Annotated in this window: 56 protein-coding genes (1 of these 56 only partly in view); 14 read left to right on the top strand and 42 right to left on the bottom strand. The window is 59.2% G+C overall.

Annotation, left to right across the window (positions count from 1 at the left end; genetic code table 11):
• Positions 1-460, top strand: partial view of an HAD-IC family P-type ATPase gene (locus V6766_RS14095; RefSeq protein ID WP_448467425.1) — the 3' portion only. The gene continues 2306 nt to the left of window position 1, outside the view; 460 of the gene's 2766 nt are visible here — the last part of the coding sequence; the start codon falls outside the window, past its left edge; the stop codon is at positions 458-460.
• A gap of 33 nt (positions 461-493) precedes the next feature.
• On the opposite strand, the gene glgP is transcribed toward V6766_RS14095, so the two are convergent.
• The 20 genes from glgP to V6766_RS13995 all read right to left on the bottom strand — a co-directional run bounded on the left by glgP (position 494) and on the right by V6766_RS13995 (position 19558).
• Entirely contained in the window at positions 494-2188 is a 1695-nt protein-coding gene (glgP, locus tag V6766_RS14090) for an alpha-glucan family phosphorylase (protein WP_269066315.1), read from the bottom strand.
• A gap of 31 nt (positions 2189-2219) precedes the next feature.
• The gene (locus V6766_RS14085; RefSeq protein ID WP_448467422.1) at positions 2220-2894 is read right to left on the bottom strand and encodes a CBS domain-containing protein; all 675 of its coding nucleotides are present in this window, start codon (positions 2892-2894) and stop codon (positions 2220-2222) included.
• 17 nt (positions 2895-2911) lie between these two features.
• Positions 2912-3967: a type II glyceraldehyde-3-phosphate dehydrogenase gene (locus V6766_RS14080; protein ID WP_044404278.1), complete on the bottom strand. Its 1056-nt coding sequence runs from the start codon at positions 3965-3967 to the stop codon at positions 2912-2914.
• Between the two features lie 201 nt (positions 3968-4168).
• Positions 4169-5458: a class I SAM-dependent methyltransferase gene (locus V6766_RS14075; RefSeq protein ID WP_448467420.1), complete on the bottom strand. Its 1290-nt coding sequence runs from the start codon at positions 5456-5458 to the stop codon at positions 4169-4171.
• 39 nt (positions 5459-5497) lie between these two features.
• The gene (locus V6766_RS14070; RefSeq protein WP_448467418.1) at positions 5498-5701 is read right to left on the bottom strand and encodes a YHS domain-containing protein; all 204 of its coding nucleotides are present in this window, start codon (positions 5699-5701) and stop codon (positions 5498-5500) included.
• 319 nt (positions 5702-6020) lie between these two features.
• On the bottom strand, positions 6021-6494 hold the full coding sequence (locus tag V6766_RS14065) for a hypothetical protein (protein WP_448467416.1): 474 nt from the start codon (positions 6492-6494) through the stop codon (positions 6021-6023).
• 8 nt (positions 6495-6502) lie between these two features.
• Complete coding sequence (locus tag V6766_RS14060; protein WP_448467414.1) at positions 6503-7270, bottom strand: type IV secretion system protein; 768 nt, start codon at positions 7268-7270, stop codon at positions 6503-6505.
• A gap of 552 nt (positions 7271-7822) precedes the next feature.
• On the bottom strand, positions 7823-8254 hold the full coding sequence (locus V6766_RS14055; RefSeq protein ID WP_448467412.1) for an acyl-CoA thioesterase: 432 nt from the start codon (positions 8252-8254) through the stop codon (positions 7823-7825).
• A 106-nt stretch (positions 8255-8360) separates the two neighbouring features.
• Positions 8361-9377 carry a zinc-binding dehydrogenase gene (locus V6766_RS14050; RefSeq protein ID WP_448467434.1) on the bottom strand — a complete coding sequence of 339 codons (1017 nt, stop codon included), beginning with the start codon at positions 9375-9377 and terminating at the stop codon, positions 8361-8363.
• Between the two features lie 49 nt (positions 9378-9426).
• A complete protein-coding gene (locus V6766_RS14045; protein WP_448467410.1) occupies positions 9427-10095 on the bottom strand; it encodes a transglutaminase-like domain-containing protein in 669 nt (222 codons plus the stop codon).
• Between the two features lie 25 nt (positions 10096-10120).
• A complete protein-coding gene (locus V6766_RS14040) occupies positions 10121-11047 on the bottom strand; it encodes an electron transfer flavoprotein subunit alpha/FixB family protein (RefSeq protein WP_448467408.1) in 927 nt (308 codons plus the stop codon).
• Entirely contained in the window at positions 11047-11805 is a 759-nt protein-coding gene (locus V6766_RS14035) for an electron transfer flavoprotein subunit beta/FixA family protein (protein WP_448467406.1), read from the bottom strand. Before V6766_RS14035 ends, V6766_RS14040 begins: the two co-directional genes overlap by 1 nt.
• A gap of 4 nt (positions 11806-11809) precedes the next feature.
• The gene (locus V6766_RS14030) at positions 11810-12772 is read right to left on the bottom strand and encodes a branched-chain amino acid ABC transporter permease (protein ID WP_448467404.1); all 963 of its coding nucleotides are present in this window, start codon (positions 12770-12772) and stop codon (positions 11810-11812) included.
• Complete coding sequence (locus tag V6766_RS14025; RefSeq protein WP_448467402.1) at positions 12769-13653, bottom strand: branched-chain amino acid ABC transporter permease; 885 nt, start codon at positions 13651-13653, stop codon at positions 12769-12771. Before V6766_RS14025 ends, V6766_RS14030 begins: the two co-directional genes overlap by 4 nt.
• A gap of 14 nt (positions 13654-13667) precedes the next feature.
• The gene (locus V6766_RS14020; protein WP_448467400.1) at positions 13668-14378 is read right to left on the bottom strand and encodes an ABC transporter ATP-binding protein; all 711 of its coding nucleotides are present in this window, start codon (positions 14376-14378) and stop codon (positions 13668-13670) included.
• On the bottom strand, positions 14375-15154 hold the full coding sequence (locus tag V6766_RS14015) for an ABC transporter ATP-binding protein (RefSeq protein WP_448467398.1): 780 nt from the start codon (positions 15152-15154) through the stop codon (positions 14375-14377). The genes V6766_RS14020 and V6766_RS14015 overlap by 4 nt, the downstream gene beginning before the upstream one ends.
• Before the next feature lies 1 nt (position 15155).
• Entirely contained in the window at positions 15156-15935 is a 780-nt protein-coding gene (locus tag V6766_RS14010; protein ID WP_448467396.1) for an enoyl-CoA hydratase/isomerase family protein, read from the bottom strand.
• A 21-nt stretch (positions 15936-15956) separates the two neighbouring features.
• A complete protein-coding gene (locus V6766_RS14005; protein ID WP_448467394.1) occupies positions 15957-17126 on the bottom strand; it encodes an acyl-CoA dehydrogenase family protein in 1170 nt (389 codons plus the stop codon).
• A gap of 22 nt (positions 17127-17148) precedes the next feature.
• A complete protein-coding gene (locus V6766_RS14000) occupies positions 17149-18324 on the bottom strand; it encodes an acyl-CoA dehydrogenase family protein (protein WP_448467392.1) in 1176 nt (391 codons plus the stop codon).
• Positions 18325-18364: 40 nt separating this feature from the next.
• Positions 18365-19558, bottom strand: a complete 1194-nt coding sequence (locus V6766_RS13995; RefSeq protein ID WP_448467390.1) for an ABC transporter substrate-binding protein — start codon at positions 19556-19558, stop codon at positions 18365-18367.
• A gap of 378 nt (positions 19559-19936) precedes the next feature.
• Between V6766_RS13995 and V6766_RS13990 the strand changes: the two genes are divergently transcribed.
• Genes V6766_RS13990 through badI form a run of 4 tightly spaced genes read left to right on the top strand, consistent with a single transcriptional unit; the run spans position 19937 to position 25172 of the window.
• Complete coding sequence (locus V6766_RS13990; RefSeq protein WP_448467388.1) at positions 19937-21934, top strand: FAD-dependent oxidoreductase; 1998 nt, start codon at positions 19937-19939, stop codon at positions 21932-21934.
• 29 nt (positions 21935-21963) lie between these two features.
• Positions 21964-23574, top strand: a complete 1611-nt coding sequence (locus V6766_RS13985; protein WP_448467386.1) for an AMP-binding protein — start codon at positions 21964-21966, stop codon at positions 23572-23574.
• A gap of 44 nt (positions 23575-23618) precedes the next feature.
• A complete protein-coding gene (locus tag V6766_RS13980; protein ID WP_448467384.1) occupies positions 23619-24386 on the top strand; it encodes a glucose 1-dehydrogenase in 768 nt (255 codons plus the stop codon).
• Between the two features lie 12 nt (positions 24387-24398).
• Positions 24399-25172, top strand: coding sequence for a 2-ketocyclohexanecarboxyl-CoA hydrolase (gene badI / locus V6766_RS13975; protein WP_448467382.1), 774 nt, complete (start codon positions 24399-24401; stop codon positions 25170-25172).
• Positions 25173-25188: 16 nt separating this feature from the next.
• Here the strand turns inward: badI and V6766_RS13970 are convergent, their stop codons facing one another.
• Positions 25189-25701 carry a MarR family winged helix-turn-helix transcriptional regulator gene (locus V6766_RS13970; RefSeq protein ID WP_448467380.1) on the bottom strand — a complete coding sequence of 171 codons (513 nt, stop codon included), beginning with the start codon at positions 25699-25701 and terminating at the stop codon, positions 25189-25191.
• Between the two features lie 165 nt (positions 25702-25866).
• Here V6766_RS13970 and pcaF point away from each other — a divergent pair, with 165 nt between their 5' ends.
• The 5 genes from pcaF to scpB all read left to right on the top strand — a co-directional run bounded on the left by pcaF (position 25867) and on the right by scpB (position 31390).
• Positions 25867-27075: a 3-oxoadipyl-CoA thiolase gene (gene pcaF / locus V6766_RS13965; RefSeq protein ID WP_448467378.1), complete on the top strand. Its 1209-nt coding sequence runs from the start codon at positions 25867-25869 to the stop codon at positions 27073-27075.
• Complete coding sequence (locus V6766_RS13960) at positions 27072-28502, top strand: 3-hydroxyacyl-CoA dehydrogenase (protein ID WP_448467376.1); 1431 nt, start codon at positions 27072-27074, stop codon at positions 28500-28502. Before pcaF ends, V6766_RS13960 begins: the two co-directional genes overlap by 4 nt.
• A gap of 43 nt (positions 28503-28545) precedes the next feature.
• On the top strand, positions 28546-29340 hold the full coding sequence (locus tag V6766_RS13955; protein ID WP_448467374.1) for an enoyl-CoA hydratase-related protein: 795 nt from the start codon (positions 28546-28548) through the stop codon (positions 29338-29340).
• Between the two features lie 566 nt (positions 29341-29906).
• The gene (locus V6766_RS13950; RefSeq protein ID WP_448467372.1) at positions 29907-30791 is read left to right on the top strand and encodes a DUF1403 family protein; all 885 of its coding nucleotides are present in this window, start codon (positions 29907-29909) and stop codon (positions 30789-30791) included.
• A gap of 2 nt (positions 30792-30793) precedes the next feature.
• A complete protein-coding gene (scpB, locus tag V6766_RS13945; protein WP_448467370.1) occupies positions 30794-31390 on the top strand; it encodes an SMC-Scp complex subunit ScpB in 597 nt (198 codons plus the stop codon).
• A 54-nt stretch (positions 31391-31444) separates the two neighbouring features.
• Here scpB and V6766_RS13940 read toward each other — a convergent pair whose 3' ends face one another.
• The 7 genes from V6766_RS13940 to V6766_RS13910 all read right to left on the bottom strand — a co-directional run bounded on the left by V6766_RS13940 (position 31445) and on the right by V6766_RS13910 (position 39631).
• On the bottom strand, positions 31445-32146 hold the full coding sequence (locus tag V6766_RS13940) for a competence protein CoiA (protein ID WP_239369246.1): 702 nt from the start codon (positions 32144-32146) through the stop codon (positions 31445-31447).
• 61 nt (positions 32147-32207) lie between these two features.
• Entirely contained in the window at positions 32208-32591 is a 384-nt protein-coding gene (locus V6766_RS13935) for a DUF6527 family protein (protein WP_239369247.1), read from the bottom strand.
• Position 32592: 1 nt separating this feature from the next.
• Entirely contained in the window at positions 32593-33975 is a 1383-nt protein-coding gene (locus V6766_RS13930) for a ThiF family adenylyltransferase (protein WP_448467367.1), read from the bottom strand.
• Between the two features lie 8 nt (positions 33976-33983).
• Complete coding sequence (locus V6766_RS13925; RefSeq protein WP_448467365.1) at positions 33984-34835, bottom strand: multiubiquitin domain-containing protein; 852 nt, start codon at positions 34833-34835, stop codon at positions 33984-33986.
• Positions 34836-34904: 69 nt separating this feature from the next.
• Entirely contained in the window at positions 34905-38303 is a 3399-nt protein-coding gene (locus V6766_RS13920; RefSeq protein ID WP_448467363.1) for a UvrD-helicase domain-containing protein, read from the bottom strand.
• Positions 38287-38835 (bottom strand): hypothetical protein, encoded by a 549-nt coding sequence (locus V6766_RS13915; protein ID WP_239369253.1) that lies wholly within the window; start codon positions 38833-38835, stop codon positions 38287-38289. Before V6766_RS13915 ends, V6766_RS13920 begins: the two co-directional genes overlap by 17 nt.
• The gene (locus V6766_RS13910) at positions 38825-39631 is read right to left on the bottom strand and encodes a hypothetical protein (RefSeq protein WP_239369255.1); all 807 of its coding nucleotides are present in this window, start codon (positions 39629-39631) and stop codon (positions 38825-38827) included. Before V6766_RS13910 ends, V6766_RS13915 begins: the two co-directional genes overlap by 11 nt.
• Before the next feature lie 131 nt (positions 39632-39762).
• Here V6766_RS13910 and V6766_RS13905 point away from each other — a divergent pair, with 131 nt between their 5' ends.
• The 4 genes from V6766_RS13905 (at position 39763) to V6766_RS13890 (ending at position 42333) form a co-directional block, all read left to right on the top strand.
• Entirely contained in the window at positions 39763-40359 is a 597-nt protein-coding gene (locus V6766_RS13905; RefSeq protein ID WP_448467360.1) for a DUF6088 family protein, read from the top strand.
• On the top strand, positions 40356-41381 hold the full coding sequence (locus V6766_RS13900) for a nucleotidyl transferase AbiEii/AbiGii toxin family protein (protein WP_448467358.1): 1026 nt from the start codon (positions 40356-40358) through the stop codon (positions 41379-41381). Before V6766_RS13905 ends, V6766_RS13900 begins: the two co-directional genes overlap by 4 nt.
• 34 nt (positions 41382-41415) lie before the next feature.
• Positions 41416-41736, top strand: a complete 321-nt coding sequence (locus V6766_RS13895; RefSeq protein WP_448467356.1) for a VpaChn25_0724 family phage protein — start codon at positions 41416-41418, stop codon at positions 41734-41736.
• A gap of 186 nt (positions 41737-41922) precedes the next feature.
• Positions 41923-42333, top strand: a complete 411-nt coding sequence (locus V6766_RS13890; protein ID WP_448467354.1) for a type IV secretory system conjugative DNA transfer family protein — start codon at positions 41923-41925, stop codon at positions 42331-42333.
• Positions 42334-42448: 115 nt separating this feature from the next.
• Here V6766_RS13890 and istB read toward each other — a convergent pair whose 3' ends face one another.
• The 14 genes from istB to V6766_RS13820 form a co-directional block, all read right to left on the bottom strand.
• On the bottom strand, positions 42449-43207 hold the full coding sequence (gene istB / locus V6766_RS13885) for an IS21-like element helper ATPase IstB (protein ID WP_448467352.1): 759 nt from the start codon (positions 43205-43207) through the stop codon (positions 42449-42451).
• The gene (gene istA / locus V6766_RS13880) at positions 43204-44700 is read right to left on the bottom strand and encodes an IS21 family transposase (protein WP_448467350.1); all 1497 of its coding nucleotides are present in this window, start codon (positions 44698-44700) and stop codon (positions 43204-43206) included. The genes istB and istA overlap by 4 nt, the downstream gene beginning before the upstream one ends.
• Positions 44701-44778: 78 nt before the next feature.
• Complete coding sequence (locus V6766_RS13875; protein ID WP_448467348.1) at positions 44779-45327, bottom strand: restriction endonuclease subunit S; 549 nt, start codon at positions 45325-45327, stop codon at positions 44779-44781.
• Positions 45324-46898, bottom strand: a complete 1575-nt coding sequence (locus tag V6766_RS13870; protein WP_448467346.1) for a type I restriction-modification system subunit M — start codon at positions 46896-46898, stop codon at positions 45324-45326. The genes V6766_RS13875 and V6766_RS13870 overlap by 4 nt, the downstream gene beginning before the upstream one ends.
• Positions 46899-47053: 155 nt before the next feature.
• Positions 47054-48037 carry a P-type DNA transfer ATPase VirB11 gene (virB11, locus tag V6766_RS13865; protein WP_448467344.1) on the bottom strand — a complete coding sequence of 328 codons (984 nt, stop codon included), beginning with the start codon at positions 48035-48037 and terminating at the stop codon, positions 47054-47056.
• Positions 48037-49461 carry a TrbI/VirB10 family protein gene (locus V6766_RS13860; protein ID WP_448467342.1) on the bottom strand — a complete coding sequence of 475 codons (1425 nt, stop codon included), beginning with the start codon at positions 49459-49461 and terminating at the stop codon, positions 48037-48039. The genes virB11 and V6766_RS13860 overlap by 1 nt, the downstream gene beginning before the upstream one ends.
• 2 nt (positions 49462-49463) lie before the next feature.
• Entirely contained in the window at positions 49464-50198 is a 735-nt protein-coding gene (locus V6766_RS13855) for a TrbG/VirB9 family P-type conjugative transfer protein (protein ID WP_448467340.1), read from the bottom strand.
• Between the two features lie 5 nt (positions 50199-50203).
• On the bottom strand, positions 50204-50872 hold the full coding sequence (locus V6766_RS13850; protein WP_448467338.1) for a virB8 family protein: 669 nt from the start codon (positions 50870-50872) through the stop codon (positions 50204-50206).
• Positions 50873-50901: 29 nt separating this feature from the next.
• The gene (locus V6766_RS13845) at positions 50902-51915 is read right to left on the bottom strand and encodes a type IV secretion system protein (protein WP_448467336.1); all 1014 of its coding nucleotides are present in this window, start codon (positions 51913-51915) and stop codon (positions 50902-50904) included.
• Entirely contained in the window at positions 51891-52712 is an 822-nt protein-coding gene (locus V6766_RS13840; protein ID WP_448467334.1) for a hypothetical protein, read from the bottom strand. The genes V6766_RS13845 and V6766_RS13840 overlap by 25 nt, the downstream gene beginning before the upstream one ends.
• Positions 52706-53365: a methyltransferase family protein gene (locus tag V6766_RS13835; RefSeq protein ID WP_448467332.1), complete on the bottom strand. Its 660-nt coding sequence runs from the start codon at positions 53363-53365 to the stop codon at positions 52706-52708. The genes V6766_RS13840 and V6766_RS13835 overlap by 7 nt, the downstream gene beginning before the upstream one ends.
• A gap of 21 nt (positions 53366-53386) precedes the next feature.
• Positions 53387-53650 (bottom strand): DUF2933 domain-containing protein, encoded by a 264-nt coding sequence (locus V6766_RS13830; RefSeq protein ID WP_080900802.1) that lies wholly within the window; start codon positions 53648-53650, stop codon positions 53387-53389.
• An 83-nt stretch (positions 53651-53733) separates the two neighbouring features.
• Complete coding sequence (locus tag V6766_RS13825; RefSeq protein ID WP_448467329.1) at positions 53734-56094, bottom strand: heavy metal translocating P-type ATPase; 2361 nt, start codon at positions 56092-56094, stop codon at positions 53734-53736.
• A 385-nt stretch (positions 56095-56479) separates the two neighbouring features.
• A complete protein-coding gene (locus tag V6766_RS13820; protein ID WP_448467327.1) occupies positions 56480-57139 on the bottom strand; it encodes an RNA polymerase sigma factor in 660 nt (219 codons plus the stop codon).
• Positions 57140-57319 lie beyond the last annotated feature (180 nt).

The following is a 57319-nucleotide window of genomic DNA, read 5'->3' as shown; positions in this document are numbered from 1 at the left end:
GCACCGGCCGCCTCGCGCGGCTGATGAGTCGCTGATTTCGGGTTTCCTGGTCTGGCGCATCGTCTTCGTATCGGTCCTGTTTGTGATCGGCACCTTCGGGATGTTCTTCTGGGCAGAATGGCGTGGGCTGTCGCTGGAGGAAACGCGCACTCTGGTCGTCAATACCATCGTGGTCATGGAGATATTCTATCTGTTCAGTGTTCGCTATCAGCACGGATCGTCGCTCACCTGGAGCGGCGTACTGGGCACCCCCGTAGTGGCAGTCGGAGTCGGTGTTGTTGTGCTGCTCCAGCTTGCCTTCACCTACGCACCGCCTCTGCAGGCAGTGTTCGGAACGCGGCCGGTAAGCTTGACGGACGGGCTGACGGTAATCGGTGTCGGCGTCATTCTGTTGGCCGTCGTCGAAGCTGAAAAGCTGATTGGGCGTCTCGCCTCGAGGTCGCGAGAGTCCGGGCATTGACGAGAACGTATCTGCGCGGTGACAAACTTGGAGTCAGCGGAGATAAGCCTCGCTCGCATATCGGCGCATCATGCGCTGGCTATTGAAGCGGGGACCGATCTTGCTGATTGAGTCCTTCATCATGCGGAGCCAGCGAGCCCGGTCGGTATAATAGAGCGGCAGAACCGTTCGTTCGAGCTTGTCATAGAGGTTTTGGGCATCGCCTTCGTGACGCTGATCGTCGTGGCCGATTGCCCAGCCCGTTACTCCTTCGACCCAGGCCTCGATCCACCAGCCGTCGAGGATACTCAGGTTCAGGACGCCGTTCAGCGCCGCCTTCATCCCGCTCGTGCCCGAAGCCTCGTAAGGCGGCAGGGGCGTGTTCAGCCAGACGTCCGCACCGGCTACAAGTTTCTTCGCAAGTGCCATGTCGTAGTTGGGTAGAAAGGCGATCGGGATGTCGGCGGCCAGGGCGCGTATGTGGGCGTGGATTTCCGCGATCAGTGTCTTGCCGCCATCGTCGTGTGGGTGGGCCTTGCCAGCCATCACCAGTTGGAACGGCTGTTCGCGGCTGATCGCCCGCAACCGCTCGATATCGGTGAACAGAAGGTCGGGGCGCTTGTAACCGGTCATGCGGCGGGCGAAGGCGAGGAGCGGAATATCAGGCCGCATCGCCGTGCCAGTCAACAGCTGCACCTCTGCAAGTAGTTCATCTTTAGCTGCCTGATGCGCTGACCAGACAGCGTTGTCTGAAAGCTGGTCCGCCCCAGAAAGCACCTCCGGATCGTGCCCCCAGTCAGGGGCGAACCCCTGAAACAGCTGGGCAAAGGTCGGATGTACCCAAGTGGGGGCATGGACGCCATTGGTTACCGCCCGGATGCCGTAGCCGGGGAACATACGTCGGGTGGTCTCGGCATGGCGTATTGCAACTCCGTTGACATAGCCGCTCAGATTGAGTGCGAGCCGCGTCATGTTCAGGCGATCCGGTCCGGCCAGTAGCTTCATCTGGTCCAACGGCAGAAAGTCGCTGAGCAGACGCCCCGCTTTCTCGTAGTCGAAGCGATCGTGGCCCGCTTCGACAGGTGTATGGGTAGTGAAAATACAGCGCTCGCGCACTCTGTCCGCATCGTAGCTCAGCGCACCATCGCGCGGCCGATCGCTCGGATGCGGATGCTCGCGCAGCAGCGCAGCCGCGAGTAGCGCGGCGTGGCCTTCGTTAAGGTGATAGGTTTCAACGTCGAAGCCGAGTGCGTGTAAGACACGCATGCCGCCAACCCCAAGCACGATCTCCTGCTTTAGACGATAAGCTTCATCACCGCCGTAGAGGCGGTCGGTGATCTCGCGGTCGGCGGGATCATTGTGATCGAGCCGAGTGTCGAGCAGGAGGACAGGGATCGCATGTCCGATCGGACAGGTTAGCACGTGCAGCCACGGCCGTACCCAAACAGCGCGCCCTTCGATCCTGACGGCCACCATGGCATCCAGTGGTGTCGCCCAATCTTCTAAATTCCATGGATCGGCATGATCGATCTGCCGCCCGTTGCTATCGATCTCCTGGCGAAGATAGCCCTCTCGGCTCGCCAAGGTCAGGAACACCATTGGCAGTTCCAGGTCGGCGCTAGACCGGACGGTATCGCCGGCGAGCACGCCGAGCCCTCCAGAATAGGTATGCATCTCCGGACGGAGGGCGATCTCCATTGAGAAATAGGCGATTCGTCTGTGCGGGAGGAAAGGATCTAATGGTGACAACTGCTTGGTTCCCTCAGCCGGATGGACGGTTTCATTCCCATCCAAAGGCTGGAATAGCGCTGACGTTCAGTTGCACGCCCTTGACGCCGGGTACATTCTCGGCAGCGACACGAAGCGCTTCTCCCTGTTCAGGTGAATCGACAATGCCCCAGATCTGCACGTTGCCTTCGGCGACCGTGACGTTTACGCCGTAGGCTGGCGCCCAGTCGCTCGCCCTTATCTCCTCAAGAATTCGCTGTCGGATCACATCATCTTCGACGGATGCGATAGGCGCGGGAGCATCGCATCGCGCCGCCAAACCACGCAGGAGATCGGCGCGGCTGACGATGCCAACGACTTTCCCGTCGCGGAGAACCGGTACACGCTTTATCCTTTTTGTCTCCAAAAGATGCGCGGCCTCGCCGGCGGGCGTATCCTCTGTGATCGTGACAACGTCGCGGGTCATAACGTCGGCGGCGGAGCGACCGTGCGACTTCACGTAATCCGCCGCGTTCTCGCCTGAGCCCGAGAAAAGTCGTAGCCACCACGAGCCGTGTCGATGGCTGCCGCCCTCGGCGCGGCGGAGGAAATCACCTTCGCTCACCATGCCAGCCAGCCGACCATTTGACTCGATTACCGGCACGGCGCTGATGTTCCGTTCCAGAAGAAGCCGGGCGACCTCGGACACGGTTGTCTCCGGTTTCGCCGAGACGACGGACGTAGTCATGATGTCCCTTGCCCTCATCACCGTCCTCCCAGCGCATCGAAGATCGCGCCGATTCCCAGCGCGGCATTGGTCTTGGCAATGGATTCGTGCGGGTCGCGCACCTGACCAATCAGTGCCCGGATCGCGTCCACCGTTTCCGGAATAACAATCGCCTGGTTGTCCACCATGTAGGCGTAGAAGAGTTCGTCGCCCTCGACTTTCAACATGTCGGACCACAGTGCCACTTCGTAGAGGTTGTCGTGCGCCCGGCCGAGATCGGCCATCAGTTCCTTGACCGAATTAATTGCCGTCAATCCGTCCGCCATCTGGATGAGCGCGATGCGGGGGGATGTGCGGAAGGCCTCGAGCACTTCGTCCTTCTCCGCCGGCCGTGTTAGCTGCACCGCCCAGTAGTGCAGGTGTGCCAGAGTCTCCGGAACCTTCACCGCCATTGTTACAACGTCGAGTTCGGGATCGACGCTCCGGGCGTCGGGGCCCTGATGGCTTGGGATCTCAGGCTCGGGTGCCAGAGTGTTCATGATGCCGCCGAGATGGCTTTCCCACGGGTCGGTCGCACGACGCATCAGCGTGCCGCGGGCGCGGCGGAGCAGGCCGGCGTGCTTCAGCGCGGCGAGCGTCCGTACCATCGAGGTCGTGTTGCAGGAGACGACGCGGGTGCTGTCGCGACCCAGAGCGCTCGCGTAGCTGGCCTCCGCCACAAAGGAGTGGCCGGTTACTTCGTGCTTCTCACCGCCCTGCACGATGAATTTGATACCCTTCTGGCGGTAGAGCTCCACGTTTTTCGCCGCGACATGCTTCGGCGTGCAGTCGACGACCACGTCCGCAGTCTCGAGGAGGTCGTCGAGTGCGCCTGCCACATCGAGCCCGGCATTTTGCATCGTACGCACGTGCTCGTCTGTAGCGCCGAAGAGTCGGTAACCCTTTTGCGTCACCATCCGCGCCCGCCAGTCAGCACTGACGTCCGACACGCCCGCAAGGTCCATGTCATTCTGCTGAGTCACCGCATCGGCGACGCGCTTGCCGATGACGCCGTAGCCGTTGACGGCAATGCGGCTCCTACTACTCGTACTCATGTCTTTCTCCTCTGGTGTGAGTGGAATGGATTGTGGTCCTGGGCTGGTTGGGTGATTTCGCTGCATCAGCAGAGGCATCCCGAGCGGGTGATGGCCCACCTGTGCTGAATGACACCCTCTCCAGCGGTAAGGCCGGTGGTCCCGGTACCCATTCGAAGAAGCTGGCCGCCGATCATAGGGCGAACGTTGCGCGGACCGGTCTCATACGGCGACGTCCTCTGCTACGGTGTATTGCCCGCCCTTGGCGGCGACGTAGTCGCGCGTCAGCGGGACCGCATCGCGCCGGTGCGAGAGCTGGAGCTGAAACACCATCATCGGGCCGTTGCGGAACGCCGCTTCGCATGAGGCAAGATAGAACTCCCACATGCGACAGAAGCGCTCGTCATAGATTGCTTTGGCTTGGTCGCGATTAACCTGGAAGCGCTCGAACCAGTGCCGGAGTGTTTCGGCATAGTGCAGTCGCAGAATCTCGATGTCGGTTACCCAAAGCCCCGACCGCTCGACCGCTGCCAATACTTCCGAGAGTGACGGACAATAACCGCCCGGAAATATGTACTTCCGCAGCCAAGGATCAGTTGAACCGGGCGGTCCAGTCCGTCCGATTGCATGCACTAGGGCGACGCCGTCGGATTTCAGCCGCTTGCTCAGCGTGTCGAAGTAGGTGCGGTAGTGCGCCACCCCGACATGCTCAAACATGCCGACGGAGACGATCCGATCATAAGTTCCCTGCTCATCCCGATAGTCCCGCATGGCAAAACGTACATGAGAGGTGAGGCCGTCGGCGGCAGCGCGCTTATTTGCGACGGCGAGTTGCTCCTGCGAGAGCGTCAAGCCTGTGACGTCCACACTTGCCGTCTGAGCCATCTCCAGAGCGAGGCCGCCCCATCCGGAGCCAACGTCGAGCACACGCATGCCTGGCTCGAGCAACAGTTTGGCCATGATATGGCGCTTCTTCTTCTCCTGCGCCTCTTCGAGCGTCTCGGCACCGTTGTGGAAATAGGCACAGGAATACTGCCGATCTTGATCGAGAAACAGATCGTAGAGTGCGCCCGAAAGATCGTAGTGGTGTGCGACATTGACGCGTGCGCGCCCGAGCCGGTTGTCTTGGTGGAGCCTGCGAAGCAATCGGTCGAGACCGCTCCGCAGTGCACCGATTGCATGTTGGTCAACAGCTTCGAAATTACTGGTGCAAAGGTGTAGTAGGTCTCGTAGCGTCCCTTCTTCGATCGTGATCCTGCCGTCCGTGTAGGCCTCGCCCAAGGCGAGTGACGGTCGAAGGAGAATACGCAGCGGCAGGAACGGATCGTGAAGTCTGACTGTGACGCAAGGGTGGCTGTTATCTGGGCCGAAATTTTGAATCTGTCCCGCTGTGTCGATAATCGTCAAGCGGCCGGTCTGGATCAGTTTGCCGAGAAATCGAGAAAGAGAGGGCAAGGGAGATCGGGCGATTAGACTTGGATAAGCGGTGGGATCATGAGGCTGAGTGGTCATCTTTTCGCTTCTGCAGACATGGATGTGTCGTCCGCGCGATCACTGCGCAGTTCGAGGTGACTTTCTGATTTTGCCATGGGGAGTGGCGCGACCTTGACGCGATTCGGCATAGCGGTCTGGCGTATGAAGAAACGCCGCGCGGCAGGCGGTGGAGCAAAAAAAATATGCCCAACCCCGATAGTCGACCGCCTCAGCCTCTCCGAGATCAACTGTCTTTCCGCAGACGGGATCGGCTACCTTCATTTCAGGACCTCTTCTTCGAAGAACCAAATCGTTGCATGAGACGCGCTCGCTGCGTGTGAAGTGCTCGACCGAAGGCGAAGCGAAGAATGAACTGCCAGCAACACGTCTTCGTGCATCCACCAATTGCGATAAGGCGCCGTTGCCGGGAAAAGACGCTGTAGTACCGAATACCTTACAGCGGCACATCGCATGGACGCGGATGCCGATCCTTTTGGTGCCTAGAAGTTGTCAGCGAGACCCCACGGCACCCTCCACGCTCAAGGCCCCGGTGACTTCTACCGTGGTGGATGGGCAGGCTTCGGTTCCGGGTCTACCTACGTCATGCGCGGCGGGCGAAAGTGAAATTTTTCGATTCCCCCCGAATCCTCAGCCTTGTAGCGCCGGCCGGTGCATATCCGGCGCGTGGCCCGGCACTTGGGCTCTTCGTCTTCATGCGGAAGGGCAGGCGCGGGTTGTCCGAGGTCTGGAACCGGGGCAGGGCGGTGAGCGCCTGATCCCACGTAAAGTCGTCCAGCAGGCAGGTGCAGGTTTCCGAGGCGAGGGCTTCCTCGGCGATCAGGATGCGCAGGATCGCGCGGTAGCCGTTGCGGAGATAGGCGGTTTCGGCCAGATCGGCGGGCGGTTTCGGAACCCGGCATGCGTCGGCCTCGTCCCGGGCGATGGCCATCGAGCTGAAGGGCGTGTCGCTGGACGGATCCGTGCTCTGGGTCTGGGCCAGCACTGCACAGGGCAGGGCAGCAAAGACAAGTGCTGCGAGACCAAGTGTCCGAGTTGGTGCCAAGTTGTGGGTCATGAACTTCCTCATGGATCCACCGCCATCGAGCGGAACTTGCGCTCATCCGCGAGGGTTGCGGCATCGACGACGCCAAGCTGACCGGCGCTGACGCCTTGCGCCGCTTCCAGCCGCCAGATCTGGGTCAGGATGATGCCGAGCTCGGCGGTGACGCGGGTGTTGAGGTCGACAGCGGCTTTCAGCCCGTCCTGATCGTCGATGAGCCCGACCATGGTCTCGAGCCGTTCGAGGCTTTGACCGGCCTCCTCGTGACTTTCCTGCGCCGCGACGGAGAGCATGGCGCTGGCCCCGGCCGAGGCGGCGATGCGGTTGTCGGCGGGCTGATCGGAGCCCGAGAGCGTGCTCAGGCGCTCCGAGGTGAAACCGCTGCCAGACAAAACCCGCTCGACTGAGGCCGAGAGTTCCGCACCCGGATTGAAGCCGCTCAGGAAATCGCCGCTGGCCAGCGACTGCGCGGTGTTGAGCGGGGCCACCAGCTTGCCACGCAGCGCGCGGAATTCCTCGACTGTTGCGAAGAGCTCGCCGAGCCCGCTGCCCTCAATGAGCGAGGTCAGTTGCGCCTCGAGGTTCGTGAGCTGCGACAGTTGGGTTTCCAGTTCCAGCCGCATTGTGGCGAGCTGCTGCATCTGGACATTCAGGTCCTCGGCCATGTGTTCGAGCTGGGCCACGAGTTGACCAAGCTGCGAGCCATCAAACGTTGGTACGCCTTGGGCCGTTGCGGGCGAGGCAAACCCGAGTGTGGCGACCGCGGCCACGGTCAGGAGAAGCTGTCTCATTCGGGAACTCCCATCTGCATGAAGTCGCGCTCGGCCAGCCGGTCGGCGACGAGGTGCTGCGCATGGGCCGCCTCGCGCTGCTGGTTTGCCGCCATCAGCCGGACGCGAAGGTTGAGGATGCGGCCAATCTCGGCCTTGGCCGCGGCTCACGTCGGCCCGATGAGCAAGCTCCTCCTGGCTGAGGCCGCGGGCGCGTCTCAATTCCTGGATGTTCAGTGCTACACGATCCCGCAAGTTCATGCCCGCGAAACGGACACGGTGCGCGAAATATCGCCACGCGATATATGTTACATTCGGAAGTGTAGAGAAGAATTCTTGGAACGGCGCGAGATCGCCGGAACGGGATGCCTGCCGAAACGCAGGTCACGGGATGATCCGTCTCGCTAACATAATGGGCCGTTCAATCGTTCTTTCGGAAAAGGGCGGCACCGGCAATACCGGTGCCGCCAGTCGGTCGTCCACAGGGAGGTTGTAGAGGACGAATTCTACAGGGAAATTTTAGGTTGGCCAAAAGTCGCATAAGACTTCTTATGTAAATACTGTTGTCCGCCGTTAACTAATGCCAAGTTGGTCTGCGATCTTCTTGCGAAACCAGTCGTCCCGAGCGATTTTTTCGAGTCTACTATTGATTACGAGAACACAAGTCAGACTTGCTTCGAAACAGAGTTTGTTCTCCTGAAAAGTTCTGAGCTGAAAAACAACGCTCGTTGAACCTAACTTCGCGAGTTCCAGTTCAACCATGATTGGAAATTTCGCGGTCATGGGATTTCTAAAATCGATGTTCACGTTGACAAATGGCGACCCGCGATCGAGCTCGGTTGTGAGTTCGAACCATCCATTTCCGTCGAGGATGTCTTTCCAAAAGTCATCGATGGCTTCGAGGCACAGATCGAGCGCTCGCGGAGTATAGAGAATACCCGCTGGATCGCAGTGGCCAAACGGCACTGTCCTTTCGAACACGAAGGTTTTCAATGCTTGTCCCATGTGTATTTCGTTTTGCCTTGGATCATTTTTTGGGAGGTTGGTTGCTCGTTGGTAGATTTCTGCCCTCCGACGCCTTGGGTATGGGGCGCAACACGGGACTCTCACGCTATTCCGCTATTCTGAGAACGACCTTTCCCATGCGTGCAGGCGCTTCCTGCCTCTCGAATGCGGCCTTGATTTCAGATAGAGAGAAACGGCTGTCGATCATCGGTTCGAATACACCAGCTTCAAATGCACGGAGCAAACGGCGCAGTTCGTCCATGCTGCCCATCGTGGAGCCATGGATATTGAACTGACGTATGAACAGTCGCTGAAGTTCGGCGGAGGGGTGACCGCCTGTCGTTGCCCCGCAAGTTACAATCCGCCCGCCCCTCGCGAGAGATCGTAAGGACGCTGGCCAGCTTGCTTCACCAGAATTGTCAATCACAAGGTCAGCGCCCTCGCCAGACGTCAACGACATGACTGCGTCAGGAACTCTCGCTTCCCTGTAGTCGATGACGTCTACACCCATTTCCTCAAAGTGCGCGACCTTTTGGGCACCTGTTGTCGTCACGATTGTCTTTGCACCTGCTAGCCTAGCGAGTTGCATGGCAGCATAGGAAACGCCCCCACCCGCACCCTGCACGAGAACCCACATTCCGGGTTCGACAGGTCCCTTGCCGAAGACCATTCGCCACGCGGTCAGATAAGCAACTCCTAGTGTAGCAGCTTGCTCAACGTCAGCACTATCGGACAATGACAGGACGGACTTGGCGGGCACGACCATCTCGCTACGAAACGTTCCGTCAATATGCTCCCCAAATATCTTCGCGGAGTTGCACAATGTCTGATCGCCCATCTGGCAATAGCGGCACTGCCCGCAATAGGAGTAGGGGTAGATGATAACACGTTGACCGATACGAAAATCCGAGGCCCCGGCAATCTCGATGACCTCTCCAACGCCGTCTACGCCCATTATCAAAGGCAGCGAGTGTCGGATGCCTTCCCCAGACTCCCTCATGTAAAGGTCGACTCGGTTTATCGAGGCGGCCAGCATGCGTAGACGGACAAATCCAGGAAAAAGCTCTTCTTGCGGACAATCCGCGACGCCAATGCCGCCTTTGCCACGAGAGGTCAATTGCACCGCTTTCAAGACATTTCCTCCAGTGATGGGTTGGTTCCCAGAGCGTGGGTTAGTTGATCGCTTCGCTTGAGCTGCCGAGGAAGGCGGCGGGATAATAGGCCCGAAAATCTGCCGAGATTCTGTCAAACGGCAGGTCGCTCCAGAAACCGTGATCTTTGAGATAGACCATGTTTTCATTTTGTTCGGAGTCATATTGTTGAAGGAGGGCGTGTTCTCTTCCGTCGAATTCTGTCGGCGCAACGCCCATCTTGTCGCAAAGCTCGATGTTGAAGGCGGGGACAGCCTTAAGCCACCGGTCTCCCAGATGCATCGCAGCATAGGCGTGGTGCATGAAGATATCCCTGCCCTCCATCATTCGCTTGAGCTTAGGCGTTGTCAGATGATTGACGACGTCGCTAGTGCCGATGACAGCAGGGATGCCAACAGCGCGAAGGCATGCGACCAAAACGCTGGCTTTTTGAACGCAATAGCCCGCGCCATTTTCGATAACAAAGCTCGCCCGATAGCGATCAGGATCGATGCAAACGCCATAGGCATCGTACCGGATCTTGTCGCGTACCGCGTAAAATAGGCGGACGGCCTTCTGCGCTTGCTCGGTGGCATCGCCGACGGATGAGTCGATAAACTCTTGGACGACTTGGCTCTGAAAATCGAAGAACCCGGTCTCCATCAGGTTCTCCACCGATGCTTCCGGCTCGCCATAGGGCGTAAAGATCATAGCTTTCCCCTTCCGCCTTGGCGTTTCAGAGTTTCGAGGTCAGTTCCGGAATCGCATCGAACAAATCGGCGACGAGGCCGAAGTCTGCGACCTGGAAGATGGGGGCCTCTTCGTCCTTGTTGATGGCGACGATGATCTTGCTGTCCTTCATGCCGGCCAAGTGCTGGATCGCGCCCGAGATTCCGACGGCGATGTAAAGCTCTGGCGCCACGACCTTGCCGGTCTGGCCGACCTGCCAATCGTTCGGGGCGAAGCCGCTGTCGACCGCCGCGCGTGACGCGCCCACGGCCGCGCCAAGCTTGTCGGCCAGCGCCTCGATGATCTTGAAGTCCGCTTCCGAACCCACGCCCCGCCCGCCAGACACCACGATCCCCGCTGAGGTCAGTTCCGGGCGGTCGTTTGCGGCCACCTTGTCCTCGACCCAGGACGACAGGCCTGCGGCGGCCGGAACCGCCACGGTCTCAACCGCGGCTGCGCCGCCGTCACCGGCCTTGTCGAAGGTCGAGGTGCGGAAGGTGATCACCTTGGTCGCATCCGACGATTTCACGGTCTGCGTCGCGTTGCCCGCATAGACCGGGCGTTCAAACGTGTCCGCGTCGATGACCCCGGTCACGTCCGAGATCACCATCACGTCCAGCAGCGCCGCAACGCGCGGCAGGATGTTTTTGGCGTCGGTGGTGGCCGGCGCCACAATGTGGCTGTAGCCATCCGCCAGCGACACGATCAGCGCCGCCGCCGGTTCGGCCAGACGGTGGCTTAGGCCTGCGTCCTCGGCGACCAGCACCCGTGCCACGCCCGTGATCTTGGCAGCTTCCGCACCAGCGGCCGCAGCGGATGCTCCCGCGCAGAGCACTGTCACATCGCCAAGCGCCTGTGCCGCGGTAACCGCCTTCGCGGTGGCGTCCAAGCTGAGCTCGCCATTGGTGACTTTGGCTAGAAGAAGTACAGACATCACACGGCTCCCGCTTCCTTGAGTTTCGCAACAAGCTCGTCCACCGAGCCAACCTTGATGCCGGCTTCGCGCGCGGCGGGCTCGGCGGTTTTGACGATGATGAGGCGCGGGCTGACATCGACGCCCAGATCGGCGGCGGTCTTCTCGTCCAGCGGCTTCTTCTTCGCCTTCATGATGTTGGGCAGCGACGCATAGCGTGGCTCGTTCAGGCGCAGGTCGGTGGTCACGATCGCGGGCAGCTTGACCGAGATGGTCTGCAACCCGCCGTCGACCTCACGCGTGACGTTGGCATTGTCGCCCTCGACCTTGACCTGGGAGGCGAAGGTCGCCTGGCTCCAGCCCAGCAACGCCGCCAGCATCTGTCCCGTCGCGTTCATGTCGTTGTCGATCGCCTGCTTGCCCGCAAGAACCATCTGCGGCTGCTCCTCGTCGCAGATCGCCTTCAGGATCTTGGCAACCGCCAGCGGCTCGATATCCGTGTGAACGTCGTCCGCCGCCACAACCAGAATCGCCCGGTCCGCGCCCATCGCCAGCGCCGTGCGCAGCGTTTCCTGCGCCTGTTTCACGCCGACCGAAACCGCAACAACCTCGGACGCAACCCCTGCTTCCTTCAGCCGGATTGCCTCTTCGACCGCAATCTCGTCGAACGGGTTCATCGACATCTTCACGTTTGCGAGATCAACCCCAGACCCGTCAGCCTTTACCTTCGCTTTTACGTTGTAGTCGATGACGCGTTTGACCGGTACGAGTACCTTCATTTTATTATCTCCATCTACCGAGCAAGTCTGGAATGGTGCCAACAATTCCCTTGCGGAAAAGCAGCACGCAGAGAATGAAAATCGCTCCCTGGACGGTCATGATGTGAGACCCGAGATCGGTGAAGAACGTGGGAAGGGAGACGATGATCAAAGCGCCGACGACCGGGCCAAACCTGGTTCCCATCCCGCCGATGAGCGTCATGAGAATGACCTCTCCCGACATGTGCCAGTTCACATCGGTCAGCGACGCCAGCTGGAACACGATAGACTTTGTGGCCCCGGCAACGCCGGCGAGCGCGGCGGAGATGATGAAGACCAGAAGTTTGACCTGGTTTATGTCGTAACCCAGCGACGTCGCGCGGCTCTCGTTATCCCGCACCGCCGCCAGAACCTGTCCGAACGGGGATTCGATTGTGCGATGAATGATATAGAACCCGATCACGAAAACCGCGAGGACGAGATAATACATTGACAGATCGTTGCGGAGATCGATCAGACCAAAAAGGTTTCCACGTGGGATGTTCTGCAGCCCGTCTTCACCGCCGGTGAAGGGGAGTTGAACAGCTGCAAAAAAGACAATCTGCGCAAGCGCGAGCGTGATCATGGCGAGATAGATTCCGCTTCTCTGGATTGCCAGCCAGCCAATGACCAACCCCAGGGCCGCGCCAACCCCGCCGCCGAGGAGAATTCCCAGTTCGGGTGGAAAGCCGAGGTACTTCATCGCATAGCCGGCGACGTAGGCGGAACCGCCGAAGAATGCGGCGTGTCCAATCGATAACATTCCGCCATAGCCAAGCAGCAAGTTGTACGCGCAGGCGAAAAGCGCAAAGCAGAGCGCCTTCATCAGAAAGACAGGGTAGAAGAAGAAGGGAGCAGCGAGTGCGATACCCAAGGCGCCGAGTACCGCGAAAACGGCGATCGACGAGAGCCCTTTCTCGGCGAGAGCGATACTTTGGTTGTTGTTCATTGCGCTTTCCCCATCAGTCCAGCGGGCTTCGCCAGCAAGATTATGGCCATGATTACGAAAATGACGGTGCTCGAAGCCTCGGGGTAGAAGACCTTGGTCAGCCCCTCAACGATGCCGAGACCGAATCCGGCGAGAACCGCTCCGAGAATGGAACCCATGCCTCCGATGACCACGACCGCAAAGGCCGTGATTACGAGGTTCGAGCCCATTGTCGGACTGACCTGGTAAATAGGGGCGGCGAGAACGCCCGCGAAGGCGGCGATCGCTACCCCGGACGCGTAGGTGAGGGTGATCAAAAGTGGCACGTTCACGCCGAAAGCTTCAACCATTTTGGGGTTTTCGGTCGAAGCACGGAGATAGGCGCCGAGCTGGGTCCGTTCGATCAGGAACCAGGTCGAGAAGCACAAAATGACCGATGCGACAAGAACCCACGCGCGGTACTTGGGGAGGAACAGGACTGACAGGTTCCAGCCACCCTTGAGCGCATCTGGTGTGGGATAGGGCATCCCCGAGACGCCGAAGCTGTTGCGAAACACGCCTTCGATGACGAGTGCCATCCCGAAGGTGAGCAGAAGCCCGTAGATATGGTCGATGTCGTAAACATGCCGCAACAAGAGTTTTTCGACCGCGATGGCTCCAATCCCCACCAAGAGTGGGACCAAAACCAGAGAGGGCCAGTAACCCAGGCCGAGTTTCACCGCGAGGAACCAGGCGCAGAAAGCGCCTAGCATGTACTGTGCGCCATGCGCGAAGTTGACGATCTTCAGAAGCCCGAAGATGATCGCAAGGCCGAGGCTCAGCATCGCATAGAACGAGCCGTTAATCAGGCCGATCAGAAGCTGACCAAGCAGGGCCTGGATCGGAATGCCAAATATGTCCATTCTTGGCTCCCCCCTTATATTCCTAGGTATTCGTGAATCTTGGCGAGACCGGCTTCGGAATTCGCGGTGATGTGATCCATTTGATCGACAATCTCGCCGTGCTCGACCACGTAGTGGCGATCGGCGATCGAACGGGCGAAGTCGATATTCTGCTCCACCAGAAGAATGGTGAAACCACGGGACTTCAGCGTCACGACCGCTTTGCGGATTTGTTCGACAATGACCGGCGCGAGACCTTCCGTGATCTCGTCCATCAGAAGCAGTCGTGCGCCAGTCCGCACCACTCGGGCCATGGAGAGCATCTGCTGCTCTCCGCCCGAGAGGCTGGTTCCGCCACTCTTCCAGCGTTCCGCGAGGTTTGGAAAGAGTTCCTCCAACTCGGCATCGCTCATACCGCCGTCCGCGAAGCGCGGCGGAAGACGATAGTTTTCCGCCACACTGAGACTTGAGAAGATACCGCGTTCCTCGGGTATGTAGCCGATCCCGCGCCGCGCGATCCGGAACGTACGTATGCCGAGGACGTTGTCGCCGCGATGCAGGACCTGGCCCTGACCTTTGACGAGCCCCATCAGTGTGCGAAGTGTGGTTGTCTTTCCGGCGCCGTTTCGACCGAGCAGGGTGACGAGTTCACCCTCTCCCACCTCAAAGTTGATGCCGTGCAGGACATGGCTCTGTCCATAGAAAGCATTCAGCTCCCTTACTTGCAGAACTGCGGCAGCGCTCATGCTTCGCCTCCTCCGATATAGGCTTCCAGGACCGCGCTGTCCTTCGAAACGGTTGCATAATCCCCTTCGGCGAGGATGGCGCCGCGCGCCAGTACAGTGATCCGATCGCAGAGATCTTCGACAACGGAGAGATTGTGCTCGACCATCAGAACGGTGCGATTCTCGGATATCCGTTTGATCAGCTCCGCGATGCGGCCGATGTCTTCCTGCCCCAACCCGGCCATCGGTTCGTCGAGAAGCAGCATCTCGGGTTCAAGCGCCAGTGTGGTAGCGATCTCAAGCGCGCGCTTCTTCCCGTAGGAGAGCGAGTCAGCCTTGGTATTGATATCGGCTGACAAACCCACCCAGTCGATCAATTCCAGAGCGTGGTCGTGCAACGTGTAGAGACTAGCCTTGGAACGCCAGAAATGAAGCGCATTGCCCAACCGCTGTTGCAACGCCACGCGGACGTTCTCAAGGACAGTCAGGCTGTGAAACGTGGATGAGATCTGGAACGAACGGACAATCCCTTTTCGGGCCAGCGCAGCGGGTGAGACGTAGGTGATATCGACGTCGTCGAACAGAATCTGTCCTGACGTCGGTGTCAGGAACTTGGTCAAAAGGTTGAATACCGTAGTTTTACCCGCGCCATTCGGACCGATTAGCGCGTGGATGGTGTTGCGCTTGACCGTCAGATTGAGATCGTTCACCGCGAGGATGCCGCCGAAACTTTTACACAGGTTCCGCGTTTCGATGATGTTTTGATCCGGGACTGGAGGGATGCGAGGTGGCTTCATGTCAGTCACCGCGCTGGTTGAAGTTGGCGGTTCGCTTCTCAACGAAGGCTGAGATCCCCTCTTGCGCGTCCGCGTGCGCGTAAGCTTTGGTCGACAGGTCCGCTTCAACCGCCAGGCCTTCCGGCAGCGACGTGTTCCAGGCACGTGACACGGCTTGGCGACTGTAGAACATGGTTGATCGGCTGAAGGACGCAAATGTGTCGATAAAGGACTGGATCGTTTCCAGTCGGTTATCGGGGACAATCTCGTGGACGAGCCCGATGGCCTTGGCTTCGTCGGCCGGGACGCCGCGACCTGTCAGGATCATTTCGATGGCGCGCGCCTCTCCGACGACGCGGGGCAAGCGCTGCGTGCCACCATATCCGGGGATGAGCCCGATCTTGATTTCAGGCAAACCCATTTTCGCGTTGGGCGTCGCAAGTCGGAACGTGCAGGCGAGCGCGAGCTCGAGCCCGCCGCCGAAGGCATATCCGTTGATCAGGGCGACGGACGGCATCGGGAGCGCATCCAGCTTCGCGAAGATCGCCTGACCGCGCTCGGCCTTGGCCTTCTTCTCGGGCAGTGAAAGGTCCTGAATCTCACCGATATCCGCACCGGCACAGAAAGATTTGCTTCCCTCTCCGGTCACGACCAGAACAAGCGCATCGCTGTTCATGAGGGCATCGAATGCGTCAGAGAGTTCCGACAGCAACGAATTGCTCAACGCATTGAGGCGGTCGGGTCGATTAAGCGTCAACACCGCAATTTCGCCTCGGTTTTCGAGTTTGATCAGGCGCTCCATGCTGCTCCTCCCAAGCAGGTCTTAAAGATAGTAGGCGTCATCGCGCTCAAACCGTTTCCGGAGTTCGCGGGCGATGATCGTCTGTTGAATTTGAGTCGTGCCTTCGAAGATGCGGAACAGGCGGACGTCGCGGTAGAATCGTTCGACGGCATATTCGGCCATGTATCCGGCGCCTCCGTGAATCTGGACGGCGCGATCCGCGACACGCCCGACCATTTCTGAGGCGAACATCTTTGCGCTTGCGGCAACGAGTGTTGTATCTTCTCCGGCATCACGACGACGTGCCGCGTCAAGGATCATGCATTGCGCGGCATAGGCTTCGGCCTGGCTATCCGCAATCATCGCTTGGATGAGCTGGAAGTCCGCGATGGGCTTGCCGAACTGCTTACGCTCGATCGCATATCGAAGACTCTCTTCGATAAGCCGGCCGGCGATCCCAGTGCAAAGTGCGCCGATGTGAAGGCGGCCTTTGTCCAGAACGCGCATAGCGGTCGTAAAGCCGTTCCCCTCGACGCCTCCCAAAAGAGTGCTGGCCGGTACGCGACAGTTGTCAAAGATAACGTCGCACGTCAGCGCACCGGCCTGCCCCATCTTCTTGTCCGGAGGACCCAGTGTGATGCCGGGAGTCTTCGCATCGACCAGGAAACAAGAGATGCTCGCGGATTTCCGTTCCGGCGCGGTACGCGCCATCACCGTAAAGAGCTGTGCCTTGGGAGCGTTCGTAATGTAGCGTTTTGTCCCATTCAGGATGTAGTGATCGCCATCTCGGGTCGCCGAGGTGTGGATCGCCATCGCATCCGAGCCCGCGTCGGGCTCGGTCAGGCAGAATGATCCGACCACCTCACCTGTTGCCAGTTTGGGGAGGTATTCGGCCTTTTGGGTATCAGAGCCGGAGATCACGATTGCCTGAGAACCGATGCCGATATTTGTGCCCGGAGCGTTCCGGAACGCCGGAGAGGTGCGTCCGAGTTCGAAGACGAGGCGGACCTCCTCTTCCATCGAAAGGCCAAGGCCGCCATAGTCCTCTGAGATGGAGAGCCCGTAGAGCCCCATCTCTTTCATCTCGGCAATGATCTCGTCCGGGATCTTTCCGGTCTCGACCACCTCTGCCTCCGCCGGGATCAGCCGCTCTGAGACGTACCTGCGTACCGTATCCAAGAGCAGAGTGAAGATTTCCGGATCAGTTCCCATGGATTGCCCCTCTGTATTTTGTTCAGGAAGTGATCAGGCTGCGCCCGATGACGCCGCGCTGGATCTGGTTTGTGCCTTCCCAAATTTGTGTAATTTTGGCGTCCCGCATCAGGCGCTCGACACGCTGCGGTTTGCAGTAACCGCTGCCACCATGGACCTGCACGGCGTCTGTGGTCAGACGCATGGCCAAATCCGACGCCTTGATCTTGATCATCGAGCTTTCAGCGCCGATGTCGTTTTGACCGTCATCCACCAGATCGCCTACATAGTTCATCAAACTCTGCGTCTGGATGAGCTCGGCCAGATAATCGGCGAGCATGAATTGAATCGCCTGGTGCCGGATAATGGGTTTCCCGCCCTGCGCCCGCTCATTCGCGTAGCTGACAGCGTCCTTGAATGCTGCGCGAGCAATCCCCAATGCATGGGCTGCGACGCTTGGGCGGGACTTGTTCAGTGTGTCGAGCATGATCTTGAGCCCGTCTCCCGGAAGACCGACAAGCTGTTCACGCGCCACCTTGCAGTCCTCGAAGGCGAGGCTCGCGGTAGAGGATGCATGCATCCCCATTTTCCGTTCCCGGCCCAAGACGTTGAAACCGGGCGTACCCTTGTCGATGATAAGCGCACTGAGCTTGCCGTTGTGCTCGTCAGTGCTTTTCCATTTGCCGAAGACCAGAATGAAATCGGCGACATCGCCACTCGTGATGAAGATCTTGTTGCCCGACACCACGATGTTGTCGCCATCAGGCGTGAAGGTCGTTTTTGGGTCGGTTGCGTCGGAGCCGGCGTGCGGTTCCGTAAGCGCCAGTGCCCCGATCGCGCCTTCGGCAATCTTCGGCAGAATGCGTGCCTTTTGTTCTTCAGTACCGTGCATTTTCAAGGGGTGCACGAGGGCCATGGTCGTCCCGAAAATGATGCCTGAGGCAGAGCATGCCTCGGAGATCATCTGCACCGCGTTCAGATAGGCCTTGTAGGTGATGGGTGTACCCCCGAACTGTTCGGGGATACACACTCCGAACATTCCGAGCTGCTGCAGCGCCGCCATAGATTTGAACGGGAACGTGCCGTTTTCCTCATTGGTTTCCGCTTCGCGCAGCAACACATCGTCGGCTAGGCGACGCACCTGTTCCAGCATCATGATCTCTTCGTCAGAGAAGCCCTGTATCGCGTCAAAACGCTCAAACGCTTTCATTTCTTTCATCCTTGAGTTCCATGGCCGGAAAGGTGCGTCGCCGAAGCCGTTACTTCGCGATGAGAGGACAGTCGCTCTCGGTGAGCGGCCGGAAGGCTTCCTCGGCCGGGATTGTTGCGACCAGCTTGTAATAGTCCCAGGGTCCGGTGGATTCCGCCGGCGTCTTCACCTGGAAGAGATACATGTCATGCATCTTCCGGCCGTCCTCGCGAACGTAACCCTTGCCGAAAACGACATCCTCGGTAGGCGTGGTTTTCATTTGTGCGACGACGGTCGAGGTGTCCTTGGAGTCCGCCGCTGCGACTGAATTGAGATAGTGGGTCACCGCCGAGTACGCCCCCGCATGAACCTGGGAGGGCTTGCTTCCGTGCCGCTCCTCGAAGCGAGCGGACCAGGCCCGGGTGTCGTCGTTGAGATCCCAGTAGAAGGCTTCGGTCAACTGAAGTCCCTGCGCGGTCTCCAGACCCAGGCTGTGAACGTCCGTCACGAAGGTCAGGAGTCCCGCCAGCGTGACGCCTGACTGGGTAAGGCCGAATTCAGAGGCTTGCTTGATCGAGTTGATCATGTCGCCTCCCGCGTTCGCGAGCCCAACCACATTCGCGCCCGACGCTTGGGCCTGGAGCACATAGGAGGAGAAGTCAGAGGTGTTCAGAGGCACGCGGGCCGAGCCGAGCACTTCCCCGCCACCAGCCGTCACGACCCCTGACGTGTCTCCTTCCATCGCATGGCCGAAAGCATAGTCTGCGGTGATGAAGAACCACTTGTCGCCGCCGTTCTTGACGATGGCATTTCCGGTGCCGTGGCTCAGCGCGTAGGTGTCGTAGGTCCATTGGATTGTGTTCGGCGAGCAGGATTTTCCGGTGAAGGCAGCGCTTGCCGGTCCGGTCGCCAAAAACAGCTTGTCATTGTCGAGTGCGATCTGACTGACAGCCAGACCGACCGCCGAGCTTGCGACATCGACGATGACGTCGACGCCCTGCTCATCGAACCATTCGCGTGCAATCGCTGAGCCGACATCGGGCTTGTTCTGGTGATCGGCCTTCACAACTTCGATCGAGAAGTCAGGGTGGTTGGCGAGGAAATCGTCGACGGCCAATTGGGTCGCGACCACCGAGCCCTCACCGGAAAGGTCCGAATAGGGACCGCTCAGGTCGGTCAGTACGCCAAACTTGATCGAAGTTTCCGCGCTCGCTGCGGATGCGAGAATAAAGGTGGCCGCGGCGGCCACTGTAAGAGCTTTCATAGCTTCCTCCCTATGCCTGCGGCCGTGAATCGCCACCATGGCGCTCCTCCCCAGGCGTCGAGAACCTCGCACAACAGCCCTTATAGGTCAAGTAATTGATTAAAAGTGATGGAGGCGACGACCGCCCCGCCCTATCGTCATACTATGAATGGGAGAAGAAACCTCACATGACTGCAGCTGAAAAAATCCAATTAAAGCCATTAATTATAGATAGTTACTGCAATCGGCGAGGCTGGTTTCTCGGGGCGCCTCCGATCGGGCCGCATCATCGCTGCAGTGTGTATATCAGTCAATATCTTGACTGATAGGGGGGACTGTGCGACATGTCGCAGCCAGCAAAGTGCCCGAACGCCGGGAAGATTCGTGGGAGGAGGAATCATGAGCGCAAACAGTTCGCCGTCAGCGAAGCCAATCAAAGTGGGGACGGTTGTGCTCCCCAACAGATTTGTCATGGGGTCGATGCATACCGGCCTCGAGGGTCATCAAGACAGGTTTGCCCAGTTGGGCCGGTTCTATGCCGAGCGCGCAGCCGGTGGCGCAGCCCTGATCGTCACTGGCGGGTTCTCTCCAAACTTTGCCGGACGCATCAAGGATGAGCATTGCACGATTGGTACCCAGAAAGACATCGACGCGCACAAGCTCATCACCTCTCAGGTCCATGCATCGGGAGGGAAAATCCTTCTCCAACTGCTTCACGCAGGTCGTTACGCCTACCATTCTGCCCAGGTCGCGCCGACAGCCATCAAGTCGCCGATCAATCGCGATTCACCGGCGGAGCTCAGTCACGACGATATCGTGCGGACGATCGAAGACTACGCGGTCGCGGCGAAGCGCGCCCTCGAAGCTGGCTACGATGGCGTCGAGGTCATGGGCTCTGAGGGTTATCTGATGAGTCAGTTCCTCGCGGCCTACACCAACCATCGCGAAGACGAGTGGGGCGGGAGCTGGAAGAACCGCCTGCGCTTCCCTCTGGCCGTGACCCGGGCGGTTCGCGAGGCGCTGGGTCCTCAAGCGATCCTGTCGTTCCGCATGTCGGCCGTCGACCTCATTGATGGCGGAATGACTGACAAACAAGTTCTGGACCTGGCAAAAGGTCTGGAAGAGGCCGGTGCCGACATGCTGGGGACCGGTGTCGGATGGCACGAATCTACTGTTCCGACGATTGCGGGCGTCGTCCCGCACGCGGCCTTTGCGGATGCAATGAGGGCCATCAAGAAGGTCGTTTCGATCCCTGTCGTGGCAAGCAATCGCATTAACCTGCCCGAAGTGGCGGATGCGGTGATAGAGAGCGGCCAGGGTGACTTGATCTCGATGGCCCGACCGTTCCTTGCGGATGCCGAGTTCGTCAACAAGGCGTTCGAGGGGCGCAAGGACCAGATCAATGTCTGCATCGCCTGCAACCAGGCTTGCCTCGACCATTACTTCACCGACGAGCCGATCTCCTGTCTGGTAAATCCGCGGGCCGCGCGTGAAGGTGAGTTCTCGGATGAGCCCGCAGCGCAGGTGAAAAAGGTTGCCGTCGTGGGAGCAGGCGTCGCGGGGATCGCCTGTGCTTTGGAAGCCGCACGGCGAGGTCATGACGTGACGCTATTCGAGGCCTCCGAAAGGATCGGCGGACAGTTGTGGCTGGCCTCGAAAGTGCCGGGCAAGGCCGATTACCTGCGCGCGATCGAAGGGTTCGACGCGCAATTGGCTGCGGCCGGTGTCAAGATCGCACTTGGGAACAGAGTCGACGCGCAGACGTTGCTCGATGCGGGTTTCGACGAGATCGTCGTGTCCACCGGCATCGAGCCTAGAAAGCTGGATATCCCGGGCGCGGACGGTCCGAACGTTGTGGGATACACAGATGTCCTGAGCGGAAAGGTCGTTCCCGGCAAGCGTGTTGCAATTATCGGCGGCGGTGGCATCGGGCATGATGTCGCGCTCTTCCTGGCCCACGGGAACAGCGAAAGTCTCTCTGAAATCGAGGCTTTCAGCAAGCATTGGGGCATTGGCCAGGAGCGATCACCGCAACCGGCTGCGCGCGATGTTACTATGCTGAAACGGTCCGACGGTCGGTTTGGCAAGACCCTTGGCAAGTCGACCGGCTGGATCCTCCGACAGGAGCTGAAGGATTGGGGCGTGAAGCAGATGTCTGGAGTGATCTACGACCGGATTGATGCCCACGGCATCCACATCCTGCTGGGCGACAGTGAGATGATGGTCGAAGCCGATACGATCGTTGTCTGCGCGGGCCAGGTTTCGAACAGCGAATTGGCGCAGCAGTTAGAACAACGAGGTGTCGGATTTCACCTGATCGGAGGGGCCCACCTGGCCGGGGAACTGGATGCCAAACGGGCTATCGAACACGGGACCCGTGTGGGCAACCTGCTTTGATCACGACACATTCTTAGGGAGGAAAAACCATGGAAGAATACGACTACCTCGCGCGGCGGCCTGAGAATTGTCCGCCGTTAACCCCGCTCGACTTTCTGAAACGAGCGGCAGACGTGTTCCCTAACCGTATTGCAGTGGTCAACGGCAAGCAAACCTTCACCTGGTCGGAGCACGCAGCTCGGTGCCGTCAACTTGCGACGGCGCTGATTGGCGCGGGAATTCAACGTGGTGACGTTGTCGCGATCCTGGCACCGAATTCGCCAGCGATGATTGAAAGCCATTTCGGGGTGCCGCTCGCGGGCGGTGTTCTGAACGCTCTCAACATTCGTCTCGACCCTGCCTCGATCGCGTTCATCCTGACGCACTCGGAAGCGAAGATGCTGCTGGTCGACCGTGAGTTTGGGCAATTGGCAAAAGATGCCATTGCCCTGATGGCCGCGCCCATCCCCGTCGTCGACATCGTGGATCCCGAAGCCGAAGGAACCCCCGTTCAGGTCGGCGAACTGGAATATGAGGCATTTCTTGACAACGGTGATGCCAATGGCGCCGTGCGAATGCCCGAGGACGAATGGGACTCGATTACGATCAACTACACCTCCGGAACGACCGGAAACCCCAAAGGGGTGCTCAACAGCCATCGCGGCATGTTCCTGGTCAGTCTGAGCCAGATCCTTCACCATCATATGGTCGATGCACCCGTCTACCTCTGGACATTGCCGTTGTTCCATGTGAACGGCTGGGCCTTTTCTTGGGGCGTTGCCGCCGCCTGTGGCACTCATGTGTGTCTTCGCAAGGTCGAGCCCGCAAAAGTGTTCGAGCTAATCGACGAATGCAGCGTGACGCACATGTGCTGCGCGCCGACCGTGCTGGCCTTCCTCGGTGAAGAATCGGCGCGAAACGGACAGAAATTGAAAAAGCCGGTGCGCGTTATGACCGCGGGTTCGGCCCCGCCTGCAGCAATCCTGGAACAAGCAAAGCGCCTCGGTTTCCATCTGCTTCACGTCTACGGCATGACCGAGATGAAGGGCGTCGCGACGATCTGCGAGATCCAACCCGAATGGGCGGCGCTGGACGATGCCGCTTTCGCCAAAATCATGGCGCGACAGGGTGTGCGCACGGTCATCACGCCCGAGAAGGATGTTGTCGATCCCACGACGCTTCACCCCGTCCCGAGGGACGGCAAGACGATGGGCGAAGTCGTCTATCGGGGGCACGCCATGAAGGGCTATTTCAAGAATCCGGAAGCGACAGAAGAAGCCTTCGCGGGCGGCTGGTATCACAGCGGAGACCTCGCCGTGATGCATGCCGACGGATACATCGAGCTCAAAGACCGGTCGAAAGACATCATCATTTCTGGGGGCGAGAATATCTCGTCGATCGAGATCGAGGACGTCCTCTACAAACATCCGGCAGTCGCCTTGGCAGCGGTTATCGCGATGCCGCACGAAAAGTGGGGTGAGACCCCATGTGCCTTCGTTCAGCTGAAGCCCGGGCGCGAGGCTACGACGGTTGAAGACATCCTGCAGCACTGTGCTGCGGGGCTCGCAAAATTCAAGGTTCCGAAACGGGTCATCTTCGGACCCATCGAAACCACCGCGACCGGTAAGGTCCAGAAATTCAAACTGCGCGAACTGCTTTGAGCGGCAAGAGTTGCGCCAAAGCGCCCTGATACCAGGAGGACATCATGAGAGACTTGAGCGGGCGTATTGCCCTTGTGACCGGCGCGGCCGGCGGTATTGGCAGAGAAATCTGCAAGCGTTTCGCGGAAGAAGAGGTCACGGTAATCGCCACTGATCTCAACGCGGAGGCTTTGGCCGAAATGGCCCGCGACTTTGCAGATCTGCCAGGAAAGATCGAGCACGTTGTGCTCGACATCACCGACATGTCCGCTGTTCAGAAAGTCGTGGCTGACTCGATCAGTTCTCATGGGCAGATCGACATTTTGGTCAACAACGCCGGCTGGGATGTGGCCAAACCGTTTATTGAAACGGACCCTGAGCTCTGGGAGAAGCTGATCAGCATCAACCTGATGGGGCCTCTCAATCTCCAGCGCGCCGTCCTGCCAGGTATGATCGCAGCCGGTGGGGGAAAGATCATCAATATGGCCTCTGATGCTGGTCGGGTCGGTTCCTCTGGGGAAAGCGTCTATTCGGCCTGTAAGGGTGGGATTATCGCATTCACCAAGACCCTCGCGCGAGAACAGGCGCGTAACGGGATTGTCGTGAATACGGTTTGCCCCGGTCCTACGGATACGCCGCTGCTGCGCTCCTTCGTCGGGAACGGAGAGTTTGGCGAAAAAATTTACGAAGGTCTCAAACGCGCAATCCCGCTGAAGCGGCTCGGAAAGCCTGATGATCTGCCCGGGATCGTCGCCTTTCTGGCGAGTTCAGACGCCAATTTCATCACCGGTCAGACCATCAGTGTCTCCGGCGGTCTCACGATGCACGGATAAAACGAGGAAATCATGGATTATCAGGATATCACATATGAGATGCGCGGGGCCGCCGCGTGGATCACCATCAACCGCCCGGAAAAGTACAATGCCTTCCGTGGCCAGACCTGCGAGGAACTCATTCACGCCTTGAACAAGGCGGCATGGGACAAGTCCGTGGCAGCCATCGTGCTCACCGGCGCTGGCGACAAGGCCTTCTGCACCGGTGGCGATCAGTCCGCCCATGATGGCGGCTATGATGGGCGCGGTATCATCGGGCTGCCTGTCGAAGAGCTGCAGAGCACCGTCCGCGATGTCCCGAAGCCGGTGATCGCTCGCGTCAACGGCTATGCCATCGGCGGCGGCAACGTACTGGTTACCGTCTGCGATCTGGCGATTGCGTCTGAGAAAGCAATCTTTGGTCAGGTCGGACCGAAGGTCGGGTCCGTCGACCCGGGATTCGGCACTGCCCTTCTGGCACGTGTCGTCGGCGAGAAGAAAGCGCGCGAGATCTGGATGCTCTGCCGCCGCTACTCGGCTCAGGAGGCTTTGGCCATGGGGCTCGTCAATACCGTCGTGCCCCATGACGACCTAGATACTGAAGTCGAAAAATGGTGCTCTGAAATCGAGGCGCTCAGCCCTACCGCGATCTCGATTGCGAAGAAGAGCTTCAACCTCGACAGCGAGTCGATCCGCGGCATTTCAGGGATGGGGATGCAGGCGCTGAGCCTCTATTACGAGACCGAGGAATCCAAAGAGGGCGTCAACGCATTCATGGAAAAGCGCAAACCGAACTTCCGGAAGTGAACCGATGGCGTCGGGGTCAATCCTCGGCGCTTTCACTTTCGGTTTCGGCGGGTTCGATCAGGGAAGTGTCGTCCATGCCCTTCAGGTTGGAACGGAGTTTCTGAAAGAGGTAGGCCAAGGCGATGCGTTCATTGACACTGAAGTCGGCTGTCGCCTGCCGGTAGAACGCGTCTATCCCGGTTTCGGTTTGCTCCCAGAAGGCGCGACCCTTCGGTGTAAGGAAGACGAGCTTCGATCGACGGTCTTTTTCTCCCTTTCGGCGTTCGACCAATCCTTCGCGCTCAAGCCGTGACAGCACGCCGTCAAGGTTTTGCTTACTCACCATCAGATACTCAGCCAAGGCCCCGAAATGGAACCCCTCCCTGGACCGATCCGTCGAAAGCGCGCCAAGCACAGACCACTGCACGGTGGTGACGCCGAGATTGCTCGTGCTCTTGGTTTGCAGGAGGTTTCCGAGCTGAAACAGCCGGAAGAAAATCCGGTTGTTGGTCTCGTAAGATTCCGTCGTCCTGTCGATCTTTTTCGTCATAGATCTCAAACCTTTAAATCGTCACTTATTGTCTACCTGGCAAGCACTTGCAACGCAAGTTTGGTGGACGGATGGAGACCATGTCTCTTGGACAAAATCTCTTTGGGATCTGTGTACTCGCTCTTCGTCCCTCCCCCAACTCACCAAACCTGAAGGACCCCAAACATGTCTCAGGACGCTTTTATCGTAGACTATGTGCGCACCCCTATCGGACGATATGGTGGCAGCCTGGCACCGGTGCGGCCGGACGATCTCGCCGCTCACGTTTTGTCTGCGCTTATGGCCCGTTCGGCGGCGGTTGGCAGCGAGTTGGTCGATGAGGTCATTCTCGGTTGCGCAAATCAGGCGGGCGAGGACAACCGGAACGTCGCGCGGATGGCTGCCTTGCTGGCAGGCCTCTCCGAGACAGTCCCTGGTATCACGGTAAATCGACTCTGCGCCTCAGGGCTTTCTGCCATTGGGATGGCTGCGGCCCAGATCCAATCCGGTCAGGCCGACGTGGTCATCGCCGGGGGTGTCGAAAGCATGTCGCGTGCTCCGTTCGTGCTGCCCAAGGCTGACAAGGCTTTTTCCCGGGCAAATGCGATTGAGGATACGACGATCGGATGGCGATTCATCAATCCCAAGATGCAGCAGGGTTTCGGTACGGACTCTATGCCCGAGACGGCGGAGAATGTGGCGGAAGACTACGATGTGTCGAGGGAGGACCAGGACGCATTCGCGCTCCGGTCCCAGGAACGGGCGGCTCGAGCCCAGTCTGATGGCACTTTCGCCGCCGAAATCGTGCCGGTCGAAGTTCCCCAGGGTAAGAAAGCGCCCATCCTGTTCGCTCAAGACGAGCATCTTCGGGCCTCATCACTTGACGTTTTGGCAGCACTTCCAACGCCCTTCCGAAAGGGTGGTAGTGTGACCGCGGGAAACTCCTCCGGTGTGAATGATGGTGCCGCGGCACTCCTTCTGATGTCGGCCGAAGCGTGCAAACGACATGGCTTGAGGCCACGCGCTCGGGTTCTCGGAGCTTCGGCGGCCGGTGTGCCTCCGCGTGTCATGGGCATCGGTCCGGTCCCGGCGGTCGAACGGCTTTGCGCACGGATCGGCAAGACCATTGGCGACTTCGATGTGGTGGAACTGAACGAGGCCTTTGCGAGCCAGGCCCTTGCCGTTCTGCGGCAGTTGGGACTCCCCGACGACGCGGAGCATGTGAACCCGAATGGCGGCGCCATCGCGCTTGGCCATCCGTTGGGCATGTCCGGGGCGCGCCTCGTCGGGACGGCCTTGATGGAGTTGGAACGCCGGAAGCAAAAGGTAGGTCTGGCAACGATGTGCGTTGGTGTCGGTCAGGGCGCAGCTTTGGCACTGGAGTGCCTCGAATGACAGGTTTTTCGATCAACACGGTTGCGGTCATTGGCGCCGGTACGATGGGTGCCGGGATCGCGCAGGTGGCGGCTGCCGCCGGACATCGCGTGTTTCTCTACGACGTTGCTGAAGGCGCCGCTTCCGCCGGCCACGATCGGATCGCAGCTGGCCTCAAAAAACAGGTCGAGCGCGGGAAGCTTGCCACCGAGCGGGCGGAAGAGATCGTGGGCCGAATTCAGGTTGCGAACGCACTCTCCGACTTCACGGAAGCGTCCCTCGTCATCGAAGCAATCGTCGAAAACCTGCAGATCAAGCAAAGGCTCTTCGCTGAGCTCGAGATCTTGTTGTCAGAGGATGCCATTCTCGCGACAAACACCTCTTCGATCTCGGTCACCGCGATCGGAGCGGGTCTGAAACGGCCCGAGCGGCTGGTAGGCATGCACTTCTTCAATCCGGCACCGATCATGAAGCTGGTAGAGGTCGTATCCGGTCTCGCCACCTCGCCCGAGGTTGCCCGAACTGTCCATGCTACAGCGGAAAGCTGGGGCAAGATCGCAGTTCACACCAAGTCCACCCCGGGATTCATTGTGAATCGCGTGGCTCGCGCTTTCTACGGCGAGCCGTTGCGGTTGGCCGAGGAAGGTGTTGCGACGCCTGCGACGATTGATGCGCTCATGCGCGAGGGAGGCGGTTTCCGAATGGGGCCCTTCGAGTTGATGGACCTTATCGGGAACGATGTGAATTTCGCGGTGAGTAACTCGGTGTTCGAAGCCTATCAATATGAGCCGCGCTTCCGGCCCTCTCTTATGCAGCGGGAACTCGTCGATGCTGGACGGTTTGGCCGCAAGAGTGGCCAAGGGTTTTATTCCTACGCAGAGAACACGCAAAAGCCGCAGGCCACCATTGTTGCTGCAACCACACAGTCGCTGGCTTGGGCAGAAGGTATCGACTTAGAGCGTGAAGTGGAACGAGATGGAGTACTTATTGCGCTTACTGATGGACGCACCGCGCGACAAAGATCTTTGGAAGCTGGCGCTCCCGTCATATTGATAGACCTTTGCGATCGAACATCGGGAAAAACACATATCGGCTTTGCCACGTCCTCTGGTGTTCCGGAGGCCTCACTGCAGGCGTTTCTGGCCACTCTGGAACGAGACGGGCTGAAGGCAACACATTTACCCGATTGGCCCGGTCTGGTCGTGCTGCGCACGTTGTCACTGATCGCGAACGAAGGTTTCGAAGCCGTGCTGCAGGGCGTCACCGACGAGGGAGGTGTCGATCTCGCCATGCGCTTTGGCGTCAACTATCCGCATGGGCCGATGGCTTGGGCGCGCGCAATCGGTTTGGCGCGGATATTAGCCATTCTGGATAATCTCTTCGCGGCGACAGGAGACATGCGATATCGGGCCTCTCTCGGCCTGCGAAACGCCGTGGCTGATGCATGAGAGTCCGAATTGCACATCAAAACAGCTTTACCGGGAGGTTGAAATGGAAGACTTTGTAATATCCGAAAAATCAGGTCACTGGGGTCAGATCACGCTAAACCGTCCCGATAGCCTGAATGCGCTCAATGAGCAGACGCTTAAGCAACTCAAGGCCGCATTGGATGATATGGAAATCGATGAGGGCTGTCGGGCTATCGTCATTACGGGGGCAGGTCGCGCGTTTTGCGCCGGTCAGGACTTGGCAGATTGTCGACCAGATGATGACGGCAATACGATAGATCTCGCTGGGCTGATGGATCGGCTTTACAACCCTGCGATCCGTCAGATCCGGGCGATGGCCAAGCCTGTTATTGCAGCCGTTAACGGTGTCGCCGCGGGCGGGGGCGCAAATCTTGCATTAAGCTGCGATATTGTCGTTGCTAAGAAGTCTGCAAAGTTCCTGCAACCGTTTTCCAACATCGCCCTAATCCCTGATTGTGGTGGCACCTACTTCTTGCCAAGGTTGGTGGGTGATGCACGCGCGCGTGGCCTTGCCTATCTTGCAAAGCCGATCACTGCAGAAAAGGCGGCCGACTGGGGGCTGATCTGGGAGGCGGTTGATGATGACGCGTTCGATGCCGAAATAGCCCTTCTCCGCGACCACCTTTGCGCCCTGCCGACAGAAGCTCTCGCCCTAAGCAAGAGCGCTCTCGCTCAATCTCATAAAAACACCCTCGATGAGCAACTAGATCTGGAGCGAGACCTGCAGGGTCAAGCGGCAAAGTCAGCGGCGCATCTGGAAGGGCTGACCGCGTTCTTTGAGAAGAGGCCGCCGGACTTTCTTAACCTCAAAGCCTGAAAAATAACAATTGTGGCGCCATTGGACCGGCGCCACAATTTCTTTGAATTCAGCGCCCTTTGAAATGCGCAGGCGTCTTGCTCATGATGCTCCATCCTACTCATGAGTTGGAGCCTCCGGCAATCCGATCGTCATCCTCGTTCATAGTAGAACCTCTCTCGTTGAGCTGAAGGCCTTCGGCCGGACATGGGTTCGCGCAGGTCGACGAGAGAACATTCCAAAATGCCAGGAAGCGTCCGAACCACCGCAAGTCTCACGAATACTGCTCTACCCAGTCTCACGAACCCCGACTCGAATTTGGTCCGCTTCAACCTGGTTTGGTATTTCGTCAGGGGTCCAGTGTTTGAGCTCAAGCCTTGATCACCAATGAAATACGAACGAGCTCGACGAAAGGGCCGATTTCGGGCGAGTCCAGTGATGAAACATGAGCTGAAGACCATGTTTCTACGCATATCATTTTTACGTCCGATAATGCAACCTTATTGGACATAAATGGATCATGCAAGATGGGGCGGTTTATATGCTATTTTCTGGCAAAAAGCGCCGCCCCGATGTAGGTTTCAGGCATGACTTTTGCCCGGCCAGATCACATCAGCGACCCCGACACACTACCCCGGATGCCCGCCTGGGTCACCTCTGCACGCGCTGAAACCCTTGAAGATGTTGCGTTTTTGTCGGGCGCGGCGCTGAACCACCTGCATGTTGTGCTAGGACGCGCGGAGGTGCCCCAAGCCTTGTTGCGGGATCGGCTCGCGCTGCGGGCGGCCGAGGCTTGCGTCGCGTTCTTTGGAAGGTCGGAGCGGGTAGGGGAGCTGCGCGATGCGGTGCACCTGTTGCGGCCCGGCGATCTTCCTGGACCAGCTGGCGAAACCTTCCTCGTCTGGCGGCGCGCAGTGGAACGGTCGATTTCAATCAAATCTCTTGGTCGGGCCTTGTCGGCCTTCGAGTCGGGCCAGATCGCTACGTGGCTCGATGCGGGGAGAGGGGCGCCGGTGACCCGTGCCGCAATGGCGCTGGAGGCAGTGTTGACTGAGGCACCGCGTGCAGACGTGTCGGCGCTGATCCTGGCGGATACGGCCATCGCCCAAGCACTCGGTTGGGATCAACTGGTGCCGCTGCTCGCTGTGGGCCTGAAACGCGCTGACCTGCGCAAGCGTGGTGACGACTTGAGGCTCGCCTGCCATCGGGCGCTCGTCTCATCGGCCGTCGAGGTCGTGCGTCTCTCCGCCGACCTTGCCCCTCGGGCGGCGCATCTGAAGGCGGTCGCACCCAAGCTCCGGGCCAAGGGAGCTGGCGACGCGGTCGAGATGTTACTGACCCGCGATGCTGTAGCGCCTTCGACTTTGCCCTTGCCGGATCGCGCCGCGCGGCGGCTCTGCGAAAGGTTGGTTGCCCTCGGCGCGGTGCGCGAGCTGACCGGGCGCGACACTTTCCGGCTCTACGGGTTGTAGGGATGGCAAAGGATCGCTCCGACCTCGAGCTTGACCGCGAGCTGCCCGACCTGCCGCCAGAGTTGCGCTGGCGGGAGTGGATGCGCCGCATCGAGGCGGTGCTCTTCGCCTCTGCCTCCCCTGTGCCGCGCGACGACCTTGCCCGCGTGGTGGGGCAGGGGGTGTCGGTTGATCTGCTCGTCGAGGACCTCGCCACCGATCTGGAGGGGCGGGCCTTCGAGATCGCCCAGGTCGCCGGCGGCTGGATGTTCCGGACGCGGGCTATCTACGCGCCCGCGATCCAGGCGGCGGCAGATGTCGGCGTCCAACTGCTGGACTTGAGTGAATTCGACGTCGCGGTCCTGGCGGCCATCGCCTATCACCAGCCGATCACGCGTGACGGTCTCAAAGACATCTTCGGCAAGGAAATCAGCCGGGACCTGATCGGTCGGCTGCACGCGCGCAACTTGATCGGAACTGGTCCGCGGTCTCCTCGGCGAGGGGCGCCCTACACCTTCGTGACGACAGAACAGTTCCTGATTGCCTTCGACCTGCCTTCCCTGCAGGACCTGCCGGACCGCGAGCAGATGGAGGATGCAGGTTTGTCCGCAAAGGCCTGAGGGTCTGCGGTCCCAAAAAGATCTGTGTCAGTTGAACCTGATGGAAACCGAACGCTAGAACCTGGCACGACGCTGACGGTACCGCACCGTTTGCCTAACAGGTTTGCCAAACAACACGTCCGGTATCGGAGTTCCCTTTAAAATGTTCTCGACAAGTGATCGTTTCGGATAGGCAAATCCATAGGCCCAGTCACCTTTGACTCTCCGAAGAAGCCACACCGTGTCCTGCCCAAAATCAAAGGCTACGATCACGCCGACATGGACCCATTCCTTTAGCAACCTTGAATCGTAAACCCAGAGCTGCTCAACCAGCCCGTCCTTTGTCGGATGCTTCACGCCGTCTGCTTGCGCGGTTGCAAACTGCTTGCGGTCGGTCTTACGACGCGTTCCGTCAACAACCCAAAACATAGGGTTGTGGAACCTTGTCCGCGTTCGCGCTTCTACAGGCTTGATGTATGAGTGCTGAAACTCAACCACCAAGCCCTTGGATGTCTTAACATCTGAGATGTGAAGCTCGCCATGTTCGTCGCGCGCAGCGATCTCCTGCCAATCTGTCGGGAATTGGTTCTTCCAATCCCGATGCCACTGCGTTTCGTTTTCCCACCAATGGTCGCAGTGGCGTTGTCCTTTGTGCGCCCAGTGCCAGACCATCTTGGTTCCGCATCGGGCAATGAGGTCATCGCCGCAACCAGGGCATCTGCCTTTGGCGCCTGGGCTGGCTTCAACTCGTTTGTCGTCGTCTAATGCGAACCGCATGATTTTGCCCCCGATTGCTCGGGTTGTAGTTCGAGGCGCACAGGTCGCTTTGTTCGCTCGCTTAGCATTTGTGTCGTCCTGCTTTCTCTTTTGGCGTTTGCGGCCGTCCACCTTTGCACCAGTGAACCTTACCCTTCTTTACCCAGAAGTGGCACCCACAGTCGTTTTGCTGGTGCACCGACGGGTGGAGTGTGGGTCTTTGCCAGAAATCTGTGCTAATGCTCCAGCGAGGTCGACGATCTGGGTTGAGAGACAAAGCGATCCTCTCACCACAGCCGCCAGGGCAGGAGAGACAGGCCCATTTTTGGATCGCGCCGCTCTCGACCAGGACTAACTCGTCCGGTTCTGTTTCAGGCGTTTGCGGGAAGGCGTCCTGCCTGCTCACCAGATAATCATACTTAAGTACTCCAATCTGCCGAAGCAGGTTTGCCAATAACTTTTTCATCTCACGTCACCATGTCCAGAAAGGGCGTCATGTCCCCCCGGCCCGGAGTTTCAGTTGCATCACAACACGGGCAGCCCGGGCGCGGCGAAATCTCAGGAAAACGCTCATCGCGCGCGTGAAACCGTCGCATCCGCGTCGGTGCCATTCCGTTTGCTCCGGCGAACCCGGTAATACCGGTCAGCCATTCATTGACCGCCATGGCACCCGCCTCTGTCGTGAAGGTCACAACGGCAGGGGAGGGATCACCCTCACCGAGCAGATAGGCTTCCTCTTTCAGTTTTTCATAGGCCTCTGGATCAGTTCGCTGCAAGGCCTCCTCGCGAGCGCGTTGCGGGTTGATGAACCCGCCGCAAAGCAGACAGGGGTGTCCGGGCACAAGGGTGGTAACCCGGGCAAAGAGATCGAACGACTGAGCATCACGACGCTGCATTGCGAGCCCGACATCGATGACCGGAATGCCATAGAAACGGGCGAAGCGGTTCAGAAAGAGCCGACCGGCGTGGTCATCCGTGCAGCAGAAAATCACATCACAAGATTTCAACGCATCCCATGTGCATGGCTCTCCGGCCCAGGCATCGATGGTTGCCAACGACATACCAAGATTGGCCTCCGCAACTGTCCGCGCGTGAATGTCGGCCTTGGCTCGATGAGCATCAACATCCTCCTGTCGTGCGCCATGGAGCCTGTTGAGATTTGTATCTTCAGCATGGTCCTTTTCGAAAAGGACCGCTTCGCGCACGCCAAGACGCATCAGCAAGGGCAACACTGCGCTTCCCGTAGCACCCCCTCCGGCAATGCCGCACCGAAACTGCGTGATCATTGCATTGGCCTGATCGCCGAAGAGTCGGGTTTGACGGTCCAGGAAGCCCAGATTGCTGCCGTTCTCCGCGGTGAGGGTCAGGCGCGGTCCTGTGTGAAGAATACGCGCGATAGCCGTTGGCTTTTCGGCCGAGCGCCAAATCCTCACGGCAATCTCGCCGTCGCTCGCTATCAAAACGCTGATCAGTCCGGATGCACCCTTGATCAGGGCGGTCCGCGCAAGTTCCGCCTCGTTCCGGTCATCTTGTTTGGAAAAACGGGCCCGCCCCTTTGGATGGGTATGAATGATGGCGGGAACCAGACCATCGGACTTGGCGCGACCAAGCAATCGCATGAAGCTGTCGGTTTGCCACGTCACGTGGCGCTCGGAGGCTGAGACCACGTCGTCATCATCGAGATCGATGAACGCATGCGAAATTAGCCGTGTGCGAGCAGTGTCCGTCCAGGGGTCTTTCTCGATCGCCGCCGTCCCAAAAAGCATGTAGGCTGAACGCTCAGCACCGGCACCCTGCGCGAGCAGGGACCGGATACCGGCTTCGTGCGGACCAGCCAGAATAACATCCAACGGGCCCTTCATGGCCGCGCCTCGGCGAGAGCTGTTTTGATCCGTGCCACCATCGTGCGCAAACCATCAATGCCGGGCCGCCAGGCGTTGTTGTGGCGCGACCAGCGCTGCCAAACACGACCTGCAAAAGTGTGCTGCACTGTGCAGGCTTTCGGGACTTGACCGTTCGCCAGCGTCAAATGCGGAGAGGCATAAAACATGTCAGGCGCGCAATCGGGATACCCGGCTGGCAGGAGTACAAGGATATCCGCGGCTTCGACATTGAATTTGCCTTCAGGCAGCTCGAGCGACTTCAGGATGATGGCGGTCTCACGGCCTTCCTGAACGACTTCGAACTGATAGCCGTGGTCCACCAGAAAAGTCTGATCAAACGAAGGAAGGGTGTCCCCCTCCGTCGTCTGATCGATGAGCGAGATGAACCGCTCCACACCCTTGGCATCGAGATTGATGACATCGCTCTCAGCAATCTTGCGGTCCTGCTGGCCCGGGATTTCCTGCCAGAGATTGTAGTTTTCCGGCAGGTCAGCAAGCTTACGCAGTACAAATCCGCTGATGCACGCGCGCGGCCATTCAAGATCCTTGTCGTCAATCTTAAACTTGAAGACACGGTCCGTCCGCGCGACCAGCACTTTTTCAGCACCGCGACCGCGCAGATCATAGCTTTCGTCGAGGCGAATGTCTTCGAAGTCCCCATTTGGCAAAATGGCGATTGCCACATGCTCATCAACAGGATGCCCGTCGGCAGCTTCGATCAACTGGCGACCGAGAACCTTTGGGTCATCGAAAACGTGTTTTTTGAAGTTGAGGCCCTCATCGGCGATGAAAACCGGGAAGCGAGGATCATTTCCTTGCGATTTCATTGTGTTCGTCCTTAAGAAGTTGGCGGACGCAAACCTCATGTCTGCGCCTTCACAAGGACAATCGCGGCGTCAGGAGGAATCCGGTAAGCCTGATCCGATTTTTTTTCGGAGCGTGCCTGAGGGCGGTTCGCTGCAGATGAAGAAATATGCGCAGCGGGCACAGCGATCGCTGCGTTTTGGGGGGAAATGCCCTTCTAGGATCTCAATTGCAGCTTGAGCGATCTTTGTTTTCCGGTTCCCCAACTTCGTACTGCTCATGGTCAATCGGTCCTGCGTCGCGCCTGTCAAGAACACGAACTCAGCCTCGCCGTGGCCTTCAGCGGCAAGTTGAAACGCAGCCGCATCTAAGGACTCGACAGCGTTCGTGGTCTTGCGTCCTGTTTTGATGCGCCGCAGTACCCTGCCAGACCCAGCATCGACTTCCTCATGTGCAGATACGACAATCTCTGCCTCACCGAATTTCAAGGAAATTGGGGTGGGTGCGCGCCGTTTTTCGCCTGTGCGGAGCAATCGGAAAAAACTCAGCAGCTCGTCTGAGATTTGACGGTACTCGGCAGCGTATCCATGATCCGCCGGACCATTTTCCATCCACGCCTTATCCATAATGGCTGCGAGCTCGGCTTCGCTTGGTTCATCGTTCAAACGAGACGTCAGCTCATCGACAACGCCCTGGACTGCGTTGTGCATACGCATAAGGGGCGACTCTGCGCGACGACCGCCAACCTGCAACACATGCGCAAAGAAAAATCGCCGTGGGCACTTCTCATAGGTCGCAAGCTCAGAAGGCGATATGCGAGCGATGCCATCAACCTCCAACTTTATTCCGTTCGTTGATACCGCACCTTCAGCCGATGCCGATTGCGGAGATTCGTTCAGAACATGACCAGATATGTCATCCACGAACTTCGATCGCTTGCTGTAGGCATAAAGTACCAGTCGCTCCTCCGCTCTGGATAAAGCGACGAAAAACAAACATTGCTGCTCCTCGTCATGCCCGGACGTGAGCGCGTCACAGCCCTTAAAGGGTGCACCCTCGATCATGCCGTCAGGAGGTGCAAGTCCGCGATTTTGCTTAGCTGACAGCGGAATGGATCGGCTGGTCAATGCCGGCAAATGAAGGACTTTGAACTCAAGGCCCTTGCTGCCGTGAATGGTCATGATCCGGACAGCGTCGAGGCTTTGTGCAGCTTCAGGCAGGTCGCGTAAGTCACGTTCATCTGACACTATGACAAGGCGTCGGATGTGATCGAGAAGATCGCGAATGGGGTACCCGGATTTTTTCGGCAATGTTGATCTCAGAAAGTTCTGAAACTGCCACAGCGCAATCGCAGGATTTGCGTTGCCTGATCTTGCTCCCTTCGCAAATTCGGCGGCCAAGCGCGTCTTGTCGAGATAGAGAGTTGTAATCACGCGCCAGGCCGATGAAGTGGGTTCAAACTCCCCAAACACCTCAATCAGCCTTGAGAGGGACTTCTCACCCTCCTCGCTGATGTCGTCTAGGCCCGAAAGCGTTTGCCTCCAGTCCAAGGGCAGCGTGTTTCTAGCGGCACGAATCGCATCAACACAGGTTGAGACATCCTCAATTGCCAGTTGAAATGGGCGGAGAGACGCGACGCAGGCAAGTCCCATGGCGCGCGGATCAATCACTAGGGAAAGGACGGAAAGCGCTTGCTTGATTTCTGGTCGGTCAAAGAGGGGTCCAAGAAACAAGACCGGAATCCCCCGCGCCTCCAAACCAGCGGCGATTTCTGCCAGTCTCGCATTGCCCTTACATATTACGGCCTGATCACTGAAAGACGTGGTCTCGTTGCAGGCCTGTTTTATTCGGAAGGCGATTTCGTCTATTTCACGATCCTTGGCATCAACACCCACAAACACGGGGCTAACCCCATTAGTACCCTTAAACGCCGTGGCCTCAAAGCCCGCCCCGGCAGCTGCCATGCGCGTTTGAGCGAAACCCTTGAACGTGTCGCATATTTCTTGTGATGATCTGTAATTGATATTGAGTGGGAGACTTTCGCCTCCTAAGAAATCCTCGGTCTCAAATCGATCAATGTTGTACGAGGATGCGCCTCGAAACCGGTAAATTGATTGTTTGGCATCTCCCACCACCCACAGGTTGGTGCCGTTGGGCTTCAGCGCTTTCAACAATCGCACACTGGCCCGGTTTACGTCCTGATATTCGTCCACCAGAACATGGTCATAGAGTCGTTGAAGTTTCTCGCGAACATCCGCGTCACTTTCGACGAGCATTGTCGGTCGAGCGACCAGATCACCAAAATCTACTACGCCGCGTTCCGCCTTCAGGCCTTCATACAGATCATAGACGGCTGAGATCTCCAGACACTTTTCTGCTGCCTCGATATCCTCCTCTGTGTCTGCGGCCTCCATCATTTGCTCGGCGAGTTTACGGTAGTGGATGTTGTCGACTACCTCATCCTTGGCCCGCGAAATGGCTGAAAGGAGAGAGCGCAGGGTATCTGTCGGATCCCAAAGTTCGTTGAAATGCTTCAAACGCAGCCGTGGGAATTCATCCTCCAACAGGGCAATGGCTTCAGTCGTATCAATCATACGTGGATCTGCGGGAAGACCCACGCGGTCATGAAACCTGCGCAGGATATCAAGCCCAAATGAATGAAAGGTCCCAATCCAAGCGGCACCAGCCGCTTCCGGCCAAACCCGCAGGGCCCGGTCGGTCATCTCTCCTGCGGCCTTGTTGGAAAATGTCAGGAGCAGAATGGATTCTGGCTGCACATCACGGTCTCGAAGCACAGACAGGCGGCCAACGAGAGTCTGGGTTTTGCCTGTCCCGGGTCCCGCCTTCAGAAGAAGCGCCTTTCCGTGATGATCCGCGGCAATCTGTTGCTCGCGGTTCAATGGTTTGGGCGGGCTTGCGATATCCGGCGCTTCCTCCAACACCGGTAACAAAAGCGCATCAAATAGCTGAACCGCAACCATGTCGTAGGGGGCGCCAAGGCGCTCCGAAATCTCCCCTGCGCCAAGGTTGTCTTCGACATGCCATGACCAGGCCAAACTGCGCGGAAAGAGGAACTCTCGCGCAAACATATCCATCTGGACTTCCTGGCGAGCACGGTTGCTGTAATCGACAACGCGATCCGCCCCAACTGAGGCCGGATCAGACGATCGTGCCGGATCGATGTTCATGGTTGGCTGGACATCAATGCCCCCGCCAAATTCATCATGACCTATCTCATGGGCAACAAGAAACGCATTTAAGAACTCAATGCCCGTATCCTCATGCAGGATGACTTTGGCTCTCGGCTGCAAGAGCGCCCGTCCACCTTTGAGCTGCGGATGGTCTGGAGCGAGCTTGCGGACTTCGTAATCCCGAGCTTCTGCCTCTTGAAGAGCAAACGAATAGGGCTGGGTTGGATCGCCTCCCTTGCTCCTACACTCAGTATGAAGACGCGCGGCGCATCGACGAACGGCTTCAATCCGATCCATCATCTGCAAGCAACTCTTGCAATGCGCGTTGCTCCTCCTCGGTCAATCCAGCCTGGTCTACATAATCTTGGAATTCGATGGCCGGTTGCGCTTCAGGTTTCACATCAGATTTCATCGCAACGGCCTGTTGATCGCCAATTTGCATGCCGCTGATGACATCCTGCAGTCTCACATCCAGCAGTTTTGCGAGCTTATTAAGGAGCGAAATCGGCATCGAGCCAATATGGACAACACTTGCTTGCAACCCCATGAGGAAACTCCGCGGCAAACCCAACGACTTTGAGAGTTCACGAACGTCGGCGCCGTACAGTGCTTGCTCGACCTTCTGAACCCGCAAGACGCTGGACTTCATAGCTTTGGTCTCAAGCGGGAGACTTGCCTCGACCGCTTCCATGTCGCTCATTGTCAGCTCGTGGAACAAATCCAAGAGATCGTCTGCAAATTCAGGGTATTTGCTCAAATAGGTTTTCAGCACGGCAGGCGACATTTCAGGCTCAATCGTGAAGTCGCTGAGGACATCTTCTCTATTGGTCATCATTGTCCTCCAGTTTTAGTGCACGTCTGATCTTTTCAAACGCACGATCACGCCTGTTTCGTACGGTTTTTTCGACGCAGCCGAGCAGCTGGGTCATTGAAGGCTCACCGTCTTTGTTTGTCTCAATGGGAATCTCTGCGAGCATCAAATCGATCACCTTTCGTTCTTCCTCGGGTAAGGCGTCAATCGCGCGACGTATGCGAAACCGGTAATCAAAATCTTCTTCTTTTGTCAGGCCTGACTTTTTGTATCGCTCAAGCGCCTCTTCGACTTCCTCGCGGATATCCTCACTGCCATCGTGGCGCACAACGGATTCGGTGGCATTTTCCCGACCACTTACCTGCCGGAATTTGTCTATGCGGACGGAGCGAACGGCCCGGTCAAAAAACACCTCATATGCGTCAAGCTGTTCTACGTAGCCTCGCCGGTCCTCAAACATGAGCTCTGTCACACGTTCTATTGTTTTATCGCGGATCTCGGCGACGCGAAAATCCTCGACATCCTTATCGCCGCGTCGGCTGTTGGGCCGGGGACAGGCGGCTTCAATCCGATCCAACAAAATGTTGTAAAGTGCCACAAACCGGCCATCTGCATTGTCGGTCTTGGTTTGTCTCAGGTGATAGAGCAGCACTTCGGAAGGCACGTAGTCGGCGTGCCGCCGATCTCGCATCGCAGCTTTGTCCAGGAGTTCATCAAAGGGCCAATCAAGGCTCAAGCGGATAAACGCACTAATCTCATCCCGTCGGGTATAGAGCTTTCCGCTTACTGTTCGTTTTCTGAGGGGTTCAATGCACATATCAAGTTCATAACTGTCTTAAATCAATTCGTTAAGCTGGCTTCTCCAGCACGCTCCCTTCGTTGTTGTAGGTGCTTTTACCTTGAAAACTGTCAGAAACCAAGCTATATATCTGACACATGGAGGCGAACATGCAAACCACATCTCAAGCGATCAAGGCCTATGCTGAAGCGCTGCCGGAGGGTGCGACCCTGTCGGCACGGGAGTTGTTGCACCTCGGAGAGCGTGCGGCGGTCGACCAGGCGTTGTCGCGGTTGGTTCGGCGGGGGGAGATTATGCGTGTGAAGCGGGGATTGTTCGCTTTGCCCGTGAAAACCCGCTTTGGGAGCCGGGCGCCCTCGGTTGAGGCCGTGGTTGAGCACATTGCGAAATCAACAGGTGAGCGCGTGTCGCAAAGCGGAGCGTCGGCAGCGAACCTACTCGGCATTTCGACGCAGAATCCATCCCGTCAAGTTTTTTGGACCTCCGGGCCGAGCCGTCATCTGAAGCTCGGAGCGCAAAGCGTCGAGCTTAAACATGTGCCGAGCTGGCAGCTTCGAGCGCCCAACAGCCGTGCCGGGCACGCCTTTCGGGCGCTCGCCTATTTCGGCAAGTCCGAAGCTGCTCATGCTTTGAAGCGGATAAAAGCGACGTTGAACGAAGAGGAGCAGCGGGAGCTTCTGAGCCTTCGCTCCTCTGCGCCGACCTGGATGGCAAAGGAACTTAGCGCGCTTGCGTCATTGCAATGACCGAAAGCCAAACCTATTTTTCGCTGTCGCGTGAAGACAAGATCGACGCGCTGGAAGTGGCTGCCTCGAAATTGGGGCGGCCTGCAGACCTGTTGGAAAAGGATATTTGGGTCGTCTGGGTGCTTGACGCCTTGTTCGACAGTGCTCTCGGCGAACACCTGGTGTTCAAGGGCGGAACCTCGCTGTCCAAGGTCTACAAGGCGATTGACCGGTTCTCAGAAGATGTCGATCTGACATATGACATCAGGCAGATCATTCCCGATCTGATCAAGGATCCCGACGATCCATGTCCGCCAAGCCGCTCGCAAGCTCAGAAATGGACCGAAGCCGTTCGGGATCGCTTGGGCGAGTGGGTGGCGTCAAAAGTGGCCCCCAATTTGTCGGACAAGGTCAAGGCAGCGGCGCTCCCGGCAGAAACCCGTGTAGAAGGTGACAAGATCTATCTGGACTACGACGCGGTGCGCAGCGCAAGCGGGTATGTTCGTCCATCGGTCTTGTTGGAATTTGGCGCCAGGTCCACAGGTGAACCGGCGCAGCGTCACGAGGTGTTATGTGACCTCTCCCAAGCAATACCTGAGTTGCTCATGCCCGTCGCCACGCCTCGTGTGATGATGGCCGAACGGACGTTTTGGGAGAAGGCGACAGCTATCCATGCCTATTGCCTGCGAGGCACGTTTCGAGGCGGCGACCGCTATGCGCGTCACTGGTACGATCTTGATCGCCTGCAGGCTGTGGGTATCGCTGCACGGGCGCTGGAAGATAAGACGCTTGCTCAAGATGTTGCGAAGCACAAACAGCACTTTTTCCGCGAAACAGATCGTTTGGGTGCGACGATAAACTATGCCGATGCCGTCTCAGGGTCGCTTTGCCTGATCCCAGAGGGTGAAGCCTTGGAGGCGCTGGCCCAAGATTACCAGAAAATGCAGGAAGCGGGGCTGCTTCAGTCAGGCGCCATCGCTTTCGATGACCTAATGGCTCGTCTGATCGGGCTTCAAGATCAGGCCAATAACCGGGCTGAATGAAGGAGGCGGATTTGGTGATGGGCGTGAATCCTTTATGACGTCTAACAGTGTCGCGCCGATTGAAGCCATCAAAGAAACGCATCGAGCTTTGGCTGTATTGCGGGCGCTCGAGCGGGCTCCGTGCTACCGAATGCATGAACTCGTCCTTTTGGATTGGCTCCGAGTAATTGCGCTTGCAGCCACACGAGACGAACTCACTTCGACCGCCTTTTCACTGGAGACCTTCGGCTTGGTGCGGCTGGGCCAATACGACGACAATCGGGTGCTCGAGCTGACTGAGCGCGGTCAAGATGTTGCGTTGGGCCGCGCCACTGCGGAGGGCGTTTTGCGGCCGGGGCCGGACTGCCCTTACTGATCCACTGCCGATGCCTCATGCACGTGTAGTCCTCTGAGCTGAAGGCCGTGCAATTGCGGACAGGGTCGGCTCAGTTCATTGCAACATGTCGGACACACAACGGCAAAGGCCTAGCTCGAAGCACTACCGTCGACCCGCAGGAACACCACCGGCGGTTCACCCAGTTTCCTTCGCGGCCAGGCGCTGATGACCGCAGGTCTCAAGCAATGGGACAACCCGGCGGTGCGCTCGGCCACCGAGGCGAGCGACTTTGATTTCTCGACCTTCCGGAAGACCCCTCAGTCGCTTTACATCGCGGTGTCCGAGGATCACATCGCAACCCTTGCTCCGCTCCTGCGCTTGATGTTCGCCGATCTCATCGCCTCGATCCGCCTTAACGAACCAGGCCAGGACGAGCCCTGGCCTGTCATGATGATGATCGACGAATTCCAGCAGATGGGGGCGATGCCCTATCTCGAGCGCGCGATCCATTCGCTGGCAAGCTATGGTGGCCGTGTCGCGATGATTGCGCAGTCGCTGGCCTCGCTCGATCGAATCTACGGACCCGAGGGCCGCGAAAGTCTTGAGAACGGGGCAGGGCTGTCAACGGCGGTGTAAAAACCGGCCACGGGGCGGAGCAAAAGTCGGCCACCTCGGACGCAGGCATGAGGCCCGCGGGAGGGCGTAGCCCGAGCGGGGGTCTCATGCCTGCGTAGCGATTTTCTGAAGGGTTTCAGCCGGCCTTTCGGGCGCGGCTTTGGGCGAGACGATAGCTGTCGCCGTTCATTTCGAGAATGTTGACGTGGTGCGTGACGCGGTCGAGCAGAGCGCCGGTCAGGCGATCGGATCCCAGGATTTCGGTCCATTCGTCAAAGGGCAGATTGCTGGTGATCAGGGTGGCGCCCCGCTCATATCGCTGCGAGATCAGCTCGAACAGCAGTTCCGCGCCAGTCTTGGAGAGCGGCACGAAGCCGAGTTCGTCGATGATCAGCAGCTTGTACCCTGCCATCTGCTTCTGGAAGCGTAAGAGACGCCGCTCGTCACGAGCTTCCATCATCTCGCTGACCATGGCGGCGGCTGTGGTGAAGCCAACGGACAGGCCCTTCTGGCAGGCGGCAAGGCCAAGGGCGAGCGCTATGTGTGTCTTCCCGGTTCCACTGGGGCCGAGAGCGATGACGTTCTCGCGACGCTCGATCCATTCGCAGCGGGCCAGCTCCAGGACCTGCATCTTGTTGAGCTTCGGTATGGCGCCAAAATCGAAACTGTCGAGACTTTTGACGACCGGGAATTTGGCTGCCTTGATACGCCGCTCGACCTTGCGACGATCCCGTTCGATCATCTCCCGCTCGGCAAGCCGGGTGAGGTATCCAATATGGTCGACGCCCTCGGTGGCGCAAAGCCGGGCCAGTTTCTGATACTCCCGCTGGAAGGTCGGCAGCTTCAGGCTCTTGAGGTAGTGGGCAAGCAGGATATCAGGTGCTTCGGTGCTCATGCCGCTTCTCCCTTCCCCGATGACAAGAGGCCCATATACGCCTTCGCCGATGTCGTCTCCACGGTTGTTCTCGGCAGGTAGGGATAGATCGACAGATCCAGTCGCGGCGGCCGGCGCTCCACCCGGCAAAGAATCAGATGTTTGACAGCGTCGAAGCCGATCGCGCCGAGATGAATGGCCTGCTTCACCGCCGCATGCAGGTCGGCCATATCGAAGCTTTCCAGCAGACGAAGAACCTGCACGTATTCTCGCCGGCCATGTTTTGCCATGCGGCCTTCCATCAGGCGGCACAGTGTGGCGAATTCCTCCGGCAGATCCCAGCCCTGTAAAGGGGCCGCCTGATCCAGCGCATTGATCTTCCGCTCGATCAGCGGCAGGTAATGCACAGGGTCGAAGATGACATCTTCCCGATCCCAGCTCCTGGAATGGCGAGCGATGACCTCGCCGCGGCAACCGATCACCACCTTGTCGACATAGCCACGGACCCAGACGTCCTGATGACCGTAGGCGACGGGTACGGAATAATCGTTCGTCTTGTAGCGAACGAGAGACTGTGCCGTGACCCTGGCGCTGGCTTGGTCGCAGGCGTCAAAGGGCGACGCCGGCAAGGACTGCATGGCAGCCAGATCGCGCTGCAGCCGTTCACCGATCGTCTCGCTCTCACCCCGCAGCCTGTCGCGCTGGCGCTTGCGGCACTGTTCTTCCAGAAAGGCATTGAACGCATCCCAGGTCGCAAACTGCGGGATGGGGACCATGAAGTTACGCCGGGCATAACCGACAAGGCCCTCGACGTTACCCTTGTCATTGCCCTTTCCGGGACGGCCATAGCGATCCCGGATCAGGTAGTGGGACAGGAACCCGCTGAACAGCGTTGCCCGCTTGCGCGTGCCATCAGGCAGGATCCTCGCCACAAGGCAGCGGTCGTTGTCATAGACGATCGATTGCGGCACGGCCCCGAAGAACGCAAACGCATGGACGTGGCCATCGACCCAGGCCTCGGCCACCGCCGCAGGATAGGCCCGTACATAGCAGCTGTCACTATGCGGAAGATCGAGCACAAAGAAACGGGCTTTCTGCTCGATACCGCCGATCACGACAGTAGCCTCACCGAAATCAGCCTGCGCATGGCCGGGCGGATGAGAAAGCGGCACGAACACTTCCTGGCGACGCTGTTCCCGCTCCCGGATATAATCCTTGATGATCGTATAGCCGCCGGTGAACCCGCATTCGTCACGAAGCCGGTCAAACACACGCTTGGCCGTATGGCGCTGCTTGCGAGGTACGTGTCTGTCTTCGTCCAACCAGTGGTCGATCGTCGAAACGAACGCGTCCAGCTTCGGCCGCCGGACTGGCGATTGTCGCTGATAGCCAGGAGGCGTCGAATACGTCAGCATCTTCGCTACGCTGTCGCGGGATATGTTGAAGTGTTTGGCTGCATGACGTCGGCTCATCCCTTCCGAGACGGCCAGACGGACCTTCAGATAAAGTTCCACGGTGTAGATCCTCTGTCCCTCCTGCGCTCATTGCAGAAGGAAAATAGGTGGCCGGATTTTACTCCGCCCGCGGACAGTCTATTCCGCCGCTTCCGTGGCCGACTTTTGCACCGCCGTTCTCATGGCGTCGAGTACTGCCGCAATCTTTTCCTGTTCGGGCTGATCCGGCAGCGCGAGCGGGATCTTGGCGAAGTCCTGATAATAAAGGCGTAAGCGGTCGTTGGTCAGCCCGTGCGAATAGGCCCAAAGCTGGTGCAGCATGTGCCGGTTCTGAAACCAGTAATCGAAGAATTTCGAAGAGATGCCCTTCTCGGGTGCCAGAACGACATAGGCCGGGCTGACCATGCATTCCTCGGACGCCATTCCAACCGCGCCCTGCCACATCCGCATCATGTTATACACGAGATCGCCTGGTTGAGCGCGCAGGTTGGTTTCATCCGCCGCATCCGCGCCCATGTGCCGTTCAAGGCTGTCGCGGCGGACGAGGCCACGGTCCTGGGTTACGGAATAGATCGGCAGCCCTGCCTCGCCTTTCGCTTTGCTGTTGCGAAAAGCATCGCCCGCCCGCGCAGGTTTCCATGGTCCTTTGAATTCAGGGAACCGAAGTTCCGGTACAAGTGGTCTCATAGCGGAGCTTCCAGACCAAGCTCGGCGCAGAATCCTCGTAGTTCCTCGTCGACGTCGCGAATGTCCAGATTGATCTGTTCGACGCGGAGCGTCACTTCCTCCAGGTCGACGGGCGGTTCCGGTACGAAGGTGTCAACGTAGCGCGGGATGTTGAGATTGAAATCGTTTTCCTCGAGCTCGGCCAAAAGGGCCCGATGCGTAAACCGCTCTTCCTCGGCACGGGTCCGATAGGCCTCAACGATGCGGTTTACGTCTTCTTCGTCAAGCCAGTTTTGGTTTTTCCCGCGCTGGAAACAGGTTGATGCATCGACGAACAGGACGTCCTCGGTTTCTTTGCATTTCTTCAGCACCAGAACGCAGGTGGGGATGGCCGTTCCGTAAAAAATGTTCTCCGGCAGGCCGATCACCGCATCCAGCCAGTTACGCCGGATCAGGAATTCGCGGATGGCGCCCTCGGCCCCGCCACGAAACAGCACACCATGCGGCAGGATGACCGCCATGGTCCCGTCCTCGTCCAGGTGATGAAGCATGTGCTGGACAAAGGCGAAGTCGGCCTTGGACGCGGGCGCGAGACGGCCATACTCGGCAAAGCGGTCGTCGCTTTCAAAGATCTTGTTGGCCGACCATTTCGCGGAGAATGGCGGGTTGGCGACGATGGCCTCGAACGTCTGGCCTATATGCTGGGGGTGTTCCAGCGTGTCTTCCTGCTGGATATCAAAATCGAGGTAATGCACCCCGTGCAGGATCATGTTCATCCGCGCGAGGTTGTAGGTGGTGCGGTTCAGTTCCTGCCCGATAAACTCGCCCACGGATTTGTTGGACCTCTTGTAGCCCAGTTCCCGGGCCACGCGCAGCAACAGCGAGGCCGACCCGCAGGTCGGGTCATAGACCGACCGTAGCCGCGCCTTACCGGTGGTCACGATCTTGGCCAGCACGGTCGAGACTTGTTGCGGGGTGTAGAATTCGCCCGCTTTCTTGCCCGCGCCAGAGGCGAATTTGCCGATCAGGTATTCATAGGCATCGCCCAGCACGTCCGAGTTCGAATTGGTCAGTTCGAAGTCTATGGCTTCCAGATGGGCCAGCACCTTGGAAATCAGCGTGTTGCGTGCCTCGTTGCTGCGGCCCAACTTGCTGGAGTTCAGGTCGAGATCTTCGAACAGGTTGACGAAATCCTCCTCGGACTCGTTGCCCATGGTGGATTTCTGGATGTTGTTCAGCGTGTCGGAAAGATCGGCAAGGATGAAGCTACCCGGGTCCGCTCCTCGCCTGGCGACCTCCGAAAACAGCTCGCTTGGGCGCAGGTAGTATCCGAGGCTATCGATGCAGTTCTCTTGTACGGCTCCAAGAATGCCTTGGTGGACCGGGTCGGTTTCGTCGAGCGAAGCGAAGGCAAGGCCTTCGGATTTGAGAAGCTCCTGATCGACGTAGATGTGCAGGCGTTCGGACAGGTATTTGTAGAAAATGAAGCCGAGGATGTAGTCGCGAAATTCGTCGGCATCCATCCGACCGCGGAGCTCGTTGGCGATATCCCATAGTTTTTGTTCGAGTTTTTTCTTCTGTTCTTCCGTCACGGGACCACCCTGAAATCTTGCCTCCACGGATTGGTCCGTGCCGCAGTTTATTGGGGGTGTAGCCCAAATGGACTCTGCAAGGAAGAAAAACCCCACGGTTTCGGGCTGTTATGCGGCTCTTTTCAGGGTCTTCCAGTGTCGGGGTGGTCGGCCTGTCATCTACCGCCCGGCAGATAGAACTCCGTAATCCCCCGCTTCCCCTCGGCGCGCCCGAGCTGCACGATCACATCGATGGATTTCCGGATGTATTCCCGCACCTCGGCGAAGGTCAGCGGTGTGCCAGCCTGCAGCACCATGATCGCCAACCGGTCGATGGCGAGTTCAGCGGTTTCCGCGTGGATGGTGGAGACAGACCCACCATGACCGGTGTTGATCGCTTCGAGATAGGTCAGAGCCTCGGCGCCGCGCAACTCGCCGACGATGATCCGGTCAGGTCGCATGCGGAGGGAGGCCTGAAGGAGGGCGTTGGCGCTGCGTTGCGAACTGGCACCGCGGTCGGCCAGTAGGGCGACGGTGTTCGGCTGGCCGGGGAAGAGCTCGAAGGCGTCCTCAATGGTGATCAGCCGTTCGTGCTCACTGACATGCGTCAGGAGGTGGCGGGCGAAAGTGGTCTTGCCGGTCGAGGTGCCGCCGCTGATCAGGACGTTGAGCCGCGCCTCGATCAGGGTTTGCAGCGCGGCTTCGAGGTTCCCTTCGGCGAGTCTGGCAATGTTTTTCATCTTCTCGGCGCGGAGCGCATCGAGCGAGACCGCCTTGCCGAAGAGATAGGTCGGGGCATAGTCCCTGACACTGCCCGAGGCGAAAAGTCGGATGGTGATCGAGGCGCCGCGATCGATGGCGGGCGGTACGGCGACCTGGACCCGAAGCGGGCGGCCCGCGTATTCTACTTTGCCGGAGACGAGCGGGTTCTTTTCAGAGACGCGGGCTTTGGCATCGCCAACGATGGTCTGGGCCATGTTAAGGGCGGTGGTGCGATCAACGGTCTGGCCTTCGTGGCGCATGGTGGCGTCGCCTGCGACCTCAAGCCAGACCTTGCCGTCCGGGTTGATCGTGATCTCGACCACGTCGTCACGCCTTAGAAGATCGCGGAACGGATCGAGATAGCGCTCGAGGTAGGACGTTGGTGACGCCTGCTCCATCAGTAAATCACCACATCCCGGTCCACGAGTACGGTGACCGAGGCTCCCTGATCGACATAGATCGTCGGCGCGATCGAGACCTGATCGGCGATGACCGATCCGACTGCATCCTGAAGATCGCTGCCGACATCGCCAAGGACGATGCTGGTCGTTTCGTTGTTGGCACTCTCGGCTGCTACGGCTGGTGCCGCCCCGATCACGGAAATCAGTGCCGCCCCACCGAAACGCTCGGCGAACTTGGTGTCGACCAGACCGGTGAGGCCCGAGCGCCCGAGCTGGTCCCCGCCCACGGCTGCGATGTCCATCGAGGTACCATCCGGGGTCAGGACACGGGTCCAGAGGATCAGGATACGCTTCTGATGCATCTCGATGCCGGAGCGGTATTGGCCAAAAAGGCGGGATCCACGGGGGATCAGGATCCGGTCCCCGGAAAACGCCGGAACCGGCTCGGAGACGACCGCGACAACGGACCCGGGCAGATCGCTGTTGATGGCGGTCTGGAGCGCCGCCTGGATGACGGACCCTTGGGTCAGCGTGCGCTCGGGATGGGTGAGGCGCGCGGCCTCCTGCACCTCGAGCGGTCGCGCGCTTTGCAGGAACTGCTCGTTTCCTGACAGGACCGGACCCCCGGTGCCAGGGGCCGCCGGATCAGCCACTGCCGCGCCACTTTGGCCACCCCGCGGACCATCGGCATAGACCACGGCGGGGGATTTGATCTGCGCGGTCAGAAGTTCCTCGGCGACGCGTTCGGCTTCGCGCTGGCGCTGTTCCTCTTCCTGACGCCGGCGTTCTTCGAGAAGACGTTGGTCAGCGATCAGCCCTTCGCGGTCGAGCTCGGCCTCGAGCCCCTCGCGCTGCGCCCTCTCGGCATCAAGCATCGCCTGCAGCCCTTCAATGCGGGTCTCGGTCTGGCGCTGGAGGTTGGCCAGCTCTGTTTCCTTGGCGGCGAGCGTCGCTTCAAGCGCCGCCTTCTGTTCGTCGAAGGCCTCGCGCAGGTCGGCAACGGCGGACTGGATTTCCGAGTTGCGCGCGGCCTGGCTGGCGGCAAGCGCCTCGCGGAGCTTGGCGATCTCGGCCAGCACCTCGGCACTCGGCTCAGGGGCAGGGGCCGCAGGCACATCAAGCGCCTCCTCGACGGCGATCAGCGCGTCATTCACCCTTTGCTCGGTCTCGTCGGGTGGGAATTCCAGCCGCCCGCCGGTGCCGGTCCGACGGTCCTGGAAGGTCTCGACGTCCGAGGTTTCGAGTGCGCTGTCACCTTCTTGCAAACCGGTCGCCAGGAAATATGCGACCCCGGCGCCGCCAAGCGCGAGAGCGGCGGCGAGCGCGCCGACCCCGAGGCTGTTGCCGCGGCGCTTGGACTTGCCGCGCTGGCTGAATTGATCAAGGCGGTCCTGCAGGTCGGGAGGGGGTTGATCGGCCATGGTCAGTTGCTCACATAGATGGCGCTCTCGTCGCGCCAGGCGCAGATCGCCTCGTCGCCGATGCGCAGCGTCCAATAGGTGTTCACTCCGAGGACGCGGACCGTGTTGCCTTGCTGGGTCCAGTTAACGGTGCGCTCACGGCCCTGATCATCGGCCTTGAAAAGAGCAGGCTGGCGACCGTTCTCCGGGAAGACGAAATACGTGTAGCGCCCGTCGTCATAGATATGGCTGGGGCGGAAATCCCCTTCGCCCGAGACACGGTAATTGTAGTTCCGCGGGGCCTCGAAGCCTTTGGGCTGGGTGGCAACTGCCGCGCGGCGCTCCTCGTCGGGGTAACGGAAGCGCACCTCGAAGAACATGCCGGTGCGGTTCGGGATCGAGCCCTCTCGCAAGTGGAAGGAATAGGTACGGCGGTTAGTGATCACCGTCATGTTGGTCGAGGCGTTCGCCACATGCGGTTTGATCGTCAGCACGTTGCCGAGCTCGGGGATCGGGTCGACCTGGAAGCTTTCGGTGTCGCCGACAATCACCGCCTCAAACCGCTCACCCGCCCCGAAATGGATCGTCGTCGAATGCCGAAGATCGGTCTCAATCCGGTAGACTTGGTTCTCGTTGTAGACGGCGGTGCGGATGCGGATGTCGAGCGGACCGCCTTGCGGCGTGGCTTCGGCAAGGGCAGCAACAGGAAGAGCAAGCGCTAGGAGAAACATGGTGAGGAGCGCGGGCAGGAATTTCATGGGGGTCAGTTCTCCAGGGTCTCGGCGTCGACGCGGTAGGAGGTCACCACGAAGCCCAAGGGGTTGGCCCAGACGTCCTGAAGGCGCTGGCGGGTTTCGGGTTGGAAGTCGTAGCCAACGGTGGCGACGTAGGACCTGGTCACGGTGCGGGTATCGCGGGGACGGCGCAGCGTGCGGGTGAAGCGGACCTGGGCCACGCCGCGCTCTATCTGGTTCACGGACTTGATCACCACCTCGATCTTGGCGTCGCGGCCGTAAACGGTGATCGGGTAATCCTCATTCGTGGAGGACCAGAGATCGCGCAGCGTTCGGGCGGCGTCGCCGTCGGAGCGGTCGAGCACCGAGTTGATGCGTTGCTCGCCATCGGTCAGGTCATAGGTCTCTCGATCATCGACATAGGCCACGAGATTGGCCTGAATGATGGCGTCGCTCTCCGAGAGCGTCAGCGCCTGGACAGCCGCGACGCGATTCATCTCGCCGGTTTCCTTGTCCACAACGACCACAAAGGTCTCGGTCACCTTGAGCGGAAAGAGGCTCGCGCCGGCGACCATGCCGGTGACGCCGACCAGCACGCCGGCCGCCGCGACAAACCAGGCGAAACGCTCGCGCCGCCTTGGCCCGTAGATGAAATCCGCCTCGAAAGCGTCGCGGTCAGGTGCGGAGGAACTGGTCACAAGCTTCTTCAAAGTCGTCGTCTTTCACATCAGGGTTTGCGGAAAGCCTTGGCGGCGGAGAGAAGCGCGCCGGGGCTTTGCCGGATCAACTCGCCGGTCTTCACCACGCCCGCATTGGCCATCTGGTTCAGTTCCTGCGGAGACTTGCCGGTGACGAGGCGGGAGGTCGCGCCGGTGCCGTACTGGCGCGTGTTCACGAAACCCTGCCGCGCGAGGCCGGTCAGGCCCACGGCATTCGAGGCAATGCCCACGACACCGGTGAGGTTGGAGGCGATGTAGGGGACCGAGGCCATGATCCCGGCACTGAGGATCAGGATGACGAGGAAGGGCAGGATGAGGCTGACGGTCTCCACGTCACCGGGATCGGCGGAAGCATCCCCGATGGCCTCGGCGATGGCGACGATGATGCCCGCGGCGCCTGCTGCGGCGACCGGCATGAGCGCATAGCCGATGGTGGCGCGGGTCCAGGCCTCGAAGAGGGATTGGGTCGGCTTGAAGAGCGAGGTCACGATCATGAAGGGGGCGATCACGATCATCAATGCGAAGACGATGCGGGCGAAGGCGATGATCCCTGCGGTGACGGCGGCGAAGACGGCGGAGAGGACGAAGAAGATCGCGCCCAGGACCGCGCCGAAGACCCAGCCGGCGCGGTCGCCGATCGTGTCGCCATAGGCGGTGATGCGCGCGACCATATTGTCGAGGCTTTCATAGACCCCGGCTTCGTCGCCCGAGCCGGTGAGCGCGAGGATCGAGGCGCCGACAGAGTCCGGCACCCGCGTGACGATGTCATAGATGACGCTGAAATTATCCCAGCTCTGCGCGAAGATCCCCACCAGTGCCACTTTCATGCCGAAAGCAAAGCCGGTGCCGAAGGGCAGGGGGCGGAGCTGCATCACCGCATTGATCCCGAGGAGCACCACGAGGAGCGCGGCTCCGGGAGAGATGACGTCGCCGACGGCGCCAGAAGAGGAGACAAAGCCGTCCTGCGCCACGGTATCCACCGCGGCGTCGACCTGGCTCAGTATGTCGCGAATGATCCCCATCTACTCCGAACAGACCTCCATGACTCGCGTCTCGAGCGCGTCCGCCTTGGCGTAGAGCGCGAGCACGTTGAGCCGACCCGTGCGGCAAAGCATTTCCAGCGCGACAAGCTGCGCCTCGATCCTCGCATGTAGAGGGCGCCCAAGAGGCCGCCGAAAAGGCCGCCCATCCCGTCCACGATAAGGTCCCACATCGTGTCTTCGAGGGGAGCCAAAACCGGCGATCCCTGCATGCCGGAGTTCAGGACCGCGTCGATCCCGAATTCGACGATCTCCCAAAGCGCGCCCGCGCCGAGGGTCAACAGGAAGATCCCGGTCAGGTTCAGGACGAAGCCGGTTCTTATGCGGCAAGTCATTTTCAGCGCATAGATTGCTAAGAACGAAATGATCGCCAGCAGTCCGGAGTTTCCGAAGTGGATAGCTTTGTCGTAGAACGGCAGTGTGCCGTAGAGATCCAGGAAGCGGCCAAGCGTCATGTCGGTGACCAACCACCACAGAACGAATAGCTCTATCTCTACCGGAATGGTCAGCCTGGTGGAGTGCGCGACGAGAGAAGGTGCGAGGATGAGTGCCAGTGCGCTGAAGCAGAGAAGCCCGTAAAGGACCTCGCTCTGCAGAAGGTGAAAGGTGCCAGTCGCCAGAATGAGGGCCCGCATAATCCACGCGAGCCGGATTTCCCAAAGCGGCGCCATGCCGGAGGTGTAGCGATCTGTCGCAATGACGCCGGACCCGAAATGCTGCAGCGCCGCCTCCTCCCGGCGAGGCACCGAACCTTGGACGAAACCACGTTTCCTCACCATGGCCTGCGCGCGACAACTCTATCAAACCTCGGAATAAAACCGGGGACTTCGGTCATGTAACGACGATATGTGTCACCGAATTCGGTCAGCGCGGCGCGTTCCTCACCCTTGGCGAGCCGGATGTACATGATGACGAGAACCGGGAACATCGCGAGCGTGAGTAGCGTCGGCCATTGCAGCAGAAATCCGAACATGACGAGAATGAAGCCTAGGTATTGAGGGTGGCGCACATAGCCGTAGGCGCCCGCCGTCGCGAGTGTGGATCGTTGTTGGGCTTCATAAAGCACCTTCCAAGCGGCAGAGATCAGCACGAAGCCGCCCCCGATGAAGGCGAAGCTCAGCAAGTGGAACGGCCCGAAATGCGGGTTCGCCTTCCATCCAAATAGCATCTCGAGCAGATGCCCAGCATCGTGCGACAGCCAGTCCACGCCTGGATAATTGCTCTGAAGCCACCCTGAGAGCAGGTATATAGTAAGGGGGAACCCGTACATCTCCGTGAACAGCGCAACCAGAAACGCGCTGAATGCACCGAACGAGCGCCAGTCGCGGCGCGTTTTCGGCTTGAAGAAGCTGAAAGCGAAGAGAATGAATATTGCCGAGTTCAGAACCACCAGGAACCAAAGGCCGTAGGAGGGGGCGCTTTCAGTCATCATAACTGTGTCCGTTCCGCGAATTCAGTGTCCATGCCCGCCGGGCTTTTTGCCGCCACCCGGCTGCGCATCCTCTTCGTCGCGGACAGATTTGTGCTTTCCGTGCCCGCCATGCATGAAAAAATGCATGCCGAGGCAGAGGCCAAAAGCAAGCAGCAACGGGACTGCACCGATAAGATGCGCCCGATGTTCGGAGACAAGATAGAAACCACCCACTCCGAGGAAGACCAGCAGAACTACATTTGCCCGAGAGGCGAAGAAGCTGCGGCTATTCTTTTCATGGTCCATTCGTTTCTCCTGCGCTGTCCGCAGCGGCGCTGCGGGGTCCGGTGATGCTTCACGGGTTATCTCTGGTCGCCCACCCCCGCAGCTCATCCGAGCACATCGGCCGAGCGTGAGTCCGCGGCCACTTCACGGCGACTACTGGTCACCCCATCCAGGCGCGTTCGCTTGAGCAGCAGCGCATTGATTGCGACCAGCGCCGAGCTACCCGACATTGCCAGCGCCGCCACCTCTGGGCTGATCACAAGGGGATAGAAGACGCCGGCGGCGGCCGGGAAGGCGATCACGTTATAGGCGACCGCCCACAACAGGTTCTGATGCATCTTGCGGAGCGTTGCGCGCGACAATTCAATCGCACCTACGATGTCGTAGGGATCGCTCCTCATGAGCACCACGTCTGCGCTCTCCATCGCCACATCAGTGCCCGCGCCAATGGCGAAACCGACGTTGGCTTGGGTCAGCGCCGGAGCGTCATTCACGCCGTCGCCGACCATGCCGACACGCTTGCCTTCCGCTTGCAGCTCCTTGATCTTTTCGGCTTTCTGTCCCGGCAGGACATCAGCGAGAACGATGTCGATGCCAAGTTCCGAGGCGATCCGTCTCGCTGTGCCTTCGTTGTCGCCGGTCAACATTGCGACCGACACGCCGCGCTCCCGCAATTTGGCGACGGTCGCTTTCGCGCTGGGGCGCGGCGCGTCGGCAATCGCAATGATCCCGAGCATCCGTCCGTCCTGGGCTACATGCACCACCGTGCGCCCTTCGGCTTTCAGCCGTTCTGCTTGCGCGCCGAGCGAGTCGAGCGCAACATTCTCCTCGTCCATCAATCGACGGTTGCCCAGCAGGACTTTCCGTCCATCGATTTCAGCTTCCGCTCCCCTCCCTTCGAGATTGAGGAAGTTGTGCGCTTCCGGCACGTCGAGATCTTCAGCCCGCTTCACGATCGCAAGCGCCAAGGGATGATCCGAGCCGCGATCCACGGCCGCAGCGGCGCGCAATGCTTCTGCTTCGCTGCTATTCTCCGCGGCGATGACCTCGACCACACGCGGTTCGCCCATCGTCAATGTACCGGTTTTGTCGAAGACAATCGTATCGAGCTTGGTCGCCTCTTCAAGCGCGCCGGCGTTCTTGAAGAGAATTCCGTGGGTTGCACCGAGCCCGGTTCCAACCATGACCGCCATCGGCGTCGCTAGCCCCAGAGCGTCTGGACAGGCGATGACGAAGACCGTGATCGTCAAGGTCAATGCGAATAGTAGCGGCTCGCCGACCCACCAGAACCAGACGCCAAAAGTAGCAAGCCCGATAAGGATGGCGATCAGCACCAGCCATTGGGAGGCGCGGTCAGCGAGGAGCTGGGCCGGCGCCTTGGAGTTTTGTGCCTCTTGCACCAGCTTGACGATCTGTGCCAGCGCCGTGTCGGCCCCAACTTTGGTGGCGCGGTAGCGGAAACTGCCGCTCTTGTTGATAGTGGCGCCGATCACTTGGTCGCCCTGGCCCTTGTTCACCGGCATCGACTCGCCGGTCAGCATGGACTCATCCACCAGCGACTCTCCCTCGATGACCTCCCCATCGACAGGGATTTTGTTTCCCGGGCGGATGATCACAGTCTCGCCGGCCTGTACCTCCGAAGTGGGCACTTCGACCTCGGTGCCCTCGCGCAGGACCGTCGCCATTGGCGGTGCGAGATCAAGTAGCGCCCGGATTGCCGCGGAGGCGCCCGCCCGGGCACGCATCTCAAGCCAATGCCCGAGCAGGATGAAGACGAGCAGTACTGCGACCGCCTCGTAGAACTGCACGCCAGGGAAGAAGAAAGTCGAGCCAACGCTAAAAACATAGCCGGTGCCCACCGACAGCACGACGAGCACTGCCATGTTGAGCGCGCCATTGCGCAGGGCTCGCCAAGCAGCGGTAAAGAAGGGCCAACTTGGATAGACGATCGCGATGCTGCCGAGAAAGAACAGCCACAGGTCGAGGTCGAGACCGAAAGGCGGCGCTGGCGGCGTAAACATGCCACCCATAGGGGAATAAATGAAGATCGGTATCGTGAAGACCAACGCGATCCAGAAACGATTGCGCATGTCCCGAACCATGGCGGACATGTCCATGCCGGCACTATGGCCCATCTCGTGCGCCATCTCGTCGTGAGCCGCAGACACCCCTCGGTGGCCCGCGTGGCTCGTTTGCGAGGGCAGCACCGCCGTAGGGCCCGATGCCGCCGGTTCGCAAACATGCCGCGGATGCACGCTCCCACGGCAGCGAAAACCGCAAGAATTCAACTTGCGCTTCAAGCTCTCGACGTTCGTGACTGATTCATCAAAGTCAACGGTCACGCTGCCGGAAGCGGGGTTTGCCGAGGCCCGGCGGACACCCTTCTCAGTGCTCAGCTGCTTCTCGACCGCGAGATGATCAAGCTCTTCGAAAAGGTCGCTGACCTCCAATGTTACTTTAGTCAAGGCCAGACTCCTCGGGCGCGCCATTCGATGTGGGATGGACATGAGTTGCGGGTCGACAGGCGCCGCGATGCGCGACACCTGTCCTGTCCGACGAAGCTTTTGGTCAGTTGCCGCAGCAGCAGCCCTTCGATGCACCGCGCGCGTCTTCCGGCCGCTGTTGTCTGGAAGACTGTTCGGGCCGGACTGAGGGCGCCTCTGACTTGACCGGAGGATGACCTCCCTGTCCGCAGCAGGAGGGTTCGGTCGGGTCAGCCGAACCGGAGGTGGTAGTTTTCGATTCCGTGTTCATTGCCGTTGTCCTTCATATGTGTCGGGGTGGAGCGAGAGCCATTCATCCTGAATGGAGCCACCATCCTGAGCTACAGACGAAGCAGGAAGGACAACATTACAGTCCGGATGCGCGCGCGAGCTCTTCGCGGCGGCGACGCGTGCGTTCCGCCTCTTCGCAGTGACAGTCGAGGAAGCCGTGGATCGGACAGGTCAGGCACATCTCCTCAAGCCGCTTTTTCAGCGCTTGGCGGCCGCGATGGAGCCTGACCGTGATGTTGTTCAGCGAAATTCCGAGGCTTGCCGCCACCCGTTCCCGGGGCTCTCCCAGCAGGTCGACTCGCCAGATCACCTCGGCGTATTCCGGTTTGAGCGTGGGCAAGAGCTTGTAAAGGCAATTGCACACCGCTTCGTCGAGTTCTTCATCAGGCTCGATCTTGAAACCTTCAAGATCAGTCGGGTTCGTTACGGCCTCCCGCTGTCGTCGTCTGGCGGAGCGACGCTGATGGTCAATGACCGTCGTGGCGAGGATCCGGCTCAGCCAGCCACGGACCGTGCGGACATCACGCAATTGGCTCGATCGCTCAATTGCCTTCAGCATGAATGCCTGCAGGACATCCTCTGCGGCTTCGGAATTGCCGAGCCGCCGTTGCAGAAAGCCCAGAATCTGCCGACGACTCTCCACAAGTGCACGGCGCACGGCAGCATCCGTTTCCTTCGCAGCTGCGTCACCGTCGTTATCGGTCTCCGAGCGGTCGTCCGGATCATCGCAAGTCATCTTCCACCTCTAATCCTTTAGCTACCCAGATGAGACGAATAAGCGACTGAGTCCTTACACGGACTGGGGTCGATACAAACGCCGAAATTCGAAGCAGGCAGCAACACTTTCTTTCCAATTTTCGGATCGTGACGTGTAAGGCGCGCTCAATCTGAGCGTCTGTTTTCGGTAACACGCTGC

Source organism: Martelella sp. AMO21009 (genome assembly GCF_053484295.1).
Note: the sequence above shows the minus strand (reverse complement) of the source record. Positions and strands in the feature narration are given on the sequence as shown.

Bases quoted from the DNA above. Each gene is read 5' to 3' on its own strand.
- V6766_RS14085 (WP_448467422.1), bottom strand. From the start codon at position 2,894: ATGACTACGTCCGTCGTCTCGGCGAAACCGGAGACAACCGTGTCCGAG.
- V6766_RS14080 (WP_044404278.1), bottom strand. From the start codon at position 3,967: ATGAGTACGAGTAGTAGGAGCCGCATTGCCGTCAACGGCTACGGCGTC.
- V6766_RS14075 (WP_448467420.1), bottom strand. From the start codon at position 5,458: ATGACCACTCAGCCTCATGATCCCACCGCTTATCCAAGTCTAATCGCC.
- V6766_RS14070 (WP_448467418.1), bottom strand. From the start codon at position 5,701: ATGAAGGTAGCCGATCCCGTCTGCGGAAAGACAGTTGATCTCGGAGAG.
- V6766_RS14065 (WP_448467416.1), bottom strand. From the start codon at position 6,494: ATGACCCACAACTTGGCACCAACTCGGACACTTGGTCTCGCAGCACTT.
- V6766_RS14060 (WP_448467414.1), bottom strand. From the start codon at position 7,270: ATGAGACAGCTTCTCCTGACCGTGGCCGCGGTCGCCACACTCGGGTTT.
- V6766_RS14055 (WP_448467412.1), bottom strand. From the start codon at position 8,254: ATGGGACAAGCATTGAAAACCTTCGTGTTCGAAAGGACAGTGCCGTTT.
- V6766_RS14045 (WP_448467410.1), bottom strand. From the start codon at position 10,095: ATGATCTTTACGCCCTATGGCGAGCCGGAAGCATCGGTGGAGAACCTG.
- V6766_RS14040 (WP_448467408.1), bottom strand. From the start codon at position 11,047: ATGTCTGTACTTCTTCTAGCCAAAGTCACCAATGGCGAGCTCAGCTTG.
- V6766_RS14035 (WP_448467406.1), bottom strand. From the start codon at position 11,805: ATGAAGGTACTCGTACCGGTCAAACGCGTCATCGACTACAACGTAAAA.
- V6766_RS14030 (WP_448467404.1), bottom strand. From the start codon at position 12,772: ATGAACAACAACCAAAGTATCGCTCTCGCCGAGAAAGGGCTCTCGTCG.
- V6766_RS14025 (WP_448467402.1), bottom strand. From the start codon at position 13,653: ATGGACATATTTGGCATTCCGATCCAGGCCCTGCTTGGTCAGCTTCTG.
- V6766_RS14020 (WP_448467400.1), bottom strand. From the start codon at position 14,378: ATGAGCGCTGCCGCAGTTCTGCAAGTAAGGGAGCTGAATGCTTTCTAT.
- V6766_RS14015 (WP_448467398.1), bottom strand. From the start codon at position 15,154: ATGAAGCCACCTCGCATCCCTCCAGTCCCGGATCAAAACATCATCGAA.
- V6766_RS14010 (WP_448467396.1), bottom strand. From the start codon at position 15,935: ATGGAGCGCCTGATCAAACTCGAAAACCGAGGCGAAATTGCGGTGTTG.
- V6766_RS14005 (WP_448467394.1), bottom strand. From the start codon at position 17,126: ATGGGAACTGATCCGGAAATCTTCACTCTGCTCTTGGATACGGTACGC.
- V6766_RS14000 (WP_448467392.1), bottom strand. From the start codon at position 18,324: ATGAAAGAAATGAAAGCGTTTGAGCGTTTTGACGCGATACAGGGCTTC.
- V6766_RS13995 (WP_448467390.1), bottom strand. From the start codon at position 19,558: ATGAAAGCTCTTACAGTGGCCGCCGCGGCCACCTTTATTCTCGCATCC.
- V6766_RS13990 (WP_448467388.1), top strand. From the start codon at position 19,937: ATGAGCGCAAACAGTTCGCCGTCAGCGAAGCCAATCAAAGTGGGGACG.
- V6766_RS13985 (WP_448467386.1), top strand. From the start codon at position 21,964: ATGGAAGAATACGACTACCTCGCGCGGCGGCCTGAGAATTGTCCGCCG.
- V6766_RS13980 (WP_448467384.1), top strand. From the start codon at position 23,619: ATGAGAGACTTGAGCGGGCGTATTGCCCTTGTGACCGGCGCGGCCGGC.
- badI (WP_448467382.1), top strand. From the start codon at position 24,399: ATGGATTATCAGGATATCACATATGAGATGCGCGGGGCCGCCGCGTGG.
- V6766_RS13970 (WP_448467380.1), bottom strand. From the start codon at position 25,701: ATGACGAAAAAGATCGACAGGACGACGGAATCTTACGAGACCAACAAC.
- pcaF (WP_448467378.1), top strand. From the start codon at position 25,867: ATGTCTCAGGACGCTTTTATCGTAGACTATGTGCGCACCCCTATCGGA.
- V6766_RS13960 (WP_448467376.1), top strand. From the start codon at position 27,072: ATGACAGGTTTTTCGATCAACACGGTTGCGGTCATTGGCGCCGGTACG.
- V6766_RS13955 (WP_448467374.1), top strand. From the start codon at position 28,546: ATGGAAGACTTTGTAATATCCGAAAAATCAGGTCACTGGGGTCAGATC.
- V6766_RS13950 (WP_448467372.1), top strand. From the start codon at position 29,907: ATGACTTTTGCCCGGCCAGATCACATCAGCGACCCCGACACACTACCC.
- scpB (WP_448467370.1), top strand. From the start codon at position 30,794: ATGGCAAAGGATCGCTCCGACCTCGAGCTTGACCGCGAGCTGCCCGAC.
- V6766_RS13940 (WP_239369246.1), bottom strand. From the start codon at position 32,146: ATGCGGTTCGCATTAGACGACGACAAACGAGTTGAAGCCAGCCCAGGC.
- V6766_RS13935 (WP_239369247.1), bottom strand. From the start codon at position 32,591: ATGAAAAAGTTATTGGCAAACCTGCTTCGGCAGATTGGAGTACTTAAG.
- V6766_RS13925 (WP_448467365.1), bottom strand. From the start codon at position 34,835: ATGAAATCGCAAGGAAATGATCCTCGCTTCCCGGTTTTCATCGCCGAT.
- V6766_RS13920 (WP_448467363.1), bottom strand. From the start codon at position 38,303: ATGATGGATCGGATTGAAGCCGTTCGTCGATGCGCCGCGCGTCTTCAT.
- V6766_RS13915 (WP_239369253.1), bottom strand. From the start codon at position 38,835: ATGACCAATAGAGAAGATGTCCTCAGCGACTTCACGATTGAGCCTGAA.
- V6766_RS13910 (WP_239369255.1), bottom strand. From the start codon at position 39,631: ATGTGCATTGAACCCCTCAGAAAACGAACAGTAAGCGGAAAGCTCTAT.
- V6766_RS13905 (WP_448467360.1), top strand. From the start codon at position 39,763: ATGCAAACCACATCTCAAGCGATCAAGGCCTATGCTGAAGCGCTGCCG.
- V6766_RS13900 (WP_448467358.1), top strand. From the start codon at position 40,356: ATGACCGAAAGCCAAACCTATTTTTCGCTGTCGCGTGAAGACAAGATC.
- V6766_RS13895 (WP_448467356.1), top strand. From the start codon at position 41,416: ATGACGTCTAACAGTGTCGCGCCGATTGAAGCCATCAAAGAAACGCAT.
- V6766_RS13890 (WP_448467354.1), top strand. From the start codon at position 41,923: ATGACCGCAGGTCTCAAGCAATGGGACAACCCGGCGGTGCGCTCGGCC.
- istB (WP_448467352.1), bottom strand. From the start codon at position 43,207: ATGAGCACCGAAGCACCTGATATCCTGCTTGCCCACTACCTCAAGAGC.
- V6766_RS13875 (WP_448467348.1), bottom strand. From the start codon at position 45,327: ATGAGACCACTTGTACCGGAACTTCGGTTCCCTGAATTCAAAGGACCA.
- virB11 (WP_448467344.1), bottom strand. From the start codon at position 48,037: ATGGAGCAGGCGTCACCAACGTCCTACCTCGAGCGCTATCTCGATCCG.
- V6766_RS13860 (WP_448467342.1), bottom strand. From the start codon at position 49,461: ATGGCCGATCAACCCCCTCCCGACCTGCAGGACCGCCTTGATCAATTC.
- V6766_RS13855 (WP_448467340.1), bottom strand. From the start codon at position 50,198: ATGAAATTCCTGCCCGCGCTCCTCACCATGTTTCTCCTAGCGCTTGCT.
- V6766_RS13845 (WP_448467336.1), bottom strand. From the start codon at position 51,915: ATGGGGATCATTCGCGACATACTGAGCCAGGTCGACGCCGCGGTGGAT.
- V6766_RS13840 (WP_448467334.1), bottom strand. From the start codon at position 52,712: ATGGTGAGGAAACGTGGTTTCGTCCAAGGTTCGGTGCCTCGCCGGGAG.
- V6766_RS13835 (WP_448467332.1), bottom strand. From the start codon at position 53,365: ATGATGACTGAAAGCGCCCCCTCCTACGGCCTTTGGTTCCTGGTGGTT.
- V6766_RS13830 (WP_080900802.1), bottom strand. From the start codon at position 53,650: ATGGACCATGAAAAGAATAGCCGCAGCTTCTTCGCCTCTCGGGCAAAT.
- V6766_RS13820 (WP_448467327.1), bottom strand. From the start codon at position 57,139: ATGACTTGCGATGATCCGGACGACCGCTCGGAGACCGATAACGACGGT.